We start from the raw sequence: 57,490 nt of genomic DNA, 5'->3' as shown, positions 1-57,490 counted from the left end.
CAGCACCGGCTGGAGGGGCTGCGGGACGGCGTCCACGTTCGCCCTGCCCGCGGTGATGTTGTAGAAGATCATCTCCAGCGTGCCCTTGCCGTAGGGCGGCTGGCCGGTCGCGGCGAAGACCAGCGTGCCCGCCCAGGCGTGCACGTCCACCTCGGGTCCCGCCTCGTGCCCCTCGATGATCTCGGGGGCGAGGTAACCGGGCGTGCCGATGAACATGCCGGTCTGGGTCAGCCGGGTGGCGTCGGCGGCCTGCGCGATGCCGAAGTCGATGAGGACGGGCTGACCGTCCAGGATGAGCACGTTTCCCGGCTTGAGGTCACGGTGGGTCACCCCGACGGAGTGCACGGCCGCGAGCGCGGACGCCACCCCGTGGGCGACCTTGAGCAGCGCGGGAAGGTCCATGGGACCCTCCTGCTTGACGTGGTCGTCCAGCGGCTGGCCCGGGACGTAACGGGTGACGATGTAGGGCCGGTGGCCCGTCACGTCGGCGTCGAGGACCTCGGCGATGTGCTCGCTGCGCACCCGCCGCATGGTCTCGACCTCGCGCGAGAGCCTGCGCCGGGCCACGTCGTCGCCCGCCACCTCCGCGCGGAGGACCTTCACGGCCACCTGCCGCCCCTGGGGGTCGACGGCGAGGTGGACAACGCCCATGCCGCCCTCACCGAGCCGCCGGAGCAGTCGGTACGGGCCCAGTCGGTCGTCCTGATTCATGGCATGAAGAACCATACCGGCTTAAACCCCGCCCATGAGATGAACCATCAGGCCATATTCTCCGATGGAATAACGTGTGCCAGACCTCAACGGTTTCCCAAACCCGGGTAACACTCAATCTCTTTTCTGCGTCAGTTCGCCAGGTTGATCACCTGCGCGGTCTTCAGACCGGCCAGCAGAGCACCCGGCACCGCCAGCTTGGAGCGGCGGACGCCGCTGCCGATCACCACTCCCGGGTGGACCGCCACGGCGGCGTCGACGAGCACCGGCCAGTCCTCCGGCAGCCCGAGCGGGGTGATCCCGCCGTACTCCATCCCGGTCAGCCCGACGGCGTCGTCCTGCGGCGCGAACGAGATCTTCCTCGCGTCCAGGTGCCGTCTCACCACGCCGTTGACGTCGGCCCTCGTCGTGGCGAGCACCATGCAGGCGGCGTATCTGACCTCCCCGCCCCGCTTCGCCGCCACGATCACGCAGTTGGCCGACTCGTCCATGCCGACGCCGTAACGCTCGCAGAACGCCGCCGTGTCCGCCAGCCCCGGATCGATCTCGGCCACCTCGACGCCCTCGAGTCCCACGACCGCCCGTGCCACGGGCTCGGCCAGCAGCTCGGGCCTGTCCGCCGCGCTCACCCAGTCAAGCGTCCCGATCGCCATCCTCGTCTCCCTCGGCTCGTCCGTCCCACGGTTCGTCCCTGAGACTGTACGGCCGTCGCGAGGGGATCAGGACGGCGTTCGCATGACCCGGCTGTGCAGCTCGGTGACGGCCTTCCTGGCGGACTCCATGGCCCCGGCCTGCCAGGCGACCAGGTGGGTGAGCCAGTCACCGGCGAAGTAGACCCGCCCCGCCGGACGCTGCAGGAGCGCGAAACCGCCCTCGTACGACGGCCAGCGGACCCAGCCTCCCTCGATGTGCGGCTGCCTGTGCCAGGCGATCGAGAGGCTGGAGCGCAGCTCGGCGCGGTACTTCTCGCCGTGGATCTTCTTGCCCTGGGTGAGCGCGCGGGCGCGGCGCTCATGGTGCGGGAGCCTGCCGTACAGCTCGGCGTTCTCCTCGGTGTTGTAGTAGCCGACGACCAGGCCGCTCCTGGAGTGGTAGCCGTGCGAGGGGTACCAGATGTGAGTGATGTCCAGGTCAGTCTCGGTGACCCCGCCGTAGATGCGGTCGTCGATCTCCCACCAGCGCCTGCCGTACTCCAGGCCGATCTTGCCCGCGGCGACGGGGACGGGGGCGCGCAGGGCGGCGGCGACGGAGGAGCCCAGGTTGTGCGGCAGGCGGGCGAGCAGGTGGGGCGGAAGGGCCGCGACGCAGTAGTCGGCGCGGACCGTGCCGCCCTGGTGGGTCACCTCGACGCCGTCCGGCAGGTTCCTCAGGCCCGTGACGCGGGAGCCCGTCCTGATCCTGTCGCGGCCGACGGCCCCCGCGAGCGCGGTCACGATCGCGTCCATGCCGCCGACCGGCTGGAACATGGGCATGGCCTGGTCGTAGCCGAAGTCCATGGTGATCGCCCTGCCCATGCCCGCGGCGAACACGTCGGCGAGCGAGGGCGGCGCGCCGAGGGGGACGCCGTCGGCGACCCCCGGGTAGGTCTCGAAACCCCGCCGCGTCGAGCCCCGGTAGGCGAGGTCGGGGCCGAGGTCGCCGAAGCGTCGCAGGAACTCCCCGAGCCGCTCCCTGTCCTGCCCGGTCAACCTGCGGTTCAGCGCGCCCGCGCTGCTCGCCTTGGCCAGCAGCTCGGCCACGTAGCCGTACATGTCGGCGCGGGCGGTGCGCGCCCTGACCGGGGCGCTCATGCCGCGCGTGTAGACGTAGGCGGAGGCGTTGTTGTTGACGAACGTCTCGATGGGCACGCCCAGCTCACGGCAGTAGTCCATGGCGACCATCCACGGCGCGATCCGCCCGGGACCCGCGTTGAAGTAGGTCCCCTCCTCGAAGGCCGCGGTCTGGGTCCGCCCGCCGTTCTCCGCCAGCCGGTCGCCCGCGCGCAGCGTGAGGTTCCGGCCGCCGACCCGGTCGGCCGCCTCAAGGACCGTGCAGTCGTAGCCCGCCTTGCCCAGCTCGTAGGCGCAGGTCAGCCCGGCGACCCCGGCCCCGAGGACCACCACCTTCGCCGCTCCCCTGCCGCTGAGGGAGAAGTCGGAGGGCCGCGGCGGGACGAAGTCCTTCCGCTCGGGGGCGTGGGATTCGGGAGCCAGGCCCAGCGCCCCCATGGCCGCGAACATGGCCCCCGCCCCGCCTGCCGCGCCCACGCCGACCAGCAGCGCCCTGCGCGTCATCGCGCCCGCGCCGCCCCGCCGGTCCGAGGTACGGCGCGCGCCGTGGTCCCGCCCGTCCGCGGCGGCCCCGGCCGCGGGAAGCGGCCCCTTCGCGCCCGGCTCGTCCGCCGGGTCCCCGCCTGTCTCCTCGGAGTCGCTCACGGGATCGGCCGCGCGCCTTCCCCGCCGCGCGCCCTCACGACGTCCCCCAGGTCTCGACGCGGCGTGCCTGGGCGTCGTCCATGAACCCGACCTCCGCCGCCATGAAGTCGTGGACCTGCTTGCGCCACGGCTCGGGGATCTCCTGGACGGCGGGCGGGTAGCAGCGGTCGAGCCAGGCCGTCGACGCCTCGGTCGCGCCGAGGAAGCCCGCGGCCCTGCCGAAGACCGTGCCCTCGATTCCCGGCACCCTGGCGCAGCCGTACTCGATCATCTCCTGCCCGCCGTACGGCGGGGGCTCCTGCCACTTGCGGGCGACAGGGCGCTTCGGGCCGACCGTGGTGTGCAGCGGGCGGCGTTCGACGGCGGCCTGGATGAGCTCCTTGTAGAGGCACTTGCCACAGGTCCCGCAGGGGCCGTCGACCCCCCGCAGGCACCAGCGGACCTGCTCACGCAGCCCGGAGCCCAGGGCGAGACGCATGGTGACGGCCTCGCTGACCCCGCCGACCGGGAGCACGATGTCCAGCCCGGCGGCGGCGAAGGCCCTGCCCCAGGCCCCGTGCGGAGCCCACATCGGATTGTCCGGGGTGTATCTGAGCAGGTAGCGGTCTCCGCCGAGCCAGCGCGAGCCCAGCTCGTAGCCGAAGGCGAGGCCGCCGAGGTCGAGCTCGTCGGCCAGCAGCAGCGCCCCCACGGCGACGGCGTGGTGCTCGGGGTAGCCGGGGCGGGGCTCGGCGAGCGTGAACTCCAGGTCGGAGCGGACGACGGTGAGCTCGCGCCCCGTCCGCTCCGCCAGCTTGGCCAGGACGTCGGAACGGTAGTGGGTCCAGCGGTTGGGCACACGGGGGTGGGAGACCCGCTGGAAGTGCACGAACGGCGCGTCGGGCAGCATCGCGGCCACCGCGACCGAGTCCGCGCCGCCGCTGTAGGAGATCGCCAGCCTGCTTCCCGAACGCGGCGTCCCGCCGACGGGACCCGCCTCGACCCCCCACCCCTCGTGGAGCGCCGCGGCCAGCTCGGGCGAGACCGGCCTGTCGAAGGTGACCTCGCGCCGCGTCCACGGCGCGACGACCGTCCACGCGGCCAGGGCCGACAGGTCGGGGTGGACGTCGCGGGGAACGCTCGGCAGTTCGACCCTGCAGGAGTTCGTGGCCAGTCTCAGTGGCTGGCCGTCGGCGCAGAACCCGGTGATGGAGTCGTCGGCGTCCAGCCGGAAGGCGAGACGTATGACGCCGCCCTCCTGGGTCCAGGTCACCCTCACGCGGCGCTCCCCGGGGAGCGTTCCAGCGTCGTGGAGGCGCCGCCCGGCGACGCGCCCGCGGCGAGCCCGTTCCCCGGAGGCGTCCCCGGGGCGGGACCGTCCGGTCTGAGGCCGTCCACGGCCTGCCAGAGCAGGACCTCGTTCTGCAGCACCTGGTCCAGGGCGACCGCGGTCTCCCGCGCCAGCCGGTCGGCGTCGTCCCAGCGCCGCACCTGCGCCTGCTCGGGCCCGGTCCTGTCCACCCGCGCGCCGAGCCTGTCGACCTCGGCGCGCAGCGCGGTGACCTCCCTGGCCAGCGTCTGGACCTCCCAGAGCGCGTCCTTGATGTCCTGCCGATGGTCGGCCCTGGAGATGTATCGGGAGTCGAACCATCCGCGCACCGCGCGCCGCAGCCGGGCAGGCAGCAGCGCGCGTTTCCTCAACCGCACCATAGTCCGGCACGATACCGGCAAAGCACGATCTACCAGGACGGTCTTCCGAAGCTCCCGAAATCCGCACAGGCCATGGAAAGACCGGCTCGAAGGGACCGGTCAGCGGCCGGTGAACTTCGCCTGCGACTTCTCCGTGAAGGCGCGCATGCCGATCCTGGCGTCCTCGGTGGCGAACCGGGCGGAGAACTGCAGGCGCTCGATCTCGAGTCCTGTGTCCAGGTCCGACTCCAGGCCGCGGTCGACGGCCTGCTTGGCCGCGCGCAGGGCCAGGGCGGGCCCCCCGGCGAAGCGCGCGGCGTAGGCGAGCGCCTCGGCGTGGACGTCGGCGTCCGGGACGACGAGGTCGACCAGGCCGATCCGCAGCGCCTCCTCCGCCGTCACCTGGCGTCCGGTGAAGATGAGGTCCTTGGCCTTCGCGGGGCCGATCAGCCGGGGAAGCCGCTGGGTGCCTCCCGCGCCGGGGATGATGCCGAGCAGGATCTCCGGCTGGCCGAGCTTGGCCGACTCGCCCGCGATCCGGATGTCGGCGCACAGGGCCAGCTCGCACCCGCCGCCCAGCGCGTAGCCGGTGACCGCCGCGACGACCGGCTTGCCGATCCTCGCCACGGCGGTGAAGCAGTCCTGCAGGGTCGCCGAGTACAGGGCCATCTCGGCGTACGGCATGTCCGCCATCTCCTTGACGTCGGCGCCCGCCGCGAAGACCCGCTCCCCTCCGTAGAGCACCACGGCGTACACCTCGGGATCGGCGTCCACCTGCCGGGCGCACTCCGCGATCTCGGCCTGCGTCTGCCGGTTGAGCGCGTTCATCTTCGGCCGGTCGAGCCTGATCGTCGCGACCCCGTCAGCCTTCTCAACGCGCACGAACTCACCCATGGTCGTCCCTTCCGCAGGAGATGCCGTCATGCGAACGCCGTCACGCGGGCGGCGTCACGTGCACGCCGCCGCGCCGGCGCCGTCACACCGGCGCCGTCACATCGGCACCGTCACACCGGCGCCGGTGGACCGGCCTCGCCAGACCAACATAGGGCCCGGATCATGTGACGGGCAGCGCCAGGTCCCTCGTCCCCTCCTCCGGCTCGGCCGAGGTGGTGATCACCCGGCGGTAGACCCTCTCGTACCCGGCGGTCATCACCTCGACGTCGAAGTTCTCCGCGACGTGGAACCTGCAGGCGCGCGGGTCGAGCGCGCCCGCCGCCTCGACGGCCTCGGGAAGCTCCTCGACCTCGTTCCTGACGAACCCGGTGACGCCGTCGACGACCACCTCGGGCACCGCCCCCCGGTTCAGCGCGACCACCGGGGTGCCGCAGGCCATGGCCTCGATCATGACCATGCCGAACGGCTCCTCCCAGCGGATCGGGAAGAGCAGGCAGCGGGCCGCCGCCAGCAGCTCGCGTTTGCGGCTCGCGTCCGCCTGCCCGAGGTACTCGGCGTCGGGGCCGAGCCTGGGCCTGACCTCCCGCTCGAAGTAGTCGTGCTCGGCCTGCTCGGTGAGCTTGCCCGCCAGCAGGATCCTGCGCCCGGCCGCCCTGGCGGCGTCGATGGCCAGGTGCGCCCCCTTGTCCTCGTTGAGCCTGCCGAGCCACAGCACCCAGTCCTCCTTGCGCTCCCCGAAGGGGAAGGACTCGGTCTCGACGGCGTTGTGGACCACCCCCGCCCACGTGAGGTCGGGGGCGAGCCGCCGCTGGGCCTCGGAGATGGCGACCGTCGACACGGCGGGGCCGAGTGCCCGGTAGTACTCCCCCAGCTCACCGTTGACCTCGCCGTGGCAGGTGACCAGGGTCGGCACCGCCCGCGCCGCCGCGCTCAGCGGCCCGGCCAGCGAGTGGTCGTGGACGATGTCTGCGTCGACGTCGACCGCCAGGGCGTACGCCTTGGCCGCGTGCAGCACCTCGGGCATGGGCTCGCCGATCCGCTCGGAGGGCGGCTCGGCGTAGGTGGCCAGGAACCTGGCGGACGTCCCCGCCCTGCCGGCCCCGATCAGGGTGATGTCGTGCCCGCGCCGGGACAGCCCCGCGACCAGCTCGGCGAGCATCGACTCGATGCCCCCGTACCCCCTGGGCGGCACGTCGTACCAGGGAGGCGCGACCATGACGATCCGCATCGCGTCACGCCGGCGGGGAACACCTGTTACGGCAATCATGTCAACCTCACCTACGGCCGTCCGGCCCGCGAAGAATCCGAATCGAGTGACGAGCTGTCAGGGGACGTGTCGCAGGGAGGCGGTCGTGGGGTGGCGCGGTTCGTTGAGCAGGGTGATCCCCTCGGGCAGACCGGTGACGGAGACCTCGGAACCGTCGACCTCGATCGTGACGCGGGAGCCGTCGAGGGGCAGGCCGGTGACGCGCAGCCGTTCGAGCCCGACCGGGTCGACCCAGACCCGGCCGTGGGGGATCCACGGGTCCAGGCGGAGCAGGGTGCGGACGAGATGGATGGGAGTCGCGGCGGCCCACGCCTGCGGGGAGCAGGAGGTCGGGTACGGCACCGGCCAGGCGAACTCGGCGCGGTCGAAGCCGCAGAACAGCTCGGGCAGCCGCCAGCCGAAGACCTCCGCCGCGTCCAGCAGGCCGAAGGCGATCCGCTTGGCCTCGTCGGCGAAGCCGTAGCGCATCAGACCTGCCGCGATCAGCGCGTTGTCGTGCGGCCAGACGGAGCCGTTGTGGTAGCTCATGGGGTTGTAGGCGCCCATGGTGGAGGCCAGGGTGCGCACGCCGTACCCGGTGAACATCTCCGGCGAGAGCAGGTGCTCGGCGACGGAGGCGGCCCGGTCCTCGTCCACGATGCCCGTCCACAGGCAGTGCCCCATGTTGGAGGCGAGGCTGTCGATGGGGCGTCCCGCGCCGTCGAGCCCGACGGCGTAGTATCCCCGGCCCGGCAGCCAGAAGCGCTCGTTGAACGCGTCCCTGATCCGGGTCGCGCGGGCGTTCCACTCCTCCTCCAGGCCGGTGTCGCCCGCCTGGTGGGCGAAGTGGGCGCGCGCGATGTAGGCGGCGTAGACGTAGCCCTGGACCTCGGCCAGGGCGATGGGGGCGCGGGCCAGCGTGCCGTCGGCGAAGTTGACCCCGTCGAAGGAGTCCTTCCAGCCCTGGTTGATCAGGCCCTGGTCGGTCCTGCGGCGGTAGGACAGGAACGGGTCCGCCGACCTGGTGATCCAGTCAAGGGCGTCGTCGGCGTACGGCATGAGCTCCTCGACCGCCTGCTCGTGCACCCCCCAGCGGCGCAGTTCGCCCAGGAGCATCACGAACAGCGGGGTCGAGTCGACCGAGCCGTAGTACGCGTGACCGCCGTGCGGCGAGGCGCCCGTCTGCACGCCGAAACGCAGCTCGTGCAGGATCTTGCCCGGCTCCTCCTCGGTGAGCGGGTCGTCGACCTTGCCCTGGAGTCTGGCGAGGCGGCGCAGCGTGCCCAGCGCCAGCGACTGGTCGAGCGGCAGCGCCATCCACGAGGTCAGCAGCGAGTCACGGCCGAACAGCGTCATGAACCAGGGAGCGCCCGCCGCGATCGTCGGCGGCTCCTCCGGCCGCTCGGGCTCGAAGAGACGCAGCGCCCCCAGGTCCTCCCGCGAGCGGTGGATCACCTGGGACAGGGCGCGGTTGGAGGTGGTGACGGACGGGCTGAGGCGCTCCCAGTCGGCGCGGCGCCTGGCGGGCTCCGCGTGCTCGACCGGGCGGTGGGTGGAGAACCAGGCGGGCGACTCCTCCCCCTCCAGGATCGGGTTGACCTGCAGCGTCGCCTTCCACTCGCCCCGCGCGGGGACGACGACCCTGAAGATGAGCACGCCGGGCACGGCGAACGGCGCGGGCTCGGTGACCACCCTCGTCCCGCGCGACCGGGTGGCGGAGAAGATCAGCAGCCCCGACCTGTCGGCCGTCATCTCCACGTCGGTGACGTGCCGGACCCGGCCCGCCTTCACCTCGAAGAGGTCGGCCACGTCGGAGCCGATGTGGAGGTCGACCACGCATCCGGCGGGCTCGTCCGAGAGGTTGCGCAGGGTCAGGTCCTCGCGGAGGCCTCCGCCGACGTACCGGTCCCTGATCACCAGCAGGCTGCTCTCCGCCCGCCCTGGACGCGGCGCGGCCCTGCCGACGAACGTCGCGTGGTACGGCTCGCCCGCCAGCACCCTGAGCGGCTCGACCGCCACCTCGTCGACCCTCAGCTCCCAGCGGGACAGCAGCCGGGTGTCGGCGTGGTAGACCCCCTGCGCGCCGCCTTGCAGGATGTCCCCGCTGCGGGAGCACACGCAGAAGGAGCCGCCTTCGACCAGGGTCACCGTGGTGTCACCCAGTGCGCCGGGCTGTCCTTCGAACGTCCAGGCGTTCAATCTTCTCTCCGGGGTCTGCGGGATCTCGGCGCTATAGCCATTCCCCCCTCGGCGCGGGAAAGAACGGCCCCGGAAAGCTCTGTGGGCGCGTTTTGCCTGATCAGAAGGGTTTCAGCCGTCGCCTTTCCCGATCGGTGAACACAGCCGTCCCTCCGGGACCCCGGGAGCGGACGCCGGGCGGGGCCGAGGCGTCCGGGGCGGGTCCGCGAACCCGCCCCGGACGGTCCGGGTCAGCGCAGGGTGCCGTTGGTCATGCCGACGGGTTCCTCGGGGACCGCGATCAGTCCCAGCTCGGAGGGCGCGACCACGAGGGGGTGGTCGGGCACGACCCTGACGGTGTAGCCGAAGGAGCCGGTGCGTTCGAGGGGGACCGTGCCGCTGAAGACCGCCTTGCCGTCGTCCGCCTCCGTCTCCAGGGCCAGGTCGGAGTAGGAGGGGCCGACCAGCTCGTCGTGCAGCCCGACGGGACCGTAGGCGGCCTGGACACGGATGTCGGAGGGCTGCAGGTCGCCCAGGGCGATGGTCGCCCGCAGCTCCAGGGACGCCCCCACCTCGGGGGTGTCGCCCAGGTTCGAGGCCTCGACGTGCTCGACCCGCACCCCGGGCCACGCCTGGTGGACCCTGAGCTTCCAGGCGGCGAAGTGCTTGGCCGGGTCGTACCCGTCGGCGGACAGGGCCCGCGCGGACCCGGCCGCCGGGGCGTAGAGGTCGATCACGTAGTCGCGGAGCATCCGGCCCGCGAGGACCTTGGGGCCCAGCGAGGTCAGGGTGTGCCGGACCATCTCCAGCCAGCGCAGCGGCAGGCCGTCGGAGGCACGGTCGTAGAACCGGTCGGCCACCTCGTGGTCGATCAGGTCGTAGAGGGCGTTCGCCTCCAGTTCGTCGCGGCGGTCGGGGTCGGCGACGCCGTCGGCGGTGGGGATGGCCCAGCCGTTGGTGCCGTCGTACCACTCGTCCCACCAGCCGTCGCGGATGGACAGGTTGAGGCCGCCGTTCAGCGCGGCCTTCATCCCGGAGGTGCCGCACGCCTCCAGGGGGCGCAGCGGGTTGTTCATCCACACGTCGCAGCCCTGGACGAGCAGCTGGCCCAGAGCCATGTCGTAGTCGGGCAGGAAGACGATGCGGTGCCGCACGTCCTCCCCGTCGGTGAACTTCACGATCTGCTGGATGAGCTTCTTGCCGCCCTCGTCCGCCGGGTGCGCCTTGCCCGCGATCACGATCTGGACCGGCTTCTCCGGGTCGAGGAGCAGCTCCCTGAGTCGCTCGGGGTCGTTCAGCATCAGGGTGAGCCGCTTGTACGAGGGCACCCTGCGGGCGAAGCCGATGGTCAGCACGTCAGGGTCGAGGGCGTCGTCGATCCAGCCGAGCTCGGCGCGCGAGACGCCCCTGTCGAGCCAGGACCTGCGCAGCCGCTGCCTGGCCGCCTCGACGAGGCGGGCCCGCAGCCTGCCCCTGATGCTCCAGACGTCCACGTCGGAGATCTTGTTGAGACCCTCCCAGCCCTGGGCCCGCTCGACCAGGGTCGGCAGCTCCCTGCCCGCCAGCTCCATGATCTCGCGGCCGACCCAGGTCGGCGCGTGCACGCCGTTGGTGATCGACCCGATCGGGATCTCGGCGGCGTCGAAGCCCGGCCACAGGCCCTGGAACATCTCGCGGCTGACCGCGCCGTGCAACTCGGAGACGCCGTTGACCCGCTGGGCCAGGCGCATGCCCATCGCGGCCATGTTGAACTTGCCCGGTTCGTCCTCCGCGCCGAGCTCCAGGATGCGCTCGACCGGGACCGTCGGCCAGGCGTTGTCCCCGCCGAACTGGCGGGCGATCATCTCGGCCGGGAAGCGGTCGATCCCCGCGGGGACGGGGGTGTGCGTGGTGAAGACCGTGCCGGCGCGGACCGCCTCGAGCGCCTCGTCGAAGGAGAGCCTGGCCTCGGTGAGCTCACGGATGCGCTCGAGGCCGAGGAAGCCCGCGTGGCCCTCGTTGGTGTGGAAGACCTCGGGCTCCGGGTGGCCGCTGACGCGGGAGTAGGCCCGGATGGCGCGGACGCCGCCGACGCCCAGCAGCAGCTCCTGCATCAGGCGGTGGTCGGTGCCTCCGCCGTACAGCCGGTCGGTGACGTCGCGCGCGGCGGGGTCGTTCTCCGCGACGTCGGAGTCGAGCAGCAGCAGCGGGACCCGGCCGACCTGGGCCACCCACACCTGGGCGTGCAGGGTGCGGCGGTCGGGCAGGCCGATCGCGACGCGGACCGGCGTGCCGTCCTCCTCCTTCAGGAGGGTCAGCGGCAGCCCGCCGGGGTCCAGGGATGGGTAGTGCTCGAGCTGCCAGCCCTCCGGTGAGAGGGACTGGGTGAAGTAGCCGTGGTGGTACAGCAGGCCGACGGCCAGGATCGGCACGCCGAGGTCGCTGGCGGCCTTGAGGTGGTCGCCCGCGAGGATTCCCAGGCCCCCGGAGTACTGCGGCAGCGCGGCGGCGATGCCGTACTCGGGGGAGAAGTAGGCGACGGCCCGGGGAGCGTCGGCGATGGTCTGGTACCAGCGGGGCGCGGTCATGTACTCGCGGAGGTCGTCGGCCGCGTCCGCGACGCGTCTGAGAAAGCGGCGGTCGGACGCCAGCTCGCGCAGACGGCTCGCCTCGACGGCGCCCAGCAGCGCGACCGGGTCGTGGCCGACCCGCTCCCAGATCGCCGGATCGACCTCGGCGAACAGATCGAGGGTCTCGGGGTGCCATGACCAGCGCAAATTGTGCACAAGCTCGCCGAGGGGGGCCAGCTCCGGTGGAAGGACGGTGCGGACAGTGAACCTACGGATTGCTCTCACGCTGCCAGACCCTAGTTACTCAGCGCCACAACGGCGACCCGGACACTCACGCGTCTCCCCCTCACCGCTATCTATCGGCTCCAAACACATCAAAGCCGAGATGATCTCCGGGGAGGCTACGGCGGGACGACAACTCGCCGAACAGTAAGAGGTCCCGCACTCTTCCACCTACACGCATGAAGATGGACTATTGGGGCACCGCATCTATGGGTCGCGACGCCCTGTCTCCGGGAAACCGGCCGTCCAGGCGGAGTCAGGGCATCGTCCTGCCCCGAGGCCGGTCTACGGGGGCGTTCGAAGAAGCGAAGATCTTTTCTTGCCGACTTTTTCGGCGGCACCGGGCGTGCCGTCGCTACCTTGAGACGCGATGATCGGACGAATTCCAATCCAGGACATCCAGCCTACGGTGGAGTGCGGGCGCTATCCCGCCAAGGCCGCCGCGGGTGAGACCTTCGAGATCACCGCCGTCGTGTTCCGCGAGGGACACGACGCGGTGGCCGCCGGGGCCGTGCTGACCGGTCCCGACGGCGTGCGCGGTCCGCTGCTGCCCATGCGCGAGCTGGCGCCGGGCACCGACCGCTGGGGCGTCGAGGTGACGCTGCCGACCGAGGGCGAGTGGCACTTCCGCGTCGAGGCGTGGGGTGACCCGGTGGCCACCTGGCTGCACGACGCGGGCATCAAGATCCCGCGCGATCTGGACGCCGAGTTGATGTGCGAGGAGGGCGCCCGGCTCTTCGACCGCGCCGCGAAGGCCGTACGGCCCGCGGACTGCAGGCCGGTCGGCCCGCCTCCCGCGAGCGGCGGGTCCGCCGCCTCGAAGCGGGCGGGCGCCAGAGCCGCGGCGGCGGGGAAGGCCGCCGCGCGGGAGAGCGTACGGGGGAAGGCGCAGGAGAAGGCGGCGCAGTCCCACGTGTGCGGGCACAGGGCCGCGCTGCAGGCGGTCGCCGCCAAGCTCCGCGACACCGACCTGGACCCCCGGGCCCGCTTCGCGGTCGCCCAGCTCCCCGAGACGGCGGAGCTGCTGCGGGCGCACCCGCTGCGGGAGTTGGTGACCCGCTCGGCCAGGCACGTGGTCAGGGTCGACCGGCGCAGGGCGCTGTTCGGATCGTGGTACGAGTTCTTCCCCCGTTCCGAGGGAGCGATCGTCGAACAGGACGTCGCCCCCAAGTCCGGAAATTTCAAGACTGCCGCGAACCGGCTCCCCGCCGTCGCCAAGATGGGCTTCGACGTCGTCTACCTGCCCCCGATCCACCCGATCGGGCACAGCTTCCGCAAGGGGCCCAACAACACCCTGACGCCGGGGCCGTACGACCCGGGCTCGCCCTGGGCGATCGGCTCGGAGGAGGGCGGGCACGACGCCATCCACCCCGACCTCGGCACCTTCGAGGACTTCGACGCCTTCGTCGCCAAGACCCGTGACCTGGGCATGGAGGTCGCCCTCGACCTGGCCCTGCAGTGCGCGCCCGACCACCCTTGGGTCAGGGAGCACCCGGAGTGGTTCAACGTCCGCGCCGACGGCACGATCGCCTACGCGGAGAACCCGCCGAAGAAGTACCAGGACATCTACCCGCTGAACTTCGACAAGGACCCGGAGGGCATCTACGCCGAGGTCAAGCGGGTGGTCCGGCTGTGGATGGACCACGGCGTGCGGATCTTCCGGGTGGACAACCCGCACACCAAGCCGGTGGCGTTCTGGGAGCGGCTGATCGCCGACATCGGCTCGACCGACCCGGACGTGCTGTTCCTGGCGGAGGCCTTCACCCGCCCCGCGATGATGCACGCGCTGGCCAAGGTCGGCTTCCACCAGTCCTACACGTACTTCACCTGGCGCAACTCCAGGCCCGAGATCGAGGAGTACTTCGACGAGCTCTCCCACAGGACCTCACACTTCCTGCGGCCGAACGTGTTCGTCAACACACCGGACATTCTCCACGAATACCTTCAACACGGGGGAGTCGCGGCATTCAATATCAGAGCGATCCTCGCGGCGATGGCGATGCCGACGTGGGGCGTTTACGCCGGTTACGAGCTTGCGGAGAATGTCCCGGTTCGACCGGGTAGTGAAGAATACCTAGATAGTGAGAAATATCAGTACAGACCACGCGATTGGGTAGAGGCAGAGCGAGAAGGCCGTAGCCTGGCCCCGCTGATCACGCAACTTAATTTGTTGCGAAGAGCACACCCGGCGCTCCAGGAACTGCGTAACCTACGATTCCACAGCGTCGACCATCCGGACATTGTCTGCTTCTCAAAGCGGCTGCCCGGCGCCCACGACACGGCCACACGAAGGCACGGCCTGGGCGACGTGGTCCTGACTGTCGTGAACCTCGATCCTCACAACACCCATGAGGCGACGGTGTCCCTGGACATGTCCGCCCTCGGTCTCGACTGGAACGCCGAGTTCGTCGTGGACGACGAGCTCTCCGGCGAGTCGTACCTCTGGCGGCAGGCCAACTACGTGCGCCTCGATCCTCACGTCCACCCAGCACACATCTTCACTCTGCGTGCCACGGCGAACCAGCGGTGAGCCGGCCGGGTACGCATACCGGCAAACAGCGGGAGTCCACTGGTGAGTCAGGTACCTGAGCCAATTCCGAACACCTTCGACGAGGAGAAGCCGCGCGACCCGTACTGGTTCAAACGCGCCGTCTTCTACGAGGTGCTCATCCGGGGATTCGCCGACTCCAACGGAGACGGCACCGGAGACATCCGAGGTCTCATCGAGAGACTCGACTACCTCCAGTGGCTCGGCGTCGACTGCCTGTGGCTGCTGCCCCTGTACGAGTCGCCGCTGCGCGACGGGGGGTACGACATCGCGGACTTCATGAAGATCCTTCCCGAGTTCGGAGACCTGGGAGACTTCGTGAAGCTGGTCGACGAGGCCCACAAGCGCGGCATGCGGGTCATCGCCGACCTGGTGATGAACCACACCAGCGACCAGCACCCCTGGTTCCAGGCCTCCCGGCACGACCCGCAGGGCCCGTTCGGCGACTTCTACGTCTGGAACGACGACGACGAGCTCTACAAGGACGCCCGGGTGATCTTCGTCGACACCGAGACGTCCAACTGGACCTACGACCCGGTGCGGCAGCAGTACTACTGGCACCGCTTCTTCGCCCACCAGCCGGACCTCAACTACGAGAACCCGGACGTGCAGGACGCGATGCTCGAGGTGCTGCGGTTCTGGCTCGACCTCGGCATCGACGGGTTCAGGATGGACGCCATCCCCTACCTGTTCGAGCAGGACGGCACCAACTGCGAGAACCTGCCCAGGACCCACGCCTACCTCAAGCGGGTCAGGGCGGAGGTCGACCGGCTCTACCCGGACCGGGTGCTGCTGGCCGAGGCCAACCAGTGGCCCGCCGACGTGGTCGAGTACTTCGGCGATCCCGCGACCGGCGGCGACGAGTGCCACATGGCGTTCCACTTCCCGCTGATGCCGCGCATCTTCATGGCGGTCCGGCGGGAGTCGCGTTACCCGATCTCGGAGATCATGGCGCAGACGCCGAAGATCCCGGAGAACTGCCAGTGGGGCATCTTCCTGCGCAACCACGACGAGTTGACGCTGGAGATGGTGACCGACGACGAGCGCGACTACATGTACTCCGAGTACGCCAAGGACCCCAGGATGCGGGCCAACGTCGGCATCAGGCGACGGCTGGCCCCGCTGCTGGAGAACGACCGCAACCAGATCGAGCTGTTCACCGCGCTGCTGCTGTCCCTGCCCGGCTCGCCCGTGCTCTACTACGGCGACGAGATCGGGATGGGCGACAACATCTGGCTGGGCGACAGGGACGGCGTGCGCACCCCGATGCAGTGGAGCCCGGACCGCAACGCCGGGTTCTCCAACTGCGACCCGGGACGCCTGTATCTCCCGATCATCATGGACCCGATCTACGGCTACCAGGCGCTCAACGTCGAGGCGCAGCAGAAGAGCTCGGGGTCGCTGCTGCACTGGACCAAGCGCATGATCGACATTCGCAAGCGTCACCCGGTCTTCGGCCTCGGGGCGTTCACCGAGCTGAACTCCTCGAACCCGAGCGTCCTGGCGTACGTGCGCGAGCTGGGCGACGACCGCATGCTGTGCGTCAACAACCTGTCACGTTTTCCCCAGCCGGTCGAGCTGGACCTGCGCCGTTTCGAGGGATCGGTGCCCGTCGAGACGATGGGCGGTGTTCCGTTCCCACCGATTGGCGAACTTCCGTATCTTTTGACGCTTCCTGGGCATGGGTTCTATTGGTTCACCCTGCCACCCGCATCCCAGGAGGCGTAAAGCCGTGTTGACGGAGCTCCTTTCCGGCTGGATCACCCATCAACGATGGTTCGCCGGTAAGGGGCGCCCGATCGACGAACTGCACGTCGAGTCCGACATCGAACTGCGCCCCGGCCTGCGACACCTGATCATCTCGGTGCGCCAGGCCGGGGAACGCGACCGCTACCAGCTCCTGCTCGGCGCCGAGGGCGAGACCGACGGGCGCTTCAGCCACGCCAGGATCGGCGAAGGCTACTACGACGCCCTGTACGACCCCGACCTCACCGGGACCCTGCTCGAGGCGATGGCCGACGACCGCGACCTCGGCCCGCTCCGCTTCCGTCACCTGGAGGGGGTGGAGATCGACACCTCGCTGCGCAGCCTGGTGCTGGGCGCGGAGCAGTCCAACACCTCGCTGGTGTACGGCGAGACCTACATCTGCAAGCTTTTCCGCCGTCTCATCCCCGGCGTCAACCCCGAGCTGGAGATCGTCACCGCCCTGGCCCGCCACGGGGCGGGGCACATCGCGCAGCCGTACGGCTGGATCGAGACCGACCTCGACGGCGAGCCGACCACCCTGGCGATGACCCAGGAGTTCCTCGCCACCGCCAACGACGGCTGGGCGCTGGCCCTGACCAGCGTCCGCGACCTGTACGCCTCACTCGAGCCCTCCGCCTCCGACGCGGGCGGCGACTTCAGCTCCGAGTCCTACCGCCTCGGCGTCGCCACCGCCGAGGTCCACCGCGAGCTGGCCGCCGCCTTCCCGACCGGCGTGATGGAGTCCCAGGACGTCAAGCAGATGGTCGAGGACCAGCGCCGCCGCCTGGCCCAGGCGATCACCGAGGTGCCCGACCTCGTCGAGCACGCGCGGGTGGTCGAGGACGCCTACCAGCGGGTCGCCGACGTGGTCTCCGAGATACCGGTGCAGCGCGTCCACGGCGACTACCACCTGGGCCAGGTCATGCGCACGACCACCGACTGGGTCGTCCTCGACTTCGAGGGCGAGCCGGGCCAGCCGCTGGCCGAACGCCGCGCCCTGTCCTCCCCGCTGCGCGACGTGGCGGGGATGCTCCGCTCCTTCGACTACGCCGCCCGCCACCTGCTGGCCGACAACCCCGACGCCGGGTCGCTGCGCCCGAGGGCCGTCGAATGGGCGGAGCTGAACCGCTCGTCCTTCCTGGCGGGCTACTCCGCGGGCGGAGGCAGTCTGCGCGCCGAGGACGCCGTCCTGCTGCGCGCCCTCGAGATGAGCAAGGCCGTCTACGAGGTCACCTACGAGGCCCGCAACCGCCCTGCCTGGCTGCCCATCCCCATGGCCGCCTTCCAGGCCGGCCGCTGACCTCGCCCCACGTCCCCGCCGGCCCCGCCCGGCGTGTCACGGGATCAAAACGATCTTGCCGACGGCGGCTCGGGACTCGATGCGTCGGTGGGCCTCCGCGACCTGGTCACCGCCCTGCTCGGGCCGCCGACGGACGCACCCGACGGCCCTGAGGTCGCCCGTTCAGCACTGAATCGTCAGATCGCCGGCCGGAACGGCGCTGCAGAGCAGGATCGTTCCCGGTGAGGTGGCCGCGAGCGGTTCGGACAGGTAGACCGCCGTACCCGCCGACACGGTCCGCAGGCAGGTGCGACAGACGCCGCTCCGGCAGGAGGCCCGGGGTTGAAGTCCCTGAGCCTCGGCCAGGTCGAGCAGGCTGCCGGAACCGGGTTCCCAGCGGGCCGACAGGTCGCTGACGGCGAAGTGGACGGTGAAGGGACCGGGTGCGGGCGGCGTTCGCAGGGCACTCGGCTGAACCGCGCTCGGCTGAACCGCGTCCGGCGAGGCGAACAGATCGTAGTGGATCAGATCCGGATCGGCGCCCGCGCCGACGAGTGCCGCCTTCGCCTCACGCATGAACGCGGTGGGCCCGCACAGATAGACCACGGTCCCGGCGACCGTCCCTGCACCCGGACCAGCCCCTGAACCAACGACCGACCCGGCCCCCGACCCGGCACCCAAACCGGCGACCGGCCCGGCGTCCGGCAGGGAAGCCGACACCGACTCCAGCGCGGGAGCCGAAACGGAGGCCGCGAGGACGTCGGGGCCGGGCCTTCCCTCGGTGGCGGCGTACGCCGCGATCTCACCGGGACCGGGACGGGTGAGGAACAGCCTCGCCGTACTGTTCGGCAGCCCCCGCACCAGCCGTACGGCCTCCTGCCACAGCGCCAGGGAGCGTCCGTCGCGGGCGACGTGAAGGAGAGTGACCTGACGGGCGGTGCCGCGCTCGGCGCACGCCCTGAGGATCGCGACCATCGGCGTGATCCCGATGCCCGCGCTGACCAGCAGCAGAGGCCCTTCCTCCGCCTCCGGCAGCCCCCTTCCCTGGTGGTGATCGTGCGTCTCCGCCTCGCCGGAGGGAGCCGTGTCGGGCAGGACCATGTCGCCGAAGGGACCGCTCATCAGGATGAACTCCGGGGCGGGAGCAGAAGTGAACCCCGGGGCGGGATCGGGAGTGGAGCTCGGGGCGGGGTCAGGAGTGGAGTCGGGGGCGGTCTCCGAGACGGAGTGGAGCAGGGCTGACATGCGGCCCTGTCGTTTGACGCTGATGCGCAGCAGGTCGCCCTCGACCGCGGACACCGTGTACGAGCGCCACAGCGGACCGTCCTCGTCGCCGCCGTGAATCCGCAGGTGCTGGCCGGGCAGGGGAGCCTCGCGCAGTCCCGCGAGCGGGTCGCGCAACCACAGGCTCACCACGTCACGGCTCTCCCGAACCCTGGAGACGATTCGTGACGCCCTGGGCCACTCCGCGAAGTCCGGTGTGGTGGCCGGACGGGCTAACGCGAAAGGGGTCGCTCCGTTCTCCCCCAGGTCGACGACCGGGTCTCCCAAACCCAGGGGGCCGCCCCTCACCACCCGGGCGTAGACGCCGCAGAAGACGTGCCCGAACCGGCGTCCCAGCAGGGCGGGCACGTTCACGTCCACGGTCGCGTTCACCGGGTCGATCGAGGTGGCCCGGCACCTGTCGATGAGCCGCAGGATCTCCAGCTCGGTCCCGCCCACCATGAGTCTGCGCCCGAGCAGGCCGAACTCCTCCCATGCGGGAAGGCCCCGCACGTAGAGGTTGCCGCGGAAACGCAGGGGGTCGAGCGGTCGCCCCGCCGCCCGTGAGAGGGCGTCGGCCGTCTCCAGGTTGATCAGCGAGATGTGGGCGTCCTCGTGGTCCCAGTAGCCCGCCTCGGCACGCACCAGCCTGGTCTCCTCCGACGGGAACCAGGAGGCGAGCACCTCGTCGGCCGCCTCGGGGTCGTCGAGGTCGACCTTGAGCTTCTCCCCGCCGGGAGAGACCAGTGTGAGAGCCGAGTCGTCGGCGTCCACGTGGAACAGGGGAAGCTCAGGATTACGTGTCAGCCGGACGAACGCCTCGCACCGGGTCCAGCGTCCGCCGGGCCGTACGGGACTCCGGCCGTTGGCGACGGCGAGGAACCTGTCGTACGGCAGGCCCGCTCCCGCGCGGAGCGCCGTCCGGTCCAGGTCCTGCCCGCCGAAGCCCTTCAGCGGGTAGCGGACCAGGCGTTCGAGCCAGGCCATCAGAGCGCCGCCTCGGTGCCGACCAGCAGAACACGGGAGTCAGGTCCCACCTCCAGCGCCGCGCGGGCGGCCGGCGGCAGGGCCAGCAGGCCGGCCGCTCCGGCGGCTCCGCAGGGCGAGACCCGGACGCCCTCGGCGGCCAGCAGCCCGGCCGCCTCCTCGGCCTCCGTGTCGGTCACGGTGACGAAGGCGTCGGCGAGGCGGGACAGCAGCCGCCAGGCGAGCAGGGACGGCTCGCGGCAGTCCAGGCGTCCGAGCGTGGTCCGTCCTCCCTCGACCCGCACCGGCCTGCCCGCGCGGACGCTCGCCAGCAGGCAGGGGGCGGCCTCCGGTTCGACGACGACGATCCTGGGCCGCTCACCCCAGCGATCACGCGCGTATCCCGCCGCGGCGGCGGCCAGTCCGCCGACGCCTGCCTGGACGAACACGTGCGTGGGCGCTCCGTCACCGCCGCCCCCGCCGTTCCCGCTCCCGACGGCCCCCGTGTTCCCGGCCGGCCCGTCACCGTCCTCCCCTTCCCCGCCCGCGGCTTCCCCGCCGAGTTCGCCGACTTCGTCGAAGAGGACGGTGTAGCCGCGCATGATGTCGAGGGGAACGGTGGTGTACCCGTCCCAGGAACTGTCGGAGACCAGGCGCCAGCCGTGGCGTGCGGCGAGCTCCAGGGCGTCGGACATGCTCTGCTCGTAGGTGCTTCCGCTGCGCCGCACCTGTGCGCCGTGCGCGCGCAGGCGTTCGGCGAACTCCTCCGGAACGTCCTCGCCGAGCAGCACGATCGCCTCCGCTCCGAGCGCGCGTGCGCCGGCCGCCACGGAGAGACCGTGGTTGCCCGCGCTGGCGCAGACGAACGGGACGCGCGCGGCGACCGTCCTGAGCTGCTCCTCGGTGGGGCGCGGGCCGTACAGCTCCTGGGCCTCGGCCTCCGCCAGCCGGGTGACGGCGTACATGCCGCCCAGTGCCTTGAAGCTTCCCAGCCCCATGCGCCCGCTCTCGTCCTTGAGCCGGATCGAGGCGACGCCCGCCGTACCGGCCAGGGCCGGAAGGGCGCGCAGCGGGGTCGGCCGGTAGGCCTGGCGGCTCAGGAAGAAGGAGCGGGCCCGCGCCGCGTGGCCGACGCCGACCAGCTCGCGTTCTCTCTCCGTGTGGACGTCTCGTCCGGTGTTCAGCCAGCTTTCTCGCACACTGAAAGGCTAGGCAGCGGGGGTGCGGGCGGGTCTCGGTTTCTGAGCTGATTTCGCGGTTTGGCCGCGTGCTTCACCGATAACCTGCGGTTCATGCGCACACCCGACCTGGACCGGCTCGACTACGCCATCCTCGACCGTCTGCAGCGTGACACCCGTACGATCGCCGAGTCGATCGCCGTCGAGGTCGGGATGTCCACGGCGGCGGTCCAGCGTCGCATCAAGCGGCTCCGCGAGAGCGGCGTGATCGCGCGCGAGGTCGCGGTGCTCAGCCCGAAGGCGCTCGGCCAGTCGATGACGTTCATCGTGGAGGTGGAGATGGAACGCGAGCGGTCGGAGGTGCTCGACGCGTTCCGCTACCGGATGGACGCCGACGACAACGTCCAGCAGTGTTACTACGTGACGGGCGCCTACGACTTCGTGCTGATCGTGACCGCCCGCGACATGGAGGACTTCGAGGCGTTCACGCAGCGGACGTTCTTCGACAACGGCAATGTGCGGCGCTTCACCACCAGCGTCGTGATGCGCCCGATCAAGGTCGGCCTGACGCTCCCGCTTCCCACGGAGCGGTAGACCGTCAGGACTCCAGTGCTCCGAAGTCGTCGAGGGAACCGTTGAACAGGAAGTCGGCGGTCTGGGTCATGGCGATCACGATCAGGTTCCGCTCGGGGTGGTTGAACCACGACGTGCCGTAGCCGCCGTCCCAGCCGTAGCGACCGGGAACGGACGACACCGCGTCCGGCTCGGTGACGACGGCCATGCCGTACCCCCAGCCGCGTCCGCCGAGCACGGGATCGCCCACCGCCGTCTGCTGCGGCGTCAGGTGGTTGACCGTCATCAGCTCGACCGACTTCTCCGACAGCAGCCGCCCGCCCGCGTGGACTCCCCGGTCGAACAGCAGGCGGGAGAAGGCGTGGTAGTCGTCGACGGTCGACAGCAGGCCTCCCGCGCCGGAGGGGAAGGCCGGAGGCCTGGTCCACTGGTCCGGGGCCGACAGCGTCTGCCGCTCCATCCTCCCCGTCTGGAAGTTCGTCATGTAGTAGCCGGGCAGCCGGTCGGCCTGCTCCGCGGGCAGGGAGAACCCCGTCGTCCTCATGCCCAGCGGCTCGAAGAGGCGGGCTCTGAGGAAGTCTTCCAGCGGCAGGCCCGCGGCGCGGGCGACCAGGACGCCGAGCACGAGCGAGCCGACGTTGTACTGCCACCTCTCGCCGGGCTGGTGCATCAGCGGCAGTGTCCCGAACCGTCTGATCCACTCGTCGGGGTCGTGGGGCGTGCGCGGCTCGGGCATTCCCGTGACCAGCTCGAGCTCCTTGGCCGCGTTGATCACGGGGTACGGCGGGTCGAAGTTGAAGGTGGGGTCGAACAGCACGCCGTAGCCCATGCGGAACGTCAGCAGGTCCTCGACGGTGATCGGGCGGTCGGCGGGGACCGTGTCGTCGAGCGGACTGTCCACCCGCCTGAGCACCCTGCGGTCGGCCAGTTCGGGAAGCAGCCGGTCGACCGGCTCGTCCAGCGCCAGCGCGCCGTCCTCGACCAGGGTCATCGTCGCCGCGGCGAGAATCGGCTTCGTCATCGACCCGATGCGGAAGACCGCGTCACGGCGCATCGGCTCGCCGTCCTCGAACGCCGTCATGCCGATCGCGTCGACGCGCACGTCGTCGCCCCGGGCGACGAGGATCACCATGCCGGGCAGCTCGCCCCTGGCGACACGGGCCGTCATCGCCTGGTGCAGGCGGTCGAACCCGGCGTGCGACGGATGGTGTGTCATCTTCGTGGTCTCCGGGGGTTGGGCGGTCGTCTGTCCGAGTCCGCGAGGGCGAAGCCGTACCGCCGTGAGAGGCGCTCAGATCACGGCAGGCGGTCAGCCTCTCACCGGGGACCGACACTTTCCCCCTACCCCGAACCCCCGGCGCCCACGAGCCCCGCCCCAGAGCCGTCTCCACGCACCGCCAACCGTCTTGAGCGATCGCTTAAATCTCCCTATGCTCTGATTTGAGCGATCGCTTAAGGAGGTCTCCATGGCTCGCGCCGTCTATGTCGAGACGCTCATCCGGACCGATCTCGACGAGCTGTGGCGACGAACCCAGCACCCCCGCCTCCACCGGCGCTGGGACCTCAGGTTCACCGAGATCGACTACCTGCCGCGCACCGCCGGAGGCCCCCAGCGCTTCCGTTACGCCGTACGGCCGCTGCCCGGTCTCACGGTCGCCGGTCTGGGCGTCACCTTCGGCGAACGCCACAGGCCGGACGGCACCCGCACCTCGGCACTCAGGTTCTCCTCGGCCGACCCGCTCTCGCCGATCCGTTCCGGTTCCGGCTTCTGGCGCTACGTGCCGACCGGCGACGGCGTCCGCTTCCTGACCGGGTACGGATACCGCCCTGGCTGGGGCAGGACGGCGGACCGCGCCGTCAGGCCGCTCATGGGCTGGGCGACGGCCTGGTCCTTCGACCGGTTGCGCCTGTGGCTGGAGACCGGCAGGACGCCTGAGCGGTCGCTCCGGCAGGCGCTCGTGGAGCTGGCCGTACGGATCGCCGTCGTCTGCGCGGCGCTGTCCGTCCTCCTGCTCCCGACCGCTCCCGCGCCCTTCGCCCTCCTGCTTCCGGTCGCCCTCACGGTCACCGCCGCCGCCGTCCTCCTCCCGCCGCTGCCGGGAACCCCGGCGGCCAGACGCTGCCTGCGCCGTCCGCCCGACGACCGGTCGGCGCGTCCACCGGCCACCCTCACCCGATTGGAGCGACCATGACCTCGATCTTCCAGCGCGCCCTCGGCTCCGACTTCGCACGCCTGCACCCGCAACTACAGCGCCGCTTCAGCGTGGGGGTGGACAGCGGGCGGGGATGCGTGGGCAGCGGGGTGATGGAACGCATATGGCACGGGGGCGCGTTCGTCCGCCCTTTCCTCCTCGTCGGCGGACGTCGCAACGTCCTGCTCCCCAGGACCGGGCGCGACGTCCCGTTCACCATCGAGAACTACCCCTACCTCGACTCCTACGGGCGCGAGACCGTCACCTTCGTCCGCACCTTCGAGATGGCGGGAGGGCCGCGCCGCTTCGACGCCACGATGATCTACGACTCCGGCAGCGGCCGCGTGGTCGACTACCTGGGCTCCCACCAGCACATCGCCACCGGCCTCGAATTCGAGGTCGACGACCGCGGCGCCCTCGTCATCCGCTCGGGCGGACAGCGTTTCCTCGAAGGCCCGTTGAACTGCCGGATCCCACCCGTCGTCTCGGGAACGGCCGTGGTCCGCGAGTCGTACGACGACGAGGCGGAGAGGTTCCGGATCGCCGTCACGGTCTCCAACCACAGGTTCGGCCCCCTGTTCGGCTACTGGGGGAGCTTCACCGCCCGCTACGTCGACGTCGCCGGGACGGCGGTGCCCGCTAACGTGAAGCCGCGGCGTGAAGAGGCGCGCCACTGACCACCGGCGCGGGAGAGACGATGGGCGACACCCGGACCAAACTGCTCGACGGCGCTCTGGAGACGTTGAGGACCCAGGGCATCGCGGGCGCTTCCGCGCGCTCCATCGCCACGACCGCCGGCGTCAACCAGGCGCTCGTCTTCTACCACTTCGGCAGCGTGGACGATCTTCTCACCGCCGCGCTCAGGCACGGAGCCGAGCAGCGGGTCGCCGTCTACCGCGAGCGCTTCGCCTCGGTCGGCTCCCTTCGCGAGCTGCTCGACCTCGGCAGGACCCTGCACGCCGAGGAGCGCGCCGCGGGGAGCGTCGCGGTGCTGGCCCAGATGCTGGCGGGCAGCCAGTCGGCTCCCCAGCTCGCTCCGGCGACCGCGGCGGGACTCGGTCTGTGGGTCGCGGAGGTCGAGGAGGTGCTCGGCAGGGTCCTGGCGGAGACCCCGCTGGCCGAGTTCGTCGACGTCGCGGGCCTGGCACGCGCGACCTCGGCCGCGTTCGTCGGCCTTGAGCTGTACGAGGGGGTCGACAGTGAGGGCACGGAACGGGCGTTCGACGCCCTGGAGCAGCTCGCCGTCCTGATGACGGCGCTGGAGGACATGGGCCCGGTGGCCCGTAGGGCCGTACGGAGCCGCCTGCGCAGGGCCGGTGGTTCCGCCCGCTCCGCCTCGCCCTGAACGGCCCGGCCGCCTGCTTCACGAGCACGCGCCGCGGGTCGTCGGCGTGCTCACCCGGCGTTTCGGAGACTCAAGGCGTCCGGCATCCCGTTCCGCAGGCCGGAGCACCATGAGCGGGCGCGGCGGCTCGGCGCGGTGCTGCACGTGCCGTACCTCATCTTCAACGAGGGCTACGCCAGCAGCGTCGGCTCCGACCTGCAGCGCGTGGAGCTGTCCCGCGAGGCGATCCGCCTGGCGCGGATGCTCCACGACCCGCTCCCCGACGAAGGCTCTCGACGCCGACGGGCGCCTGGCGGGACACCACCGTTTCAGGGGCGGCTGCCACCCTCTTCTGGGTGTCCCACGCTGTTGATATCGTCTGCCATTCCGGTGGGGCGGACATTTCACCGGCGGCGGATGGGGCGCACAAAAATTCAGGACATGACGACTCGAATCCACGATTCGGCCTTGCGAGTAACCCACTTACACGCCGACCGCTCCCCGCGGAATCAACAGGACCGAATCGCGGAAATCGTCGGGAGACTCCGATGATCTGTCGTAAATCGAAGCCGGAGCAGTGTCTCCGCTCTCCGGGAGCACGGTCGGCACGCCACCCCCGAACGCCGCACGACGCCGCTGCGACCACGTGTTTCGGCTGCTCTCCAGCCCCTTACATCACTTCCGCCACGATGTCACTACCTAGATCAACTCATTTACAAAAGACAAATGTGTTGATCCTCTAACTTTTGCCACCAGTTCCCTCCAGGCAATCTTGGCGGCGATCCTTTCTGCCGGAAAAGCATTTCCCGGCACCTCGAGGGGAAATTCGCGAGATTCAACGAAAACCCGGAGGAGAGAGCATGAATCGCGAAAGGAAAACGGGACGGCTCTTACGCAGGCTGGGAACGCCCGTGGCGTGCGCCCTGCTGGTCGCCCTGACCGGGACCACGCCGGCGAAGGCGAGCGCGGCAGAGGTGACCTGCGGCGGGACGGTGAGCGCCGACACCACCCTCACCGCCGACCTGACCTGCGTCGGCAGCGGGCTGCGAATCGACACCGACGGCGTGACCCTCGACCTGGGCGGCCACACCTTCACCGGCACGGGCCTCGCCGTACAGGCGGCGGAGGTGACCGTGAAGAACGGCAGGATCGTGGGAACGAGCGAGGTCGGCGTGTCCGTCCACCGCCCCGACTCCGACGACCGCGCCGGCGCGACGCTCTCCGACGTGCAGGTCGTCGGGAAGGACCCGGCGTCCGGCAGGACGCGGGTCCAGAACGCGACGCTGACGTTGACCGGGACGCCGAGCACCTGCGTCGCGGAGGGCCTTACCCTCCTGGCGGCCACCGCGACGGTCGAACAGTGCGCCGTGAGCCGGGACATCAGCGTCCAGGACTCGACAGGCGTGACGATCTCGTCGAGCAGGCTCTCCAACGGAAGACTGCTCACCGAGAGGTCGACCGGAGGCACCTACAACGGAACCGTCTTCGACGCCTTTCCGGTCACCGTCGGCGCGGGCTCGGGAGGCGACGTCTTCCAGGACAACGTCTTCAGGAACACCGAAACGGCTTTCGAGGTCAAGAGCGGCGGATCCCCGAGCCGGCCGGTCACCTTCAACGGAAACGTCTTCATGAACAACTCCGTCGGACTGCTCGGCGGCGACGGATTCGACGCCGCCACGGTGAAGGGCAACGTCTTCCACAGCAACCGGACGGTCGGGCTCCTGATCAACCAGAGCTCCGCCGCCGTCAACCCCAACCCGGTCGCCGACAACATCTTCTTCGCCAACGGCACCTCCCCCCGCAAGATCACCGACCTGGGCGGAAACACCGTCCGCGGCGGACTCCACGTCTTCACCGGCTCCACTCCTCAGCCCAGCCTCACCCTGGCCCGCAACACGGGTCTGGCCAACGGAGGGTTCCTCATCTGGGCCAAGCCCGGCTCGGTGGTGGACGGCGGCGGCAACCGGGGCCCCTGCGGCCCCCGCCCCAACCCAAGCCTCACCTGCGGCTGACCCTCCCGCCCCGACCTCGCGCGCATCCCTTCGAACGGCGCGACCCGGTGAACGTTCCCGTTCACAGCGTCAGGGGACCGACGACGCCGGCCGGCCGCCCTCGGCGGCCGGCCGGTTCGGCGCGTCGGGTCACGCGTCCTGGTCGGTGAGCGCCCGCCGCACGCGGGCCGTGAGGTCGGCCTGGTCGACGCCCGCCAGGGCGAGCGCGCGCGGCACGGTGCCGACCTGGGCCTGAAGGATCCCGAGCAGCAGGTGAACCGGCCCCAGGTCTTTCTTGCGGAACGCGGAGGCGAGACGGTCGAGCGCGCCCCTGGCCGACGCCCCCAGGCGTGCCGGAGGCTCAAGGGTTCTGTTCGGCCGCGGGAGGTCGAAGGCGGCAAGGGACACACCGGCCGCGCTCAGGCTCTGTTCGTACTCGCGGTCCAGCGCGTCGCGGATCGCCTGACGGTCGAGTCCGGCCGAGCCCAGGATCCGGCGGGTGCCGCTCTCCTGGTCGGCGGCGATCGCCAGCAGGAGATGGTGCGCCTCGATCGTCGGCGACCCGTCCTCCTGGGCCTCGCGTGCACCCTGCTCGATGATCGTCTGAAGGTATCTGTCGAAGGCGCTCATCGCCGGCGTCTCCCGAGTGTGACGCCGGTGGTGACGAGCCGCCCGGTCTGCTTGTCGGCCAGGGGTCCCGGCGTCGGCGCGTCGGCGGGCTCCCGGAAGGCGGGGATCTCAACGGCGAACATACAAGCAACCATAGTTGCCTAATGTCGAGTCGGTCAACCCAAGTTGCTTACCGCGCCCTGGCAGGCCTCGCCTCCACCCCCGCCGACACTCCCGCGACACCACCGGAACTCCATGGCGAGCCCGTGACGCGACTCGCCGCCGGCCAGGGCCCCCGACCGCGTCCAAGGACTTTCGTCTTTCGCCCCGCCGGATGTCGAGGACTCCGGCCATGCTCCGACCTCATCCTGTAGTCAACACACAGGAGAGCAGGAGAGTGAGTATGAGCACCCCGCGCATCGGTGTCGCCCTGCCCAGCTTCGGCCCCCACGCGGGTCCCGAAGCCATCGTGGCCGTGGCCCAGGCCGCGGAGCGACTCGGCTTCCACAGCGTCTCGGCGTCGGAACGGCTGCTGCTTCCCGCCGGGCCCGACTGGCGCAACGAGATGGGACTGCCCGAGACGTACGTCTGGGAGACGCTGGAGACGCTGACCTGGGCGGCCGCGCACACGCGGCGGATCCGCCTGGGAACCGGGATCGTCAACGCCCTGTTCCAGCCGCCGATCACGCTGGCCAGGCGGCTGGCCACGATCGACAGGCTGTCGGGCGGGCGGCTGGACGTCGGGCTCGGACAGGGCTGGCTGCCCGAGGAGTTCACCGCCTCCGGCGTTCCGGCGACGCGCAGAGGGGCGGGGTTCGAGGAGTACCTGGCCGCGCTGCGCGCGTGCTGGGGTCCCGACCCGGTCGAGCACGACGGCACGCACTACCGCATTCCCACCTCGACCGTCGGCCCGAAGCCGCTCAACGGGCTCCCGGTGTACATCGGCGCCCTGGCCCGGCCCGCCGTGGAACGGGCGGCCAGGATCGGCGACGGCCTCGTCACTGCGGTCAGGGACTGGGAGAGCAGCGCGACCGAGATCGGGTGGTACCGGCAGGCGGGCGGCGCAGGCCCCGTCATCCTGCGGATCGGCCACCCCTACGAGGGACCGGACACCACCGCGGAGACGTTCGTCCCGTCCGCGCTGGCGGACCTGAAGTCGGCCGCCGAGGTCGGAGCCGACGAGCTCCACTTCGAGCTGAACCTCGCCGGCGTCCACCCCGACCGCCAGATCGACCTGCTGGAGGCCCTGGCGAAGAACATCGCCTAGCGCCATACGCCTGAAATTCGCCGGGTGAATTCTCGCGGTGGCCGTACGCCTTCACCGGGTTCACGGTGTTTCCGGGCACTGGTACGGCGAGCGCCTACACGGGCGTGCTCGACGCCTTCGAACGGCGCGCGACCCGGTGAACGTTCTCGGTCACCGCACCGGCCCCGCCCGGCGTGGATCACACCGGCCTCCGCCGCCCCTGATCCACGATGAGACCGGGGCATGTCACCTTGTCGGCATGCCCCGCCTCTTCGGCGACAGCACCGGCCGGACCACCACCTCGAAAACCCGCTTCTTGCTGCCGACTTAATGCCAGGGTTCCTATGGAAAAGGTGGATGGGAGGTCGTCCTGGTTGCCGAGGTCGCCAACTGGAACGAACACACCGCTGGCGGAAAAGCGGTATGCCGAACACGTGGCGGAGTTGACTGGCAGGGAGTACGGATGAGCGGGGTCGACTGGAGGGAAGCGAAGCGGCGGGCCCGAGAGCGACGGCAGGCCGCTGGGCTGCCGGTGCGGTCCGAGGTCGAGAGGTCGGCCGCGATGGAGCGCCTCTCGGCGGAAGTCAGGGCGTACAGGCTCATGGAGATCAGGCACGAGCAGGCTCTGACCCAACGTGACGTGGCCGCCACCATGGGAGTCTCCAGCCCGAGGGTCTCAGCCATAGAGCACGGAGAGGTCGACCGCGTCGAGGTGGCGACCCTGCGTTCCTACGTCGAGGCTCTCGGTGGACGACTTCGCGTGGTGGCGGACTTCGGTGACGTCGAATACACGGTCGCCTAGTGCGACGTCACACACCTCCAACCCGTTGACCGCTCCACACCACACCGAAACATCCACTCGACATCCGTGACGACGGCGCGGTCCGCGCCGCGATCGCGCCGGAAAGCCACTCGGCGTTGTCCCGGTCGGCGTTCCGGGCTGACGCCGAGGTGCAGCGGACATGGGGAGGCCCAGAAGTCCTCCAGGCTGTCGCCGTACAGGTCCACGGGTGCGTACGTTCGGCTCACTTTCGCACCGTCTCTCGGGTCAGGTTCTCGCACAGCGTCCAAATCGCTTCCTGGTTACGCCGGTCGAGGGCGCTGGCCGGCCAGTCCGTACGGCGGCACCTCATGCTGAAATAGGCCCCGCTCACCCCCTCCACCTCAGCGCTGGAGGCCAGATGGACGCTGGAGCGGGCAGGCTTGCTCAGATCCCCGAAAAGCCGTGGCGCGGCCACTCGCAGCAGCGGGACGATCGGACGGTACACATAGGGGAACCCGGCCGCTCTCATCGACTGGTTCATCGGCGTGTGGCCGTGTCCCGGGTAGGCGACGTTGACCGTGACGCCGGTGCCGGCCACCTTCTCGGCGAAGCGCAGGCTCATCGCCATCAGCATCGTCTTGGTGTGGTTGTACTGGCTGAACGTCCATCCCAGATAGCGCCGCTCCGCCTGTAGGTTGTCCAGCTCGATCGGCCCGCCGGGAATGCCTCCGGTGAGATTGACGACCCGGCCCCTGAGCAGCGGCAGCAGGAGGTGGGTGAGCGTGAACGGCGTCAGCACATGGGCGGCGAAGGTGACCTCCACGCCGTCTTCGGTGAGGGTGCGGCGCGGCGGGCTCGCACCGACGTTGTTGACCAGCACGTCCAGCCGGTCACAGCGTTCGGCCACCCGCACGGCGAGTCCGACCACCTCACGCAGGCGAGTCACGTCCGCGACGATGGCCTCGACCTGGCCGCCGCCCGCACCGAGTTCGTCCGCCGCCTGTCGCGCGCGTACGGGATCGCGGCCGACCAGGATCACCCGAGCGCCGAGCGCGACCAGCCCGCGCGCCGTCTCCTTGCCGATCCCGCCGGTGCTGCCGGTGATCAGAACGGTCTTTCCACGCATGAGAGCCTCCACTTTGAGAGCGTTGCACAAAATATGTCACCAAGTGCCACTCAAGGCAACGAGTGTAGACTCTCCGGTCATGGAAGGTCTGCGGGATCGCACCAGGCGCGCGGTGCGGGCCGAGCTCGCCAGCCGAGCGCTGGAGTTGTTCGCCGAGCGCGGCTTCGACGAGACGACCGTCGACGACATCGCCGGGGCGGCCGGGATGTCCAAGCGCAGTTTCTTCCGCTACTTCTCGACCAAGGAGGACGCCCTCTTCGGAGAGCTCGAGACGATGGGAGAGCAGGTCGCCCAGGAGATCTCCGCACGACCGCCACAGGAGGGGCCCTGGGAGTGCCTGCACGCGGTGCTGCGCACCTGGGAGGCGCGGATCAACGCACAGGTCGACGTGACGCGGCTCGTCGAGTCCACTCCCGCGCTGCGCACCAGACTCCTGCACAAACGCGATGAGGCTCGCACCCACATCATTCGGGCCCTGACAGATCGCGGAGTGTCTCAGCTGGAGGCCGACCTGGCAGCGGCCGCCGCCGGGGCGGCCCTCGACACGGTGGCGCGCGAATGGCTGCGCGCCGACGGCTCCACCGATCGCCTGGCTCTGACGGACCGGGTCTTCGCCATGCTCCGCCCGGCGTTCCTGAGCTGAGCCGCGAACGGTTTCCCGAAAGCCGAACACACGTCTGAAGCCGACCCGCAAAGATCGCTGAGGCGTGACCCGTCCGGCCGAGTTCCCCGGTGACGGCGAACGCCTGTCGCCGGGGGCTCGGCTGGACGGCGGCGCGGCCCGTGCCACGATCGCGCCGGAAGGTTACTCCGGCACCGCCCCGGCAGGCGTTCCGAGCTGATCGACCTTGACGACGGCGGTGTCGTCGGGATCGAGCCGTCGCCCGTCCGCGGAGCGGACCTCCAGCGCGCGCAGGGGCCGCCCGCCCTGACGGTCGACCATCTCCGAATGCGGCTCGCCGGGCTCGAAGAAGTGCCCTTCGCCCCACTGTCGCAGCGCCACGATGACGGGGAAGAGGTCTCTGCCCTTCGGCGTCAGAACGTACTCGTGGTAGGAACTGCCGTCGGAGGCGGGGACGACGTCGAGGACTCCGCCGTCGACCAGGACGCGCAGACGCGCCGCGAGGATGTTCTTGGCGACGCCGAGGCCGCGTTGGAACTCTCCGAAGCGGCGGCTGCCGTCGAACGCGTCCCGCACGATCAGCAAGGACCACCAGTCGCCGATCGCGTCGACCGATCGCGCGACGGGACAGTCGCTGTCGTCGAAACGCGTCCGCCTCACCATGACACCCTCCCCGTTCACATCGGTTGCAACATGCTACCAAAATGATTACCGTCCATCTGGTAGCAAGTTGAAACCAATCCTCGGGAGGACGCCCAGTGGCCAGCGACGAGACCACGGCACCGCGGACCGCGGGCACGAACGAGGGGACTCCCGGCCTCGCGCTCCCCCGAGGCCTCACTCTGCTCTTCGCCGTCGCCTGTGGGAGCGCGGTGGCCAACGTCTACTTCGCGCAGCCCCTCCTGGTGACACTGGGCCGTGACTTCGCGATCAGCCCGGCGACGCTCGGCACCGTCGTCACCCTCACACAGCTCGGCTACGGGCTGGGGCTGTTCTTCCTCGTGCCGCTGGGCGACCTGCTCGACCGCAGACGCCTGGTCGTGACGCAGCTGCTCCTGCTGGCGGCGGCGCTGACGCTGGTCGGCACCGCCGCCGTCGCGGCACTCCTGCTCGCGGGCATGGCCGCCGTGGGACTCCTCGCGGTGGTGACCCAGACGCTGGTGGCCTTCGCCGCCTCGCTCGCCGCACCGGCGCGACGCGGACGCGTCGTCGGCCTCGTGACCGGCGGTGTGGTCATCGGCATTCTGCTCGCCCGCACCGTGTCCGGCCTCCTGGCCGACCTCGCGGGCTGGCGCTCCGTCTACCTCGCCTCGGCGGCCCTCACCTGCGTGCTCGCCCTGGCGCTGCACCGCGCCCTGCCGCCCCGCGACACCACCGCGCCGTCCATGAACTACGGCCGGCTCCTGCGCTCCACCCTCACCCTGTTCGCGCAGGAGCGCCTCCTCCGGCTCCGCGCCCTGTTCGCCCTGCTCCTCTTCGCCGCCTTCAGCACCCTGTGGAGCTGCGTCGCACTGCCGCTGAGCGCGCCTCCGCTGTCTCTGTCCCACACGGCGATCGGCGCGTTCGGGCTGGTGGGAGCCGTGGGCGCGCTGGCCGCGACCGTGGCCGGCCGCCTGAACGATCGCGGACTCTCCCAGCGGACCACCGGCGTCGGCCTGGCCCTGCTCGTCGCCTCGTGGCTGCCCCTGGCCTACGCCCGGCAGTCACTGTGGGCACTGGCGGTCGGCGTGATCGTCCTCGACCTCGCCGTGCAGGCGGTCCACGTCACCAACCAGAGCCTGATCTACGCGCTTCGCCCGGACGCGGGCAGCCGGTTGATCGGCGGCTACATGGTCTTCTACTCGCTCGGCAGCGCCTTCGGAGCCATCGCCTCGACCGCTCTGTACGCGGTGGCCGGCTGGGGCGCCGTGTGCGCGCTGGGAACCGTGATCAGCTGCCTCGCGTTCCTGCTGTGGGCAGGCACCCGGACCCGCACCCCGGCCCCGGACCCGGCCGCCGCCCGCTGAACAGGCCGGCCGTGGCCCCCGGCGGCAGGCGTCGGCGAGGTCGCCGAGGACGTCGGCTTCCCTGGCCGCCGACATGCCTGAGCCGACGACCCCGCGTCGGCAGGCGGCGTCCTTGCCTACCAGGGGGACTTGATGTCACCTGCCAGGACCTTCGCCGCGTTCTCGAGGTGCGTCTGGTTGAGCTTCTTGAGCTCCTCCAGAAACGCGGAGTGCTCAGCCATGATCTTCCGCTGGGCGTCCGCGTTGGCGGTCCGCCGGGCTCCGTAGTAGTCCGTCTCCAGGCGACACCTGTGGTCGGCCGTGGCCACGGCGATCTCGGCCGGAGTGCCGCGAGGTCCGGGACTCTCCTCCTTCGCGGTCGACGCCCACCGAGGGTCGCCCTGCGCGTCCGAGGGGGTGGCGTAGTCGAATCCGGCCCGCTTCATGCAGCCGCTCCACACCCGCTCGGCGTCTCGCATACGGCTGTCCTTGTAGGCGCGATCGGCGGCGTCGGCCGCGAAGGTCCCCACCCGGCCCTCCTCGAAGGAGTACCACGACCGGACGGGACCTTTCCCGGCAAGAACGGCCTCGACGCTGCCGCCGCATCCCCCCACGGGCACGGTCTTTCCGTGAAACTTCCGGACCTTCCCATCCAGAACACGGTACTGATCGTCGGTGACGGTGACCGAATAAACGCCGTCAGAGGCCACCACCGCTTCCTCCCACGCTCCGGGGCGACCGGCGTATCCGTATTTCTCCACCTGCAGCTCGCCGAGCCAGCCGAGATAGTTTCCGTTCTTCGGGTACGTTATCGGCTCGGTCGGCGGCACCTCCACGCTCAGCCCGAAGGTCTTCATGCATTTGTTCACCAGCATGAAACGGGCCCGGCGCACCACCGGAAGTTGGGTCGGCGTCAGATCGTACTCGTCCAGGGGAAGCGTCAGGTCGACGGAGGGACGAGGAACGGAAACGGCCGCGTTCCCCTTCTCACCCGCAGCGCCGGTTTCCTTTCCTTCGGTGGCGTCGAAAACACAGCCGGTCACAACGACGGCGACGGCCAGAGCGGTCACCGAACAACGCAGGATTCTCGGCATCCTCACATCCTCACTCCATGATGATCATGAGAAGCCCAGAATGCCCGTTTTCTCGCTTGGTGACAGCGAAACAGGATTTCTCCCGTGCACGAACGCTGAACGCTCGGAACCGACACGAACGCCGGACGCCTGGAACCGGTGAGCCCTCGCCGCACCGAGAAAGCACGGCCGACGCGACATACGACGTTTTCCCGACGGCCTTTCGAGGAGCCCCGCCCTGGACGACGGAGACCTCGGCCGTCACCGAGGTCTCCACATCGTCGAAGGCGGACTCAGAAGTCGAACTCGCCCTTCTTCGCCCCGTCGATGAAGGCGTCCCACACACTCGCGCTCACCACAAAGGGAGCCTGCCCAGGAGCCTCCGTGTCCCGCAGCCCCACCCGACCACCCGACAACGGAGCCACCTCAAGGCAGTCTCCTTGGTCGGACCCGCTCTTGGTGGCCTTGCGCCAGACAGCGGTCTTCAGCTCGTCGCTCAGGTCCACAGTCTCTCCGCCTCTCTGATCAACGCGATGGAAACAGGCTGAGGGTGCGCCTCGGCTCGCAGGGTGTCGTATCTGCTGTGGATGAGCTCCACGTCTTCCGGACGATCCGACACATGTCCATGGGCCGCAGATTGGATATATACCGAATCCGGCCTTCTCGGAAGCCGCGCGATCACGAAACCGCCGAGGATTCCGGTCGTCACCCCCAGCGCCGTGGGAACGATCTGGAGGCCGATCCGCGGGGACTCTATCGCCTCCACAAGGCGTTCGAGCTGCCGACGCATGACTTCCTTTCCACCGATGGGACGATGAAGAACGCCTTCGTCCAGAATCGCGCGGAAAAGGGGCGGGATGGCGCGGGCGAAGATCTCCTGTCGCTTCATCCGTGCCGCTACGGCCTTCTCCACCTGCTCGTCGGTGATGCCGGGCTCGCCTCTGATGACCAGCCGGGCGTACTCCTCGGTCTGCAGCAGGCCAGGCACGACGAGCGGCTGCCAGGTGTGCAGGCTCCGCGCCTGCTGCTCGACGTCCAGCCAGGTGCGGAACCAGCGAGGACTGGCCGCGTGGGTGAGCTCCTCCCACAGGCGGACCAGCTCGCCGCCCGCCTCGATGGCGTTGTCGTAGCGCTGCATGAAGTTTCGGCTCGGCGTGCGCTCGCCTCTTTCGATGAAACCGACCAGGCTCTGGCTGAACTGGGTGATTTCCGCCACCTGGTCCTGCGTCAGGCCGAACTCTTTCCTGCACCGACGCATTTCGGTTCCCAGGGTGACCAGAGGCTTAGCCAACGGGTCAGATTTGGATAACGCGGACATTTCAACTCCATCCGTCGGGGGAATCGCCGCTCCGTCAGCACAGCAGCACAGTTTCAGCACACTTCAGCACACGCAGCACAAACTGTAGTGGCAATGTGTTGCGGCTTTCGATACCTAACGTAGCCGGTCAGGGGCACGCTGTGAAGTGAGCGAGGAGGAAAGGGAGCCTCTTCGGAGGGGTTCCGTCATGCATATAGCGCGGCAACTCCAACTTCGCCGGAAAAAACGCTGGCCCTGTCCGAATAAAGGAGGAAAAAGGTGTGGGACGAGGTCTGGAAAAGGCGTTTTGTTCCCGGGGCGTTCGCGGATCAGCAGGTCAGGGAGATGTCACCGCTCCGTAAGCCTGGCGAGCACGGCAGCGGACACCTCACGCTGCCGGGCACCGGTACACGCCACCCCCAAAGCACATGATCACCAGGACCTGTCCTCCCCGAGAGGGAGACCACGGGAGGAGAACGTGACATGACCTGGCACGAGAACCCGGCACGGTACGGCGGACGCCACCGGCGCGGCGAGCCCGTGACGCAGGTCCGTCCCCGGCGCTGGGACACGGTCAACCGGCAGCGCGCCGAGGAGCTGGACCTAGCCGAGGACGAATGGGCCATCTGGTACGGCGTGGGCACCCGGTGCTTCCACGCCGTGGCCCACTGGCCCACCTCCGATCTCCTGACCGTCCAGGCCCCCACCGCCGAGGAACTGGAGGCACTGATGCGCGAGGCCGAACAGACCGCCCCGCCCCGGACCTCGCCACCTCCGGATGACCGACCGCCCCAGCTCCCACATCCTCCGGCGGACCGACCGCCCCCGCCCCCATCCCCGTCGGACCGGTCCGGCCGGGCCTTCTCCCCCGTCGTTTCCACCCCGCCTCTCCCCGGAGGAGCCGTGCCCGAGACGCCGAACGGCCTGCGCGCCGCGTGCTGGGACCCGCCGTACGACCCGTCGGCGATCGGCGAGGTCCGCCGCGCGGTGCGGGAGACCCTGACCGCGTGGGCGCTCGCGTACCTCGCCGACGATGTCGTCCTGGTGGTCGGCGAGCTGCTCGCCAACGCGGTCACCTACGGCGAGCCCCCGGTCAGGCTCTCCCTGTGGGCCGGAGCGGGCGAGCTGTCCGTCCGGGTCACCGACCACGGCCCCGACCAGCCCCGTCACCTCGACCTCGGGGTCGAGGCGGTCCACGGCCGTGGCCTGACCATCGTGGACGCCCTCGCCGACGACTCCGGCACCGCCCCGCTCCCGGACGGCCCCGGCAAGGCGGCCTGGGCCCGCTGGCGGCTCACCGCCGTGGCGGGGCGGCCGGACGCCACAGGCCGGGAAGACCACCGCACACCCGACCACACGCCCGGCCGCGCACCCGACCATGCACTCGGCCTTGCACCCGAGCCCACACCCGACCGTGCCTCGCGATCGAACCTCGACCGATAACGAGCCGGTTTCGGATCCCGTCCGGCATTGCCTCGCCGGAAAAATCCCTCTAAATCCTCTTAAATGCAAGAAGTACGCGTGCGGGAACGGCGGCTGGGCCGCACGGTGTGGGCGACGGCTGCGGCGGCGCTGACGGCCGGTCTGGTGGTCGGCCTCGGGGCCCGGCTGTTGATGCGCGCGATCGTGCTCGCCATCGGCGTGGACAGCGGCTTCTCCCTGGCGGGAACGGTGGCGATCGTTGTGACCTTCGCCGTCCTCGCCGTTCCGGCCGCCGCCACCGCGACCGCGCGCCCGGCCCTCAGGCGCGGCGGCCGATGGGCGACCACGGCGGTCACCGGGTGGCTCGCGGTCAGCACCGGATTCGGAGACCCCAAGTCCCTCCTGCTGGCCGACGAGGAGTGGCTGCCGCTGCTCGCGGCGCTGACCGTGGCCTTCGCCGTGCTGGTGGCGGCGCACGGGTGGCTCGCGCAGTGGACGGCCCGCCGCCTGGCGCTCGCCGACGACAGCCGCGACTCCCCACCGGTCACCCCCAGACCTCAGCAATAGCCGCCAAAGCCGCAATATGCCGTTTGACCTGCACTGATGCCGAACGTCAACTACCCTTCGCAGTCGATGTTCAACAATCGGTAAAGAGGGTGGTCATGGGGCGGCGACGGGTCGTGGTCGCGATCGTGGGGGCGGGGGCGGTCGCCGCCGCGGGGGTGGTGCTGTCGTTCCTGCCCGCCGAGCGGGGGCCGCGTGCGGCGCGGGCGGCGGGGACGGCGGTGTCCACGCCCGCACCCGCGGACCCGTTGACCGGCGCGGAGATCGAACGAGCCGAGGCGGTCGCCTCGGCGGTCTCGCGGCAGGCCATGTCGTCGGGGCGGGTCAGGCTGCTCTACGTCGAGCGCGGCGACGACAAGGACCCCGGAGGCTCCGGGGACGGCTGGGAGGGCGGGAGCTCAGACGGGGGGCACCGGCTCGCCGAGGCGTACCTGTACGACTACGGCACCGACACCCTCACCGTGCGGACCGTCGACCTCGCCGGCGGCAGGGTCGTGAAGGAGACCGTCTCGCACGGCGTGCAGCCGCCGCCGTCCAAGGCCGAGGAGCTGACGGCCGCCGAGCTGCTGCTGGCCCACTCGAAACTCGGGGAGGGCGTACGGCGCGCCTACGCCCTGGTCGCGGGCGGGCCGCCCCGGTCGGCGTCGGACCTCGGACTGCGGGGGCTGATCTTCACCCCGTCACAGGAGGAGGGCGGAGCCGCCACGCGGTGCGCGACCCACCGGTGCATGCGGCTGTTCGTCCGCCTGCCCGGCGGCAGATGGCTGGACACCAGCCGGATCGTCGTCGACCTGTCCGCCAAGAAGATCCACGTCCTGGAGTGGTGACCGTGTTCCTCCTGCCGCCCCTCATGCGCTTCTTCGCCTTCCTCCTTCCCCTGGCCGTCGGCTCTCCCCCGGGCCTCCGCGCCCTTCCTGTGGGCTCGCGCGCCGCCTCCGGTCCCCGGCGTCTGCGCGTCGTGCTCGCTCTGGCCCTGTGCTGCGCGACGGCCTTCCCCGGGGCCGGGATCGCGGGCGCCGTCGCGGGCACCACGGTCACCCGGGGCGCGCAGGCGGCTCCGACGCCGCCGTGCAGCGCGTCGTACCGGGTGGACAGGACCCTGCCGAACGGCGCGCGCTGGCGGCTGTGCTGGGAGATGCGCAACATCGAGGGGCTGACCCTCGGCAGAGTGGTCTACACCCCCAGGGGCGGCACGCCGGTCAGCGTGCTGCGCAGCGCCGCGCTGGCCCAGATCCACGTGCCCTACGACAAGGGCAGCCCCCGCTTCCACGACATCGGGGCGATGGGCTACACCGCGATCCCGTTGCAGGCCGCCGACTGCCCGGGAGGCGAGCGTCGCGAGCAGTTCGTCTGTGTGACGACCAGGCCTCGCGGCCACGCCTACCTGAAGTCGGACGAGGAGGGGTCGGGCCGGACCGCCCAGGGCAGCGACCTGGTGGTGTTCGCCGCCTTCCAGCTGGGCTGGTACACCTACATCGTCGAATGGGCCTTCTCCGACGACGGCGCGATCGCCCCGCGCGTGGGCGCGACCGGCTCGCTGGCGGGGTTCACCACCACGCCCAGACACGGCTGGCCGATCGGCGTGGGAAGCAAGCACTTCGAGGCGAGCCACACCCACAACGTCTTCTGGCGTCTGGACTTCGACATCCAGGGCAGGACGGGCGACGTCGTCGAGCAGTACGACTTCACGGGCGCGGGCACGGCCAGGCGCACGATCAAGCGCACGGTCCTCACCCGGGAGACCAGGGCCGTCAACGGACGGGCCCGCTGGTGGCGCGTGGTCGACCGCCGGATCCGCAACGCCGACAGGCACCCCGTCTCCTGGGAGATCGAGAACTCCGGCAGCGCGGAGTACCGCGGCCCGGCGAACGAGGCCTTCACCCGCGCCGACCTCTACGTCACCGACTACCGCTCCTGCGAACGCCTGGCGACCACCAACCCCGCTCCCCGGTGCGCCAAATCCGTCGACCGTTACGTCAACGGCGAGAGGCTCACCGATCCCGTGCTGTGGGTCAACGTCGACTACCACCACGTCGCCCGCGACGAGGACAGCGACCCCATGCCGACCCACTGGCAGGGCTTCCGGATCACCCCTCGCGACGTCACCGCCCGCAACCCCTACTGACTCCCCACCGGTGTCTCCTCTGTCCGCTCTGTCCAGGACCGCTGGAGGGCGAGACGGCGTTCCTGGAGCAGACGACGCTCCCGGAGCACATGGTTCTCCTGGAAGTGGGTGATCCGCAGGATGACCGCGGCCTGCAGGATCGCCGCGACCACCGTGGGAAACAGGAAGAAGGCGTTGAGCAGGATCGAGGCGGCAAGGCCGCGATGGCCGGGGGCGGCGAACGTCCACGTGCTCAGCCACGTCATCCCGTTCGCCAGCAGCCACAGGATCCACCAGGCCCAGACCAGCCCGGAGTGCGTCTCCCTGGCGATGTTCCCACCGCGCACGCCGCCCGGCCTGGACGACGCCCAGATGTCGTCCACGATCTGCTTGGGGAGCCAGCAGTTGACGACCGGAACGAACCAGCCCACCAGGATGAAGGTCTTGAGCCAGCGGTGAGGGACCCGGGTCAGCGACTGGGCGTTCAGACGTGCCTGCAGCAGCCAGAACATGAAGGTCATCCCGGCGGGAGCGCTGGTCGACAGATGCAGCAGGATCAGCAGCCAGTCCAGGACGGTGTCCGCGCTCATGCCGGACTCCTCGGCGAGGATCCTGGACGCGGCGGCGAGAGTGGGTCCCGCCAGCATGATTGCGATCTCGGCCAGAACGTCCACGAACAGCGCGACGAGCGCCACGACGGCGAGGTCCACGAGGCGCTCCAGCGGCCGAGGCTCCGGGACGAACACGAACGACCGGGAGGAGCGCTGGTTGAAGGGAGGCGAGACCCACGACCGCGAGGTCGGCACAGGGGACGGCGGATCAGACGGAGGATCAGGAGGCGGCGGGTGCGGGACCGTTCCCGCTCCGGTGCGCACGAGCGCGGGTCCAGGCCGGGGGGCGAGGGCCGGCCTCGGTTCCGGTCCGGGATCCTGGTCGGGTTCGGCGTCCTGCTCGGACTCGGCGTCCTGATCGCCCTCGGCGTCCTGCTCGGGCTCGGGCTCCTGGTCGGGTTCGGCGTCCTGGTCGGGCTTGGAAACCGGCTCTGACTCGGGATCGGAAACGGCGGGCTCTGGCCGGACGGGCTTGGGGGGCGGGGTGGTTGAGTCCATTTGCTGCCTTAGTGTGGCTGATTTCGCCGCGCGCCGAACAATCCGGCTCCATCCGCTCCCCGTCGCCTGGAAACGCCTGTCGCACACTGCTCCGCCCTCGCCGGTTCTCCGTCCGGACCATCTGTGAAGGCGGCCCGGAGACGGCGCCGGGCAGGCGGCGCTCCGCCCTGTCGAAGCGGCGGGCGTCGGGCCGGAGAAAGAGGCGGTGAAGTGCGCGAACGCGTCGTCGTCCTCCGTATGATCAACGGGATCAGCAGGCAGTGTTTCCGTAACGCCCAATGACAACAAACGGGATTTTTCCCCCTACGTATCCGCACATTTTCACGACACGCATGGTGATAGCGGACAAGGGCATGGGTGGTAACGCCCGGGTAGGGCAGGGTTAGGGGATACCGATCTACGGGAGTGATCCATGAACGCGGACTTGGACCTGGAGCGGCTCGCGGGCGGAGCGCACCACGATCCGCATTCGATCCTGGGCGCGCACCCGGGGCCGGGGGGCGTGACCATCAGGACGTTGCGGCCGCTCGCGGAGAAGGTCCAGGTCGTGGTGGACGATCACGCCCATGACATGGAGCACGTGGCCCACGGGGTGTTCGCGGTGACGCTCACCGGGCTGGACAAGGTTCCCGACTACCGCTTCCGGGTCGCCTACCAGGGAGCCGAGCCGTACGAGATGGCCGACCCGTACCGGCACTGGCCCACGTTGGGCGAGGTGGACCTGCACCTGATCGGCGAGGGACGCCACGAGCGGCTGTGGGAGGTGCTCGGCGCGCGGGTCATGCGGCACGAGGACGTGGAGGGCACGGCCTTCGCCGTGTGGGCGCCGAACGCGCGGGGCGTCCGGGTGATCGGCGACTTCAACCACTGGGACGGCACGGCCCACCCGATGCGCTCGCTGGGCAGGTCCGGCGTGTGGGAGCTCTTCGTCCCCGGCCTCGGGGAGGGCGACCACTACAAGTTCCACGTGCTCGGCGCCGACAGCGTGTGGCGGGCCAAGGCCGACCCGATGGCCAGGCGCACCGAGGTGCCGCCCGCGACGGCCTCGGTGATCGAGAGGTCGGCCTACGAATGGGGCGACGAGGAGTGGATGCGACGGCGCGCGAACGCCGACGCGCTGAAGGAGCCGATGAGCACCTACGAGGTGCACCTCGGTTCGTGGCGGCCCGGGCTCTCCTACCGTGAGCTGGCCACCGAGCTGGTCGACTACGTGGTCGACATGGGGTTCACGCACGTGGAGTTCCTGCCTGTCGCCGAGCACCCGTTCGGCGGTTCGTGGGGCTATCAGGTGACGTCCTACTACGCGCCGACGGCCCGTTTCGGCAGCCCCGACGACTTCCGGTACCTGGTCGACCGCCTGCACGAGGCGGGCGTCGGCGTGCTGGTCGACTGGGTGCCCGCACACTTCCCGATGGACGACTGGGCGCTGGCCAGGTTCGACGGGACACCGCTCTACGAGCACGCGGACCCGGCCAGGGGCGAGCACCCGGACTGGGGAACCTACGTCTTCGACTTCGGCCGCAGGGAGGTGCGCAACTTCCTGGTGGCCAACGCGCTGTTCTGGCTGCGCGAGTTCCACATCGACGGGCTGCGCGTGGACGCGGTCGCCTCGATGCTCTACCTGGACTACTCCCGGCGCGAGGGCGAGTGGACGCCGAACGAGTACGGCGGGCGCGAGAACCTCGACGCGGTCGAGTTCCTCAAGGAGATGAACATGGTCTCCTACCGCGACCAGCCGGGGATCATCACCGTGGCGGAGGAGTCGACCGCCTGGCCCGGGGTCTCCAGGCCCGTACACCTGGGCGGGCTCGGCTTCGGGTTCAAGTGGAACATGGGGTGGATGCACGACACCCTCGCCTACCTCAGGCACGAGCCGGTCTTCCGGCAGTACCACCATCACCAGATGACGTTCTCGCTGATGTACGCCTACTCGGAGAACTTCGTGCTGCCGCTGTCGCACGACGAGGTCGTGCACGGCAAGGGGTCGCTGCTCGGCAAGATGCCCGGTGACGAGTGGCAGCGGTTCGCCAACCTGCGCGCGCTGTTCGCCTTCATGTGGGCCCACCCCGGCAAGCAGCTGCTGTTCATGGGCGGGGAGTTCGGCCAGGGGTCGGAGTGGTCGGAGAGCAAGGGCCTCGACTGGTGGGTGCTCGACTTCGACGGGCACAAGGGGGTCCAGCGGCTGGTCCGGGACCTCAACCGGATCTACCGGGAGACCCCCGCGTTGTGGACCCTCGACGCCACCCCCGACGGCTTCCGCTGGATCGACGCCGACGACGCGCAGGGCAACGTGTTCTCCTTCCTGAGGTACGCCCCTGACGGGTCGGCTGTGGCCTGCGTGGTCAACTTCTCCGGCGCGCCCCACGAGGAGTACCGTCTGGGCCTGCCCTCCAGCGGCACGTGGGAGGAGGCGCTCAACACCGACGCCTACGACTACGCGGGCAGCGGGGTCGGCAACCTGGGCGCGGTCGAGGCGGTCGAGGAGCCCATGCACGGCCTGCCGTACTCCGCCCGGCTGCGGGTGCCGCCCCTGGGCGCCGTCTGGCTGCGGCAGAGCGCGACCTCCGTTCCCGTGGAGACCGTGACGGGCGCGCGCGCCGAGGCGGACGCCGCGACAGGAAAGGTCGCCTCGGGGAAGGCCGGGGGTGAGTCCGGAACCGGCACGGGCGCGACGCCGGATCTGGCCGGGGCCGCGATCGCCGCCGGAGCGGACGCCGCTTCGCCTCGCGTCGCCGCTCGCCGCATCGGCGCTCCCGGTTCCGACAGGCCCGGTACGGGCGAGTCCGGTTCCGACAGGCCCGGTGCGGGCGGGTCCGGTGGACGCGCACGCTCGGAGGTGCGTCCGACGGGAGCCTCTTGACCGATCTTCCGAACAGGAGTGTCAACAGGGGCCGATAAATTTTTCACATCGGTCCAGGCCGGTCACGCGGGGCGTGACCGGCCCTTTTTCCTGCTCGGCGGGCTTCCGGGGGTCTCCAGGAAACCTTAAATCCGCCTTATATCGGTCAGCGAGCCATTGACCGTCCGGGAACGACAACCTACGCTCTGGAAACTAATAGGAAACTTTCCTATGAATTCGGGGGCTAGGAACTCTTTGACCTGGAGCGACCCTTGCGACGAATCACCATCGGCTCCTTGATTGCAGCGACAGCGCTGCTCGTCCCCATTGGAATAGGGATGAGCACCGCGAGCGCGGCCACTTCCGCCACCGCGACTTACACCACCACGTCCGACTGGGGCTCAGGCTTCCAGGGCAATGTCACCGTGAAGGCCGGATCGACTGCTCTCAGCAGCTGGAAGGTCGAATTTGACCTCCCCGCGGGCAAGTCGATCGCCTCCGCGTGGGACGCCGACCTGACCAAGAGCGGCAACCACTACACCTTCGTCAACAAGTCGTGGAACGGAGCTCTGGCCGCGGGGGCCTCGGTGAGCTTCGGTTTCACCGGCTCGCCCGGCGGAGTGTCCGGAGTGCTGGACTGTAAGCTCAACGGCGCTTCCTGTGACGGCGGCAGCAACCCCACTCCGACGCCGACCGTGACGCCGACCAACTCGCCGTCGCCGACGGTGACGCCGACCACCTCGCCCTCACCGACGGTGACGCCGACCACCTCGCCGTCGCCGACCGTGACGCCGACGATCGAGCCGACCGGCAACGGCGGCAAGAAGGTCGTGGGCTACTTCACCGAGTGGGGCGTCTACGGCCGCAACTACCACGTGAAGAACCTGGTCACCAGCGGCACCGCGCCGAAGCTGACCCACCTGCTGTACGCCTTCGGCAACACCGCGGGCGGCCGCTGCGCGATCGGCGACTCCTACGCCGACTACGAGAAGGCCTACACCGCCGACCAGAGCGTCGACGGCGTCGCCGACACGTGGGACCAGCCGCTGCGCGGCAACTTCAACCAGCTTCGCAAGCTGAAGAAGGCCTACCCGAACATTAAGATCATCTACTCCGTCGGTGGCTGGACCTGGTCCGGCGGCTTCACCCAGGCCGCGGCCAACCCGGCCGCGTTCGCCGACTCCTGCTACAAGATGGTCGAGGACCCGCGCTGGGCTGACGTCTTCGACGGCATCGACGTCGACTGGGAGTACCCCAACGCCTGTGGCCTGACCTGTGACACCAGCGGCCCCGACGCCTACAAGAAGGTCGTCTCCGCGCTGCGCGCCAAGTTCGGCTCCAGCGCCCTGGTCACCTCGGCGATCACCGCCGACGGCTCCGACGGCGGCAAGATGGACGTCGCCGACTACGCCGGTGGCGCCCAGTACCTCGACTGGATCATGCCGATGACCTACGACTTCTTCGGCGCCTGGGACGCCAAGGGCCCGACGGCTCCGCACTCGCCCCTGACGACCTACAACGGCATTCCGAAGGAGGGCTTCAACTCCGTCGCCGCCGTTGAGAAGCTGAAGGGCAAGGGCGTTCCCGCCAGCAAGATCCTGCTCGGCATCGGCTTCTACGGCCGCGGCTGGACCGGCGTGACCCAGGCGACTCCGGGCGGCACCGCCACCGGCGCGGCCCAGGGCACCTACGAGGCGGGCATCGAGGACTACAAGGTCCTCAAGACCAAGTGCCCCTCCAACGGCACCATCGCCGGCACGGCCTACGCCTTCTGCGGCGGCAACTGGTGGAGCTACGACACCCCCGCCACCATCAGCAGCAAGATGGCCTGGGCCAAGGGCCAGGGTCTGGGTGGCGCGTTCTTCTGGGAGACCAGCGGCGACACCCCGAACGGTGAGCTCATCACTGCGCTCGCCAACGGACTCAAGTAATATTTCGGACACTCGGCCCTCCGTGCGCGTCACGCCGCGGGGGGTCGAGCCATGTCCGGGAGACATACGTGAGCCGTATGCGACACGAGGCGTATGTGAACTGTGTCGGAGAAGATCCTCAAAATCCGGAACGGGGTATTCACCGGGCAGAGATCACTGCTTAGACTCCGTATCGCCTGATCGACCGCCCGGAGCTGTCCTATCCCCCCGGAGGACGTGTGCGACTTCGAGCCCTCGTGGCCCTCGTGATCGTGCTCACCATCACCCCTGTCGCACCCGCCCTCGCCGAGGAGCAACCCGGCGGCCAGACAGGCCAGACAGCACAGACCACTCAGGCGACCGGCTCGCAGACGCCCCCGACGGACGCCCCGGAGCCCGCGCAGCCGGACCCCGCGGCCTCTCCGGCCCCGAAGCTGGAGGTGGGACTCGACGCCGACGAGGACGGCGCGAGGGTCATCGTCGAGGTGACCGCTCCGGCCCAGGCCGCCCCCGTCGCCGGTGAGGCGCAGGCACTGCCCGGGGCCGACGTCGTGCTCCAGCCCGAGGACACCTCCTTCATCGTCGTGCAGGGCACCGGCGACTCGCTCGCCGAGCTCGCCAAGGACCCCCGGGTGGTCTCGATCCGCCGCGACCGCACCTACTTCCCGACCTCCCTGGCCTCCGGGCTGCGGCTGATCGGCGCCGACCGGGCCCACGCGGAGGGCGCGGACGGCAGGGGCAGGACGATCGCGGTCATCGACACCGGGATCGACAGGGACCACCCCGCGCTGGGCGGCAAGGTCGTGCGGGAGTTCTGCTTCTCCGCGACGGACAACGGCGCGAAGTCGCTGTGCCCGAACGGCCAGGAGACGGACGACTCCGACGACTCCGCCGACGCCCGGACCGCCGCCTGCCTGGAGGGCTCGACCAACCTGTGCGAGCACGGCACCCACGTGGCGGGCATCGCGCACGCCGTCGCGCCCGGGGCCGACATCGTGGCGTTCCAGGTCTTCAGCCGTCTGGACGACTGCCCCGGCGGCGGCTCCTGCCTGACCGCCTACGAGTCCTCGCTCCTGCTCGCGCTCGACCGCGTCGCGGAGCTGAAGGACACCGTTCCAGGCCTCGTCTCGGTCAACCTCAGCCTCGGCGGCGGCCTCTACGACGGGAACTGCGACGGCGAGCCCGAGGTCCAGGCGATGAAGGAGCGGATCGACACGCTGCGCGCCAAGGGCGTCGTGACCGTCGCCGCCGCGGGGAACGAGGGCGGCCCCGGCGCGGGAGCCCCCGGATGCCTCTCGGGCGCGGTGACCGTGGGGGCGACCGACGACGCCGACCGCGTCGCCGACTGGTCGAACCACGGTCCCGTGCTCGACCTCTTCGCCCCCGGCGTCGACGTCGACTCCTCGGTGCCCGACGGCGGCACCGAGATCTACAGCGGAACCTCGATGTCCACCCCGCACGTCACCGGGGCGCTGGCCGTACTGGCCCAGAAGGCCGCGGAGACCGCCCCCGACAGCGCCGCCACCGCCCCCGACACCCTCGTCGGCAGGCTCACCGCGGCGGGTCGCCCGATCGTCTACGACGGGGTCACCACACCCCGCCTCGACCTGTACGGCGCGCTCACCGGAGCCGCCCCCTCGCCGCCCGTGACCCAGTCGCCCGACCCGGATCCGGACGAGTCCACCCCGGAGGATCCCGGCGACGACTCCCCCGACGAGGACCCGGCCCCCACCCCGAGCCCCGAACCCGGCTCCCTCGCCCCGCCCCCCGGGCCGACGCAGGCCCCGGCGCCGATCCCGCTGCCGACGGTGACCGTCACGGTGACCGTGACCGCGTCCCCGACTCCGGCCGCGACCGCCCCCGCGGCCTCCGCGGCGGTGTGCACCAGAGGGAAGTCGAAGAAGACGCTGAGCGCCGCGCGCTGGGCCGTCGAGGTCGGCCGGGGCAAGGGAACCCTGACGGACGCGACGCTCAAGTGCTACCTCGGCATGACGAGCAAGGCCAGCAGGGTCTTCTCCGAGCTCACCGGCGTCTCCACGCTGGCCGCCGCCCAGCGGGTGCTCAAGCCCGCCAAGAAGACCAAGCGGGCGAAGTTCGAAAGCGAGCTGCTGGCCGCGTGGCTGAACTGGGCGCACGGCGGGGTCAACTTCACCGCCAGGGTCACGGGGACGTCCACGGTCAAGAACACCCTGACCACTGCGGAGGACCGCCGCCTGCGGGGAGCGTTCCCCTCCGGTTCGGTCTCGCTGCTGAGAAAGCACATCAACGCCCGCCGTACGGCATGAGCCGGAAGACGAGGCGAGCTCGGGATGTGCCGTTCGGAGCGTCTCATCCCCGGATACGTCGCTTAGGGTGAGAGCATGGACGCGACCAAGGTGATCATCGACACCGTCGACCGGTTCCGGCAGCGACGCACCGCTCCACTGGTCCTTGAACTCGACCTCACCGAGGGGCTGACCGAAGGTCCTCCCGCCGACCCGCTGGGCGCGCTCCTGTCCATGCGCAAGACGCGCCTGGCCGACGTGCTGTCCGGGCTGCGGCGCGCCAGGAAGGACGACAGGGTCAAGGCGCTGATCGTCAAGATCGGCGCCCAGCCGCTCGGCCTGGCGACCGTGCAGGACCTGCGGCACGCCGTGGCCCAGTTCAGGGCCTCGGGCAAGCTGACGGTCGCGTTCGCCGAGACGTTCGGCGAGTTCGGCGCGGGCACCCTGCCCTACTACCTGGCCACCGCCTTCGAGCGGGTCTACCTTCAGCCCTCCGGCGACGTCGGCCTGACCGGCGTCTCGATGGAGCAGCGTTTCCTGCGCGGAGCGCTCGGCAAGCTCGGTGTGGAGTACCAACTCGGCCAGCGGCACGAATACAAGACCGCCGCCAACGCCTTCACCCAGGACCACATGACCGACGCCCATCGCGAGTCGATGAGCCGGATCACCGAGTCGGTCACCGAGCAGGTCGTCGCGGGCGTCGCGGAGGGGCGCGGCCTGGAGCCCGCCAAGGTGCGCGAGCTCGTCGACCAGGGCCCGTTCATCGGCGCCGAGGCGGTCGAGGCCGGGCTGGTCGACAGGATGGCCTACCGCGACGAGGTCTACGACGAGGTCAAGCGGGCCGCGGGCGAGGACGCGCTGCTGCTCTACGTCGGCCGCTACGCCAAGGGGCAGATCACCGGCAAGCTCCCGCACCCCGGCGCCCAGACGGTCGCGCTGGTTCACGGCAACGGCCCGATCCGCCTCGGCCGCAGCGGGCGCAGCCCCCTGGGCGGAGGCGGGGCGATGGGCTCGGACACCGTCTGCGCCGCTCTGCGCGCCGCCCGGCGCGACGACCACGTCAAGGCCGTCGTCTTTCGGGTGGACAGTCCCGGCGGCTCCTACGTGGCCTCGGACGCCATCTGGCGCGAGGTCGTCCTCACCCGCAAGGCGGGCAAGCCGATCATCGTCTCGATGGGCGACGTGGCGGCTTCCGGCGGCTACATGGTCTCGATGGCCGCCGACGCGATCGTGGCCCAGCCCGGCACGCTCACCGGCTCCATCGGCGTGTTCGGTGGAAAGGCCGTCATCGGCGGGCTGCTGGAGAAGCTCGGCGTGTCCTCCGAGACGGTCGGCGAGGGCGCGAACGCCGGGATGTTCTCCCCGACGAACGCCTTCTCCGAGGCCCAGTGGGCACGGGTCAACGCCTGGCTCGACCGGATCTACGACGACTTCGTGAACAAGGTGGCCGAAGGCCGCGGCCTGACGCGCGAGCGCGCCCACGAGCTGGCCAGGGGCCGGGTCTGGACCGGCGCGGACGCCCACGAGGGCGGGCTGGTCGACGAGCTCGGCGGCCTCGAGGACGCCCTGGCCCTGGCCCGCCAGAAGGCCGGCCTGCCCGCGGACGCCCCGGTGCGCGGCTACCCCAAGCTGAACCCCCTTGAGCGTCTGCGCCCCGTGGACTCCAGCGAGGACAGGGCCGCCGCGCTGGCCAGGGTCCGTCTGGAGGCCTGGGGCCCGCTGGCCCACCTCGCCACCGAGCTCGGCCTGCCGTCCTACGGCCCCCTCATGCTCCCCGGCTCCTGGACGATCCGCTGACCGCTCCCGGCTCCCGGCCGACTCGCTGACGCCGGTCGGCCGCCCGCTCCCGTCCTCGCCGCCCCGCCGGTCACCTCCGACCGGCGGGGCGGGCGGGCTGGGTCAGCCGACGGGGCGGTAGCGGCCGCGGAGCCGTACGAGAGGGGCGAGGCCTGGGGTGACGTAGTCCACGCCCAGCACGCGGGCGACGAAGAGCGTGTGGTCTCCCGCGGGGACGACCTTGATCGTCTCGGCTTCCAGGGCGGTGACGCCGCCGTCCACGACGAGGGCCTCGCTCAGCTTCCCCCTGTGGTGCGGCGTCCCGGCCAGCAGGAGGCGCGCGCCGGGGCGGCCCGCGGTGGCGAAGCGGCTGGCGATCGCCTTCTGCTCCGCGGACAGCACGCTCGCGGCCCAGCGGTCGCGGCGCAGCAGCAGTTCGTTGAGATAGCCGGTGTTCTCCATGCTCACCATGACCAGCTGGGGGTCGAGCGAGACCGAGGTGAAGGTGCCGACCGTGGTTCCCACGTCGTCGCGCTCGTCCTTCACGGTGACGACCGTCACGCCGGTCGGCAGCTGCGCCATGGCCTCGATGAACTCGTTCATGTGGTCATCATCCCGAACGGAGGGCGGGGCCGGGCCTCGGGCCGCTCGGGCTCGTGGGGCCCGCTCGAGCTCGCGGGGCCCGACATGACGCGGCCCGCGCCGGTCGGGGCGCGGGCCGCGGGAGGGGTCACAACCGGCCGGGGCCGGCGTGGGGTCACAACCGGCAGGGGCCGGCGTCTACACCAGGCCGTTCTGGGTCAGCCAGTCCTTGGCGACCGTGGCGGCGTCCTCCTTGTCGATCGCGACACGCTTCATCAGCGCGAGGAGACCGGGGGTGTCGAGCTTGGCGGAGACGGCGTTCAGCGTGGTCCTGACGGTGTCGTTCGCGGCCGCCTTGTTGACCAGGGGAACGACGTTGTCGGCGGCGAAGGCGTTCTTGGTGTCCTTCAGCGAGATGAGACCGTTGATCACGATCTTGGGGTCGGTGGTGAAGACGTTGCCGACCTGGACATTGCCGTCCCTGATCGCGTCAGCGGTCGCGTCGCCGGTCTTCTTCCACTCCTTGAACTCCAGACCGTAGGTGTCCTTGAAGTTCTTCTCCTGGCGGGACTGGAACTCGGGCGGACCGCCGACGGAGTAGCCCTTGGCGACCTTGACCAGGTCCTCGATCGTGGCCAGGCCCTGCTTCTGGGCGGTCTCCCTGGTGACGGTCAGCGAGTTGTTGTCCTCGGCCGCGGCGGGCTCGAGGACCTCCAGCTCAGCCGGGAGCTTCTCCTTGAGGCCTGCGACGACGTCGTCCTTGCTCTTCGCCGTGGTCGTCTTGTCGACGAAGGCGAGCAGCGAGCCGACGTATTCGGGAAGGACGGTCAGGCCGCCGCTCTTGACCTGGTCGTAGAGGACCTCGCGGCTGCCGATGTTGAGCTTCTTCTCGACCTGGACGCCCTTGGCCTCGAGCGCCTGGGCGTAGATCTCGGCGAGCAGGACGTTCTCCGGGAAGTTGGCCGAACCGACGACGGCCTTGCCCCCGCCGCCCCCGTTCCCCCCGGACGTCGACGCGGCCCCTGAGCCCGCCGGGCTCGGGGAGGCGCTGGTGAGCGGGTCACCGCCGCCGCACGCGCTGAGTGCGAGCGCCGCGGTGAGGGCGACCACCACGGTGCTGAAAAGGCGCTTCATCGTGCTGTTCCCTTCTAAAACGGGGGGTAATAAAGACATTACCGTACGGCCTGGCGCTCGCTCACCCCCGGAGAGACCACAAGGCGCTGGATGAACGTGAAGCCCAGCTGGACGGCCAGGGCCAGCAGCGCGACGAGCACCGCTCCCCCGATCGTGCGCGGGAAGTCCTTGGTCGCGAGGCCGTCGATGATGAACCTGCCGAGACCGCCCAGCCCCACGTAGGCGGCCACGGTCGCGGTCGAGACCACCTGGATGGCCGCGATCCGCAGGCCGAGCAGGATGAGCGGCAGCGCCACCGGCACGAGCACCCGGCCGAGGACCTGGCCGCCCCGCAGGCCCATGCCGTACGCGGCGTCCCTGAGCTCGGGGTCGACGCCCCTGATGCCCTCGTAGGTGTTGACCAGGATCGGCGGCACGGCGAGCGCGACCAGCGGGATCAGCACCGGGATGTCGGTGCCGACGCCCATCAGCAGCACGATGAGCACCAGCAGGCCCAGCGTCGGAAGGGCGCGGGCGGCGTTCGCGCTCAGCACGGCGAACAGCGCCCCCTTGCCGGTGTGGCCGATCCACAGCCCGAGCGGCAGCGCGATCAGCACGGCGAGCAGCAGCGAGAGCGCGGAGAACTGCAGGTGCTCCAGCAGCCTGACCGGGATGCCGTCAGGGCCCGACCAGTTGGCCGGGTCTCCGAAGAAGTCGATCAGCCAGTTCACGCCGACCCCCTCGCCCGCGACCACGGGGTGAGCAGGCGCTGGGCCAGCACCAGCAGCATGTCGGCGACCGCGGCCAGCAGCACGACCAGCACGATGCCCACGATGATCGGGGTGTAGAACTGCCGCTGCCAGCCGTCGATGAACAGGTAGCCGAGACCGCCCCTGCCGACCAGCGCGCCCACGCTGACCAGGCTGATGCTGGAGACCGCGGCCACCCTGAGCCCGGCCAGGACGACCGGCACCGCGATCGGCAGCTCCACCCGCAGCAGTCTGCGCAACGGGGTGAAGCCCATGGCGACCGCCGACTGGCGCACGTGGTCGGGGACCGCGGTGAGCCCGTCGACGACCGCCGGGATCAGCACCGCCATGGCGTAGAAGGTGAGCGGGATCATGACGGTCGTCCGCGTGGCGAGGCCCGTGACCGGGATGAGCACGATGAAGACGGCCAGCGAGGGCAGTGAGTAGACCACGTTCATGACGCCGACGGTCGGCTGGTAGAGCCAGCGCCAGCGGACGCAGGCCAGCCCGAGCGGGAGCGCGACGAGCAGCCCCACGACGATCGGCACCAGCGACATGACGACGTGGTCCTCGAGCAGGACCTGGATGTTGGGCCAGTTGCGCCCGATCCAGTCCCAGCGGACCAGCGGTTCCTCATGCACCGGCGCCTCCGGCGACCTTGTCCAGCGCCTCGTCCAGCGCCTCGCGGGTGGCCACGCCCTCGACCCGCCCCGAGTCGTCCACCGCGATCGCGCTCCTCGACGGGGACAGCAGCGTCGCGTCCAGCGCGGCGCGCAGCGAGTCGCGGCCCCTGACGAACGTCCCGTACGGCGCCGGCCGCGCGTCCGCCAGCGTGCCGGACTCCGGCAGGTCCTTGACCGAGACCCAGCCGAGCGGCCGGTTCTCCTCGTCGACGACGGCCAGCCAGGGCTCGGCCGTGTCGCGCACCGAGGAGATCTCGGCGGAGGCGGGCACGGTGAGGTCGGTGCGCAGCCGTACACCCTCGTCGGTGACGAAGGACAGACGCCGGATGCCGCGGTCACGGCCGAGGAACTCGCGGACGAAGTCGTCGGCCGGTCTGGCGAGGAGCGTCGAGGGGGCGTCGAGCTGCGCGAGGTGGCCGCCGACGCGGAGCACGGCCACCCGGTCGCCGAGCTTGACGGCCTCGTCGATGTCGTGGGTGACGAACACGATGGTCTTGTTGAGCTCGGCCTGCAGCCGGAGCAGCTCCTCCTGCAGGCTCGCGCGCACGATGGGGTCGACCGCGCTGAACGGCTCGTCCATCAGCAGCACCGGCGGGTCGGCGGCCAGCGCGCGGGCCACGCCGACCCGCTGCTGCTGGCCTCCGGAGAGCTGGAAGGGGTACCGGTCGGCCAGCTTGAGGTCGAGCCCGACCCGTTCCAGCAGCTCCATGGCCCGGTCACGGGCCTTCTTCCTGTCCCAGCCGAGCAGGTGGGGAACCGTCGCGACGTTGTCGACGATCTTGCGGTGCGGGAAGAGCCCCGCCTGCTGGATGACGTAGCCGATGCCCCGGCGGAGCGTCGGCGGGTCGATGGTCTTGACGTCGACGCCGTCGAGGAGGATCCGGCCCTCCGTCGCGTCGATCATTCTGTTGATCATGCGGAGAGAGGTGGTCTTGCCGCACCCCGAGGGGCCGACGAACACCGTTATCTCCCCTGTCGGGACTTCGAGACTCAGATGGTCCACGGCGACGGTCCCATCGGCGTACCGCTTGGTGACCCCGTCAAATGTGATCATGCGCATCCTCGTGCTTCTCGGCAGGGCCGCGGCCCCCCTGCCACAACTGCCCCATGATCTGTCGGCCAACAGCCTACGGCGGCCCTCCTGGCTCTGCCCCGTTACCCCCGGTCGAAGCCGCCCAGGCTAGCGGGATATCTATCAAATGGACACTCAATAGTGCTGAGAACCTCAACGACTCAGCATGATTACCCATATCGTGGACCCTGACCCCTCCCGTCACACGCACCACGGGCTTCACGCCCTCGCTGCTCCTCACCACGACCCCAGAGGAACCGGTCCCGTGACCCCACCGATCCTCGGTCAGCGCTCGCGCGGCGAACTGATCACCGAGCTCTACGACAACCACGCCGCCGGGCTGTTCGCCTACTGCCATGACCAGCTGGGTGACCCGGACTCCGCGGCGGCGGTGCTGACGGCCGTCTTCGCGACCGTCTCCCCCACCGAGTCCCAGGACGCCGCCGAGCCTCCGCGGGCCGCGCTCTACGCGCTCGCCCGCCGCGAGATCCAGCACCGCGACGTCGTCTACGCCCCGCCCGCGCCCGGCGCCGACCCGGTCCCCGCCTTCGTCGAGCGGGTGCTGCGCGACCTGCGCCCGCACCAGCGCGAGGTGCTGTACCTGTCCGGCGTGTGCGAGATGGACGTCTCCGAGCTGTCCTGGGTGCTCGACGTGGCCGCCGACACGGCCGACGAGCTGACCGTGAGCGCCTGCCGCCGTTTCTCCCAGTCGCTGGAGCTGGCCCTGACCTCCGCGCGGGTGCCCGCCCACCTGGCCGACGCGTTCGGCGCGCTGGGGATCGCCCCAATCCGTGACGTCCTCGTCCGCGCCCCCTGGGCCCCTCTCCCCGCGGCACTGCGCGTCGCCACACTGGGGGCCATGCCGGAGGCGGCCTCCGCCCCGCGAGCGGGCACGACGGCCGTCCCGCGGTCCCCGTCCGCCGAGGGCGCGCCCTCCACGTCGCTGACGCCGCTCAAGCCCCTGTGGCCGACCAGCCCCGCCTGGCCGCTGCCCCTCGCCGAGACCGACGCGCTGACCAACACGAGCGTCTTCTCCCCGCCCGACCTGCCCCCGCCCTTCTCCCCCGCGGACTTCTTCCCCGTCTCCTCCCCGCAGGACCGTTTCCCCGACCCCTTCTCGCCGCCCGACCAGGACGCCGTCTCGGCGCACGAGGCCACGACCGAGCCGATGCCGAAGCTCAAGGACTCGGTGCTGAGCGCGCTCGACGAGATCGTGCCCCGCTCTCCCCGGCGCAAGCTCCAGCGGCCCAAGCCCCGCAGGGCGAAGCCGCTGTCGGCCCCGCTGCCCGCCGACGTGCTCGACGACGCCCCGCGGACCGAGGACGCCCTGCCCGGCGACGACTCCTCCAGCCCCTCCGCCTCCTCCGGCGACGACGTTTTCCGCCCGTTCACCCCTGAGCCCAGGCCCGCGCGCCCCCACACCGACAAGCTGGTGGCCTCGGCCCCCCGGGGCGACATCCTCGACCCCGAGACGCCCCTGCCCGGCTGGCCGCTGCAGGCCGACGAGCTGGACGCCGCCTCCTCCGACTCGTGGGAGCCCCGGGCGGCACGCCCCGCGCCGCCCGACTGGCCGCTGCCCGCGGACGAACTGGGCGCCGTGCCCGGCGACCGCGCTCGGCATGCGAAACGGCCACGCGCCGAGCAGACGGAGCCGGAGAGCGCGACGGCCTCCGGCTCCGCGGGGCCCGGGCCCAGGGGACCCGGCGCGGTGGGCCCCGGGCTTGAAGGACTGACGACCTGGCTCACGGAGGCTCCCCGGGCCGCCGACGACCCCCAGGACGGCGCGATCCACGACACCGCGGCTCAGGACACGGTCATCCAGGGTCCGGGGGCCGGGGTCTCGGAGACCGGCGAGGCGGGAACGGCCGGGAAGAAGAGGACGGGCCTCGCGACGAAAGCCGCCCGTCCCTCTCGGACGAGCGGGCGGGCCCGTCGCAGGCACAGGCCGGCCAAGAAGGGCGAACAGCACCATGACTGGGCCTGGGAGCTGTTCGGCTTCATCATCTGCGTGATCTGCGTGGCGATCGCGATGCTCGTCTTCTTCGCGGTGCCGACCATCGTGACCCCCTGATCCCGGACGCGGGCGGGGGCGGTCGGCGGAGATCCCTCAGGGCTCCCGCGTCGCCGTACGGGCCGGCTCTCCGTGCCCCTGCCAGGGGCGGGCGAGCAGGCCGAGGGCCAGGGCGGCGAGGGCGAAGGAAACCAGCATGATGCCGACCATCGGCGTCGGGCTGGCCGTTCCGAACAGGCCCGCCAGGGGGGACGCGGCGGCGCCCAGGACGAACTGGACGCCGCCGAGGAGGCCTGAGGCCGCTCCGGGGGCGTCGTGGCCGAGGGACTGGGCGATGGTCATGGTCGCGGGCAGGATGATGCCGAGGCCGGTGACGGTGAGCAGGAGGCAGACCCAGGTGACGACGAAGCCTCCGCCGGTGGTGACGACCAGCACGAGCAGGACGAGGGTCGCGACCGTGGCCACGGCCAGGCCTCCGACGAGCAGGGTGTTGACCCGGAACCGGGCGGACAGGCGGCCGAAGAGGACGCTGCTGGCCAGCAGGCCGAGGGCGTTGACGGCGAAGACGAAGCTGTACTGGGTGGGCGAGACGCCGTAGACCTCTTGAAAGACGAACGTCGAGCCCGCGATGTAGGTGAACAGGCCCGCGCCCGCGAAGGAGGAGGCGAGGATGTAACCCACCAGAGCGCGTCTGCCGACGAGCCCCGCCATGGCCCTGAAGGTGCTGGCCAGACCGCCGGAGCGCCTGCGGGAGACAGGAAGGCTCTCCGGCACCCAGACCAGGACGCCGACGACCAGGAGGACGCCGAAGCCCGCCAGCACGAGGAAGACGACCCGCCAGGAGGCGACGCCGAGGATGAGGCCGCCGATCACCGGGGCGGCCACCGGCGCCACGGACACGATGGCCGACAGAGCCGCGAAGCGGCGGGGAGCCTCGGGAGTGCCGTGGAACCAGTCGGTGAGGACGGCGCGGGAGACCACCATGCCCGCGGCTCCGGCGACGCCCTCCAGCAGCCGTGCCACGTTGAGGACGTTGACGTCGGGGGCGACGGCGCAGGCGATCGAGAACACCGTGAACAGCGCGGCGCCCGCGAGGAGGACCCGGCGGCGGCCCGTCGCGTCGCTGATCGGGCCCAGCAGGACCTGGCCCACGGCGAGGCCGACGAGGAAGGCGGTCATGGACAGCTGGACCGAGGAGTCGGTGGTGCCGAGGGACCTGGCCAGGTCGGGGAAGCCCGGCACGTACATGTCCGTGGCCAGCGGAGCGACCGCGGTGAGGGCGGCGAGCACGAAGATGAGCCGGCCGACGTGCTTCGGCGGCCCTCCCACGGTCACGGCAGAGGGGGTGAGGGTTCTGTCCTGGGTCATGACTGTGAACTGCTTTCTGCCTGGTGAGGCATGGCAGGGACCGCTGGGCCAGGCGGTCGGGCCGCTACGATGGGCAGTATCGGAAACAAGTAGTTGACAGGTTAACGGATACTAATAGTTCGTAGGTTAACGAATTGGAGGGCTCATGCAAGTCCCCTCTGAAGCCGTGCGCGAGCGATGGCAGCGGGAGAACCCCGGCCT

50 protein-coding genes (2 of these 50 cut by a window edge) are annotated in these 57,490 nt (G+C 70.5%); 24 read left to right on the top strand and 26 right to left on the bottom strand.

The features are described 5' to 3' along the window. The 9 genes from PKF00_RS31915 to glgP form a co-directional block, all read right to left on the bottom strand. A protein-coding gene (locus PKF00_RS31915; RefSeq protein WP_271221409.1) for a serine/threonine-protein kinase crosses the window boundary here: on the bottom strand, positions 1–711 show its beginning. The gene continues 1,698 nt to the left of window position 1, outside the view; 711 of the gene's 2,409 nt are visible here — the first part of the coding sequence; its start codon is at positions 709–711; its stop codon lies off the left edge, out of view. A gap of 131 nt (positions 712–842) precedes the next feature. Further along, on the bottom strand, positions 843–1,364 hold the full coding sequence (locus PKF00_RS31910) for a YbaK/EbsC family protein (protein ID WP_271221408.1): 522 nt from the start codon (positions 1,362–1,364) through the stop codon (positions 843–845). Positions 1,365–1,430: 66 nt separating this feature from the next. Continuing rightward, entirely contained in the window at positions 1,431–3,125 is a 1,695-nt protein-coding gene (locus tag PKF00_RS31905) for a flavin monoamine oxidase family protein (RefSeq protein ID WP_271221407.1), read from the bottom strand. 34 nt (positions 3,126–3,159) lie between these two features. Next, positions 3,160–4,383, bottom strand: a complete 1,224-nt coding sequence (locus PKF00_RS31900; RefSeq protein ID WP_271221406.1) for a DUF6395 domain-containing protein — start codon at positions 4,381–4,383, stop codon at positions 3,160–3,162. Beyond that, the gene (locus PKF00_RS31895) at positions 4,380–4,814 is read right to left on the bottom strand and encodes a hypothetical protein (RefSeq protein ID WP_271221405.1); all 435 of its coding nucleotides are present in this window, start codon (positions 4,812–4,814) and stop codon (positions 4,380–4,382) included. Before PKF00_RS31895 ends, PKF00_RS31900 begins: the two co-directional genes overlap by 4 nt. A gap of 99 nt (positions 4,815–4,913) precedes the next feature. Continuing rightward, on the bottom strand, positions 4,914–5,687 hold the full coding sequence (locus tag PKF00_RS31890; protein WP_271221404.1) for an enoyl-CoA hydratase/isomerase family protein: 774 nt from the start codon (positions 5,685–5,687) through the stop codon (positions 4,914–4,916). A gap of 160 nt (positions 5,688–5,847) precedes the next feature. Further along, positions 5,848–6,954, bottom strand: a complete 1,107-nt coding sequence (locus tag PKF00_RS31885) for a glycosyltransferase family 4 protein (protein WP_271221403.1) — start codon at positions 6,952–6,954, stop codon at positions 5,848–5,850. 57 nt (positions 6,955–7,011) lie between these two features. Beyond that, entirely contained in the window at positions 7,012–9,132 is a 2,121-nt protein-coding gene (locus PKF00_RS31880; protein ID WP_271221402.1) for an amylo-alpha-1,6-glucosidase, read from the bottom strand. A gap of 230 nt (positions 9,133–9,362) precedes the next feature. Beyond that, positions 9,363–11,945 (bottom strand): alpha-glucan family phosphorylase, encoded by a 2,583-nt coding sequence (glgP, locus tag PKF00_RS31875; RefSeq protein ID WP_271221401.1) that lies wholly within the window; start codon positions 11,943–11,945, stop codon positions 9,363–9,365. A 367-nt stretch (positions 11,946–12,312) separates the two neighbouring features. Here glgP and PKF00_RS31870 point away from each other — a divergent pair, with 367 nt between their 5' ends. From PKF00_RS31870 to PKF00_RS31860, 3 genes are read left to right on the top strand one after another with little or no spacing between them, the layout of a single operon-like run. Then, the gene (locus PKF00_RS31870) at positions 12,313–14,472 is read left to right on the top strand and encodes an alpha-1,4-glucan--maltose-1-phosphate maltosyltransferase (RefSeq protein WP_271221400.1); all 2,160 of its coding nucleotides are present in this window, start codon (positions 12,313–12,315) and stop codon (positions 14,470–14,472) included. A 42-nt stretch (positions 14,473–14,514) separates the two neighbouring features. After that, complete coding sequence (treS, locus tag PKF00_RS31865; protein ID WP_271221399.1) at positions 14,515–16,218, top strand: maltose alpha-D-glucosyltransferase; 1,704 nt, start codon at positions 14,515–14,517, stop codon at positions 16,216–16,218. Between the two features lie 4 nt (positions 16,219–16,222). Beyond that, positions 16,223–17,536 (top strand): maltokinase N-terminal cap-like domain-containing protein, encoded by a 1,314-nt coding sequence (locus PKF00_RS31860; protein WP_271221398.1) that lies wholly within the window; start codon positions 16,223–16,225, stop codon positions 17,534–17,536. A gap of 162 nt (positions 17,537–17,698) precedes the next feature. On the opposite strand, the gene PKF00_RS31855 is transcribed toward PKF00_RS31860, so the two are convergent. Continuing rightward, positions 17,699–19,765 (bottom strand): MOSC domain-containing protein, encoded by a 2,067-nt coding sequence (locus PKF00_RS31855; RefSeq protein ID WP_271221397.1) that lies wholly within the window; start codon positions 19,763–19,765, stop codon positions 17,699–17,701. After that, on the bottom strand, positions 19,765–20,943 hold the full coding sequence (locus tag PKF00_RS31850; protein WP_271221396.1) for a pyridoxal-phosphate dependent enzyme: 1,179 nt from the start codon (positions 20,941–20,943) through the stop codon (positions 19,765–19,767). The genes PKF00_RS31855 and PKF00_RS31850 overlap by 1 nt, the downstream gene beginning before the upstream one ends. Positions 20,944–21,036: 93 nt before the next feature. Here PKF00_RS31850 and PKF00_RS31845 point away from each other — a divergent pair, with 93 nt between their 5' ends. After that, the gene (locus PKF00_RS31845; protein WP_271221395.1) at positions 21,037–21,516 is read left to right on the top strand and encodes an Lrp/AsnC family transcriptional regulator; all 480 of its coding nucleotides are present in this window, start codon (positions 21,037–21,039) and stop codon (positions 21,514–21,516) included. A 4-nt stretch (positions 21,517–21,520) separates the two neighbouring features. Here the strand turns inward: PKF00_RS31845 and PKF00_RS31840 are convergent, their stop codons facing one another. Continuing rightward, complete coding sequence (locus PKF00_RS31840; RefSeq protein ID WP_271221394.1) at positions 21,521–22,711, bottom strand: serine hydrolase domain-containing protein; 1,191 nt, start codon at positions 22,709–22,711, stop codon at positions 21,521–21,523. Between the two features lie 250 nt (positions 22,712–22,961). Here PKF00_RS31840 and PKF00_RS31835 point away from each other — a divergent pair, with 250 nt between their 5' ends. The 5 genes from PKF00_RS31835 (at position 22,962) to PKF00_RS31820 (ending at position 27,023) form a co-directional block, all read left to right on the top strand. Further along, on the top strand, positions 22,962–23,687 hold the full coding sequence (locus PKF00_RS31835) for a hypothetical protein (RefSeq protein ID WP_271221393.1): 726 nt from the start codon (positions 22,962–22,964) through the stop codon (positions 23,685–23,687). Further along, positions 23,684–24,364, top strand: coding sequence for a DUF4166 domain-containing protein (locus tag PKF00_RS31830; RefSeq protein WP_271221392.1), 681 nt, complete (start codon positions 23,684–23,686; stop codon positions 24,362–24,364). The genes PKF00_RS31835 and PKF00_RS31830 overlap by 4 nt, the downstream gene beginning before the upstream one ends. Positions 24,365–24,384: 20 nt before the next feature. Further along, a complete protein-coding gene (locus PKF00_RS31825; RefSeq protein ID WP_271221391.1) occupies positions 24,385–25,032 on the top strand; it encodes a TetR/AcrR family transcriptional regulator in 648 nt (215 codons plus the stop codon). Positions 25,033–25,167: 135 nt separating this feature from the next. Next, on the top strand, positions 25,168–25,563 hold the full coding sequence (locus PKF00_RS44540; protein ID WP_309298455.1) for a DUF6596 domain-containing protein: 396 nt from the start codon (positions 25,168–25,170) through the stop codon (positions 25,561–25,563). A 308-nt stretch (positions 25,564–25,871) separates the two neighbouring features. After that, on the top strand, positions 25,872–27,023 hold the full coding sequence (locus PKF00_RS31820; RefSeq protein ID WP_271221390.1) for a right-handed parallel beta-helix repeat-containing protein: 1,152 nt from the start codon (positions 25,872–25,874) through the stop codon (positions 27,021–27,023). Positions 27,024–27,152: 129 nt separating this feature from the next. On the opposite strand, the gene PKF00_RS31815 is transcribed toward PKF00_RS31820, so the two are convergent. After that, the gene (locus PKF00_RS31815; RefSeq protein ID WP_271221389.1) at positions 27,153–27,632 is read right to left on the bottom strand and encodes a Clp protease N-terminal domain-containing protein; all 480 of its coding nucleotides are present in this window, start codon (positions 27,630–27,632) and stop codon (positions 27,153–27,155) included. Further along, on the bottom strand, positions 27,629–27,754 hold the full coding sequence (locus tag PKF00_RS31810; RefSeq protein ID WP_271221388.1) for a hypothetical protein: 126 nt from the start codon (positions 27,752–27,754) through the stop codon (positions 27,629–27,631). Before PKF00_RS31810 ends, PKF00_RS31815 begins: the two co-directional genes overlap by 4 nt. Positions 27,755–28,014: 260 nt before the next feature. On the opposite strand from PKF00_RS31810, the gene PKF00_RS31805 reads away from it, so the two are divergent. After that, positions 28,015–28,878: a TIGR03619 family F420-dependent LLM class oxidoreductase gene (locus tag PKF00_RS31805; RefSeq protein ID WP_271221387.1), complete on the top strand. Its 864-nt coding sequence runs from the start codon at positions 28,015–28,017 to the stop codon at positions 28,876–28,878. Positions 28,879–29,320: 442 nt separating this feature from the next. Continuing rightward, positions 29,321–29,659, top strand: coding sequence for an XRE family transcriptional regulator (locus tag PKF00_RS31800; protein WP_271221386.1), 339 nt, complete (start codon positions 29,321–29,323; stop codon positions 29,657–29,659). A 223-nt stretch (positions 29,660–29,882) separates the two neighbouring features. Here the strand turns inward: PKF00_RS31800 and PKF00_RS31795 are convergent, their stop codons facing one another. Then, positions 29,883–30,746 carry an SDR family NAD(P)-dependent oxidoreductase gene (locus tag PKF00_RS31795; RefSeq protein ID WP_271221385.1) on the bottom strand — a complete coding sequence of 288 codons (864 nt, stop codon included), beginning with the start codon at positions 30,744–30,746 and terminating at the stop codon, positions 29,883–29,885. 79 nt (positions 30,747–30,825) lie between these two features. On the opposite strand from PKF00_RS31795, the gene PKF00_RS31790 reads away from it, so the two are divergent. Then, complete coding sequence (locus tag PKF00_RS31790; RefSeq protein ID WP_271221384.1) at positions 30,826–31,389, top strand: TetR family transcriptional regulator; 564 nt, start codon at positions 30,826–30,828, stop codon at positions 31,387–31,389. 162 nt (positions 31,390–31,551) lie between these two features. Here PKF00_RS31790 and PKF00_RS31785 read toward each other — a convergent pair whose 3' ends face one another. Next, positions 31,552–32,031, bottom strand: coding sequence for a winged helix-turn-helix transcriptional regulator (locus tag PKF00_RS31785; RefSeq protein WP_271221383.1), 480 nt, complete (start codon positions 32,029–32,031; stop codon positions 31,552–31,554). Positions 32,032–32,126: 95 nt separating this feature from the next. On the opposite strand from PKF00_RS31785, the gene PKF00_RS31780 reads away from it, so the two are divergent. Continuing rightward, on the top strand, positions 32,127–33,374 hold the full coding sequence (locus tag PKF00_RS31780) for an MFS transporter (protein ID WP_271221382.1): 1,248 nt from the start codon (positions 32,127–32,129) through the stop codon (positions 33,372–33,374). Positions 33,375–33,490: 116 nt separating this feature from the next. Here the strand turns inward: PKF00_RS31780 and PKF00_RS31775 are convergent, their stop codons facing one another. From PKF00_RS31775 to PKF00_RS31765, 3 genes are all read right to left on the bottom strand, one after another. Then, positions 33,491–34,447 carry a hypothetical protein gene (locus PKF00_RS31775; protein ID WP_271221381.1) on the bottom strand — a complete coding sequence of 319 codons (957 nt, stop codon included), beginning with the start codon at positions 34,445–34,447 and terminating at the stop codon, positions 33,491–33,493. A 272-nt stretch (positions 34,448–34,719) separates the two neighbouring features. Beyond that, positions 34,720–34,932 carry a DUF397 domain-containing protein gene (locus PKF00_RS31770; protein WP_271221380.1) on the bottom strand — a complete coding sequence of 71 codons (213 nt, stop codon included), beginning with the start codon at positions 34,930–34,932 and terminating at the stop codon, positions 34,720–34,722. Next, positions 34,923–35,744 carry a helix-turn-helix domain-containing protein gene (locus tag PKF00_RS31765; RefSeq protein ID WP_271221379.1) on the bottom strand — a complete coding sequence of 274 codons (822 nt, stop codon included), beginning with the start codon at positions 35,742–35,744 and terminating at the stop codon, positions 34,923–34,925. Before PKF00_RS31765 ends, PKF00_RS31770 begins: the two co-directional genes overlap by 10 nt. 462 nt (positions 35,745–36,206) lie before the next feature. Here PKF00_RS31765 and PKF00_RS31760 point away from each other — a divergent pair, with 462 nt between their 5' ends. From PKF00_RS31760 to PKF00_RS31745, 4 genes are all read left to right on the top strand, one after another. Continuing rightward, positions 36,207–37,166 (top strand): ATP-binding protein, encoded by a 960-nt coding sequence (locus PKF00_RS31760; RefSeq protein WP_271221378.1) that lies wholly within the window; start codon positions 36,207–36,209, stop codon positions 37,164–37,166. A gap of 63 nt (positions 37,167–37,229) precedes the next feature. Next, a complete protein-coding gene (locus tag PKF00_RS31755) occupies positions 37,230–37,712 on the top strand; it encodes a hypothetical protein (RefSeq protein ID WP_271221377.1) in 483 nt (160 codons plus the stop codon). Positions 37,713–37,807: 95 nt separating this feature from the next. After that, positions 37,808–38,536: a hypothetical protein gene (locus PKF00_RS31750; protein ID WP_271221376.1), complete on the top strand. Its 729-nt coding sequence runs from the start codon at positions 37,808–37,810 to the stop codon at positions 38,534–38,536. Next, positions 38,533–39,834, top strand: coding sequence for a copper amine oxidase (locus PKF00_RS31745; protein WP_271221375.1), 1,302 nt, complete (start codon positions 38,533–38,535; stop codon positions 39,832–39,834). The genes PKF00_RS31750 and PKF00_RS31745 overlap by 4 nt, the downstream gene beginning before the upstream one ends. On the opposite strand, the gene PKF00_RS31740 is transcribed toward PKF00_RS31745, so the two are convergent. Beyond that, positions 39,828–40,619, bottom strand: coding sequence for a DUF4328 domain-containing protein (locus PKF00_RS31740; RefSeq protein ID WP_271221374.1), 792 nt, complete (start codon positions 40,617–40,619; stop codon positions 39,828–39,830). The genes PKF00_RS31745 and PKF00_RS31740 overlap by 7 nt on opposite strands. Positions 40,620–40,658: 39 nt before the next feature. Between PKF00_RS31740 and PKF00_RS31735 the strand changes: the two genes are divergently transcribed. The 5 genes from PKF00_RS31735 to sppA all read left to right on the top strand — a co-directional run bounded on the left by PKF00_RS31735 (position 40,659) and on the right by sppA (position 49,732). Next, entirely contained in the window at positions 40,659–40,859 is a 201-nt protein-coding gene (locus PKF00_RS31735; RefSeq protein ID WP_271221373.1) for a hypothetical protein, read from the top strand. 475 nt (positions 40,860–41,334) lie between these two features. Further along, positions 41,335–43,782: a 1,4-alpha-glucan branching protein GlgB gene (glgB, locus tag PKF00_RS31730; protein ID WP_271221372.1), complete on the top strand. Its 2,448-nt coding sequence runs from the start codon at positions 41,335–41,337 to the stop codon at positions 43,780–43,782. A gap of 275 nt (positions 43,783–44,057) precedes the next feature. Beyond that, a complete protein-coding gene (locus PKF00_RS31725; protein ID WP_271221371.1) occupies positions 44,058–45,692 on the top strand; it encodes a glycosyl hydrolase family 18 protein in 1,635 nt (544 codons plus the stop codon). Between the two features lie 218 nt (positions 45,693–45,910). Further along, a complete protein-coding gene (locus tag PKF00_RS31720) occupies positions 45,911–47,956 on the top strand; it encodes a S8 family peptidase (RefSeq protein WP_271221370.1) in 2,046 nt (681 codons plus the stop codon). A 75-nt stretch (positions 47,957–48,031) separates the two neighbouring features. Continuing rightward, positions 48,032–49,732 (top strand): signal peptide peptidase SppA, encoded by a 1,701-nt coding sequence (gene sppA / locus PKF00_RS31715; protein WP_271221369.1) that lies wholly within the window; start codon positions 48,032–48,034, stop codon positions 49,730–49,732. Between the two features lie 102 nt (positions 49,733–49,834). Here sppA and PKF00_RS31710 read toward each other — a convergent pair whose 3' ends face one another. From PKF00_RS31710 to PKF00_RS31690, 5 genes are all read right to left on the bottom strand, one after another. Next, positions 49,835–50,314, bottom strand: coding sequence for a flavin reductase family protein (locus tag PKF00_RS31710; protein WP_271221368.1), 480 nt, complete (start codon positions 50,312–50,314; stop codon positions 49,835–49,837). 177 nt (positions 50,315–50,491) lie between these two features. After that, positions 50,492–51,427: an ABC transporter substrate-binding protein gene (locus PKF00_RS31705; protein ID WP_271221367.1), complete on the bottom strand. Its 936-nt coding sequence runs from the start codon at positions 51,425–51,427 to the stop codon at positions 50,492–50,494. 38 nt (positions 51,428–51,465) lie between these two features. Continuing rightward, the gene (locus PKF00_RS31700) at positions 51,466–52,137 is read right to left on the bottom strand and encodes an ABC transporter permease (protein ID WP_271221366.1); all 672 of its coding nucleotides are present in this window, start codon (positions 52,135–52,137) and stop codon (positions 51,466–51,468) included. Continuing rightward, positions 52,134–52,796 carry an ABC transporter permease gene (locus PKF00_RS31695; protein ID WP_271221365.1) on the bottom strand — a complete coding sequence of 221 codons (663 nt, stop codon included), beginning with the start codon at positions 52,794–52,796 and terminating at the stop codon, positions 52,134–52,136. The genes PKF00_RS31700 and PKF00_RS31695 overlap by 4 nt, the downstream gene beginning before the upstream one ends. Continuing rightward, a complete protein-coding gene (locus PKF00_RS31690) occupies positions 52,789–53,892 on the bottom strand; it encodes an ABC transporter ATP-binding protein (RefSeq protein ID WP_271221364.1) in 1,104 nt (367 codons plus the stop codon). The genes PKF00_RS31695 and PKF00_RS31690 overlap by 8 nt, the downstream gene beginning before the upstream one ends. Positions 53,893–54,175: 283 nt before the next feature. Here PKF00_RS31690 and PKF00_RS31685 point away from each other — a divergent pair, with 283 nt between their 5' ends. After that, positions 54,176–55,981 carry a hypothetical protein gene (locus tag PKF00_RS31685; protein ID WP_271221363.1) on the top strand — a complete coding sequence of 602 codons (1,806 nt, stop codon included), beginning with the start codon at positions 54,176–54,178 and terminating at the stop codon, positions 55,979–55,981. Positions 55,982–56,017: 36 nt separating this feature from the next. Here the strand turns inward: PKF00_RS31685 and PKF00_RS31680 are convergent, their stop codons facing one another. Continuing rightward, positions 56,018–57,289, bottom strand: a complete 1,272-nt coding sequence (locus PKF00_RS31680) for a multidrug effflux MFS transporter (RefSeq protein ID WP_271221362.1) — start codon at positions 57,287–57,289, stop codon at positions 56,018–56,020. 145 nt (positions 57,290–57,434) lie between these two features. On the opposite strand from PKF00_RS31680, the gene PKF00_RS31675 reads away from it, so the two are divergent. After that, on the top strand, positions 57,435–57,490 hold the 5' end (the start) of the coding sequence (locus PKF00_RS31675) for a MarR family winged helix-turn-helix transcriptional regulator (RefSeq protein ID WP_271221361.1). It continues 451 nt past the right edge of the window; the window shows 56 of its 507 coding nt (coding positions 1–56); the start codon lies at positions 57,435–57,437; the stop codon falls past the right edge of the window.

Source organism: Streptosporangium carneum (assembly GCF_027922005.1).
Classification (GTDB): domain Bacteria; phylum Actinomycetota; class Actinomycetes; order Streptosporangiales; family Streptosporangiaceae; genus Streptosporangium; species Streptosporangium carneum.
The sequence above is the reverse complement of the archived record's forward strand: the minus strand, read 5'-3'. Positions and strand labels throughout refer to the sequence as shown.

Bases quoted from the DNA above. Each gene is read 5' to 3' on its own strand.
- PKF00_RS31785 (WP_271221383.1), bottom strand. From the start codon at position 32,031: ATGGTGAGGCGGACGCGTTTCGACGACAGCGACTGTCCCGTCGCGCGA.
- PKF00_RS31765 (WP_271221379.1), bottom strand. From the start codon at position 35,744: ATGTCCGCGTTATCCAAATCTGACCCGTTGGCTAAGCCTCTGGTCACC.
- sppA (WP_271221369.1), top strand. From the start codon at position 48,032: ATGGACGCGACCAAGGTGATCATCGACACCGTCGACCGGTTCCGGCAG.
- glgB (WP_271221372.1), top strand. From the start codon at position 41,335: ATGAACGCGGACTTGGACCTGGAGCGGCTCGCGGGCGGAGCGCACCAC.
- PKF00_RS31820 (WP_271221390.1), top strand. From the start codon at position 25,872: ATGAATCGCGAAAGGAAAACGGGACGGCTCTTACGCAGGCTGGGAACG.
- PKF00_RS31680 (WP_271221362.1), bottom strand. From the start codon at position 57,289: ATGACCCAGGACAGAACCCTCACCCCCTCTGCCGTGACCGTGGGAGGG.
- PKF00_RS31855 (WP_271221397.1), bottom strand. From the start codon at position 19,765: ATGGCCTGGCTCGAACGCCTGGTCCGCTACCCGCTGAAGGGCTTCGGC.
- PKF00_RS31790 (WP_271221384.1), top strand. From the start codon at position 30,826: ATGGAAGGTCTGCGGGATCGCACCAGGCGCGCGGTGCGGGCCGAGCTC.
- PKF00_RS31710 (WP_271221368.1), bottom strand. From the start codon at position 50,314: ATGAACGAGTTCATCGAGGCCATGGCGCAGCTGCCGACCGGCGTGACG.
- PKF00_RS31815 (WP_271221389.1), bottom strand. From the start codon at position 27,632: ATGAGCGCCTTCGACAGATACCTTCAGACGATCATCGAGCAGGGTGCA.
- PKF00_RS31800 (WP_271221386.1), top strand. From the start codon at position 29,321: ATGAGCGGGGTCGACTGGAGGGAAGCGAAGCGGCGGGCCCGAGAGCGA.
- PKF00_RS31775 (WP_271221381.1), bottom strand. From the start codon at position 34,447: ATGCCGAGAATCCTGCGTTGTTCGGTGACCGCTCTGGCCGTCGCCGTC.
- PKF00_RS31835 (WP_271221393.1), top strand. From the start codon at position 22,962: ATGGCTCGCGCCGTCTATGTCGAGACGCTCATCCGGACCGATCTCGAC.
- PKF00_RS31895 (WP_271221405.1), bottom strand. From the start codon at position 4,814: ATGGTGCGGTTGAGGAAACGCGCGCTGCTGCCTGCCCGGCTGCGGCGC.
- PKF00_RS31690 (WP_271221364.1), bottom strand. From the start codon at position 53,892: ATGATCACATTTGACGGGGTCACCAAGCGGTACGCCGATGGGACCGTC.
- PKF00_RS31795 (WP_271221385.1), bottom strand. From the start codon at position 30,746: ATGCGTGGAAAGACCGTTCTGATCACCGGCAGCACCGGCGGGATCGGC.
- PKF00_RS31845 (WP_271221395.1), top strand. From the start codon at position 21,037: ATGCGCACACCCGACCTGGACCGGCTCGACTACGCCATCCTCGACCGT.
- PKF00_RS31810 (WP_271221388.1), bottom strand. From the start codon at position 27,754: ATGTTCGCCGTTGAGATCCCCGCCTTCCGGGAGCCCGCCGACGCGCCG.
- PKF00_RS31840 (WP_271221394.1), bottom strand. From the start codon at position 22,711: ATGACACACCATCCGTCGCACGCCGGGTTCGACCGCCTGCACCAGGCG.
- PKF00_RS31885 (WP_271221403.1), bottom strand. From the start codon at position 6,954: ATGATTGCCGTAACAGGTGTTCCCCGCCGGCGTGACGCGATGCGGATC.
- PKF00_RS31705 (WP_271221367.1), bottom strand. From the start codon at position 51,427: ATGAAGCGCCTTTTCAGCACCGTGGTGGTCGCCCTCACCGCGGCGCTC.
- PKF00_RS31825 (WP_271221391.1), top strand. From the start codon at position 24,385: ATGGGCGACACCCGGACCAAACTGCTCGACGGCGCTCTGGAGACGTTG.
- PKF00_RS31830 (WP_271221392.1), top strand. From the start codon at position 23,684: ATGACCTCGATCTTCCAGCGCGCCCTCGGCTCCGACTTCGCACGCCTG.
- PKF00_RS31760 (WP_271221378.1), top strand. From the start codon at position 36,207: ATGACCTGGCACGAGAACCCGGCACGGTACGGCGGACGCCACCGGCGC.
- PKF00_RS31805 (WP_271221387.1), top strand. From the start codon at position 28,015: ATGAGCACCCCGCGCATCGGTGTCGCCCTGCCCAGCTTCGGCCCCCAC.
- PKF00_RS31870 (WP_271221400.1), top strand. From the start codon at position 12,313: ATGATCGGACGAATTCCAATCCAGGACATCCAGCCTACGGTGGAGTGC.
- PKF00_RS31750 (WP_271221376.1), top strand. From the start codon at position 37,808: ATGGGGCGGCGACGGGTCGTGGTCGCGATCGTGGGGGCGGGGGCGGTC.
- PKF00_RS31890 (WP_271221404.1), bottom strand. From the start codon at position 5,687: ATGGGTGAGTTCGTGCGCGTTGAGAAGGCTGACGGGGTCGCGACGATC.
- PKF00_RS31755 (WP_271221377.1), top strand. From the start codon at position 37,230: ATGCAAGAAGTACGCGTGCGGGAACGGCGGCTGGGCCGCACGGTGTGG.
- PKF00_RS31910 (WP_271221408.1), bottom strand. From the start codon at position 1,364: ATGGCGATCGGGACGCTTGACTGGGTGAGCGCGGCGGACAGGCCCGAG.